General features: G+C 61.3%; 45 protein-coding genes and 1 pseudogene (1 of these 46 only partly in view). 31 read left to right on the forward strand and 15 right to left on the reverse strand.

The features are described from left to right. Positions 1-1,552: the 5' portion of an adenylate/guanylate cyclase domain-containing protein gene (locus tag GY791_00500; protein MCP4326905.1), read on the reverse strand. It extends 200 nt beyond the left edge of the window; the window shows 1,552 of its 1,752 coding nt (coding positions 1-1,552); its start codon is at positions 1,550-1,552; its stop codon lies beyond the left edge, outside the window. 138 nt (positions 1,553-1,690) lie between these two features. Then, positions 1,691-2,455 (reverse strand): glucose 1-dehydrogenase, encoded by a 765-nt coding sequence (locus GY791_00505; protein ID MCP4326906.1) that lies wholly within the window; start codon positions 2,453-2,455, stop codon positions 1,691-1,693. A gap of 143 nt (positions 2,456-2,598) precedes the next feature. Here GY791_00505 and GY791_00510 point away from each other — a divergent pair, with 143 nt between their 5' ends. From GY791_00510 to GY791_00530, 5 genes are all read left to right on the forward strand, one after another. Continuing rightward, complete coding sequence (locus tag GY791_00510; GenBank protein MCP4326907.1) at positions 2,599-3,216, forward strand: class I SAM-dependent methyltransferase; 618 nt, start codon at positions 2,599-2,601, stop codon at positions 3,214-3,216. A 200-nt stretch (positions 3,217-3,416) separates the two neighbouring features. Beyond that, positions 3,417-4,547 (forward strand): dimethylsulfoniopropionate demethylase, encoded by a 1,131-nt coding sequence (locus GY791_00515; GenBank protein MCP4326908.1) that lies wholly within the window; start codon positions 3,417-3,419, stop codon positions 4,545-4,547. A 30-nt stretch (positions 4,548-4,577) separates the two neighbouring features. Then, positions 4,578-5,351, forward strand: coding sequence for an enoyl-CoA hydratase/isomerase family protein (locus GY791_00520; GenBank protein MCP4326909.1), 774 nt, complete (start codon positions 4,578-4,580; stop codon positions 5,349-5,351). A gap of 2 nt (positions 5,352-5,353) precedes the next feature. Then, entirely contained in the window at positions 5,354-6,949 is a 1,596-nt protein-coding gene (locus GY791_00525; protein ID MCP4326910.1) for an ATP-dependent acyl-CoA ligase, read from the forward strand. A gap of 36 nt (positions 6,950-6,985) precedes the next feature. Beyond that, positions 6,986-7,474 carry a RidA family protein gene (locus tag GY791_00530; protein MCP4326911.1) on the forward strand — a complete coding sequence of 163 codons (489 nt, stop codon included), beginning with the start codon at positions 6,986-6,988 and terminating at the stop codon, positions 7,472-7,474. Positions 7,475-7,516: 42 nt separating this feature from the next. Here GY791_00530 and GY791_00535 read toward each other — a convergent pair whose 3' ends face one another. The 5 genes from GY791_00535 to GY791_00555 form a co-directional block, all read right to left on the reverse strand. Further along, positions 7,517-8,341 (reverse strand): DMT family transporter, encoded by an 825-nt coding sequence (locus GY791_00535; GenBank protein ID MCP4326912.1) that lies wholly within the window; start codon positions 8,339-8,341, stop codon positions 7,517-7,519. Positions 8,342-8,450: 109 nt separating this feature from the next. After that, on the reverse strand, positions 8,451-9,230 hold the full coding sequence (locus GY791_00540; protein ID MCP4326913.1) for an amino acid ABC transporter ATP-binding protein: 780 nt from the start codon (positions 9,228-9,230) through the stop codon (positions 8,451-8,453). Positions 9,231-9,252: 22 nt separating this feature from the next. Next, a complete protein-coding gene (locus GY791_00545) occupies positions 9,253-10,224 on the reverse strand; it encodes an amino acid ABC transporter permease (GenBank protein ID MCP4326914.1) in 972 nt (323 codons plus the stop codon). A gap of 49 nt (positions 10,225-10,273) precedes the next feature. Next, complete coding sequence (locus GY791_00550) at positions 10,274-11,113, reverse strand: transporter substrate-binding domain-containing protein (protein ID MCP4326915.1); 840 nt, start codon at positions 11,111-11,113, stop codon at positions 10,274-10,276. A gap of 292 nt (positions 11,114-11,405) precedes the next feature. Next, on the reverse strand, positions 11,406-12,569 hold the full coding sequence (locus tag GY791_00555; protein MCP4326916.1) for an aminotransferase class III-fold pyridoxal phosphate-dependent enzyme: 1,164 nt from the start codon (positions 12,567-12,569) through the stop codon (positions 11,406-11,408). A gap of 213 nt (positions 12,570-12,782) precedes the next feature. Here GY791_00555 and GY791_00560 point away from each other — a divergent pair, with 213 nt between their 5' ends. The 23 genes from GY791_00560 (at position 12,783) to GY791_00670 (ending at position 37,736) form a co-directional block, all read left to right on the forward strand. Next, a complete protein-coding gene (locus tag GY791_00560; GenBank protein MCP4326917.1) occupies positions 12,783-14,045 on the forward strand; it encodes a sarcosine oxidase subunit beta family protein in 1,263 nt (420 codons plus the stop codon). A 28-nt stretch (positions 14,046-14,073) separates the two neighbouring features. Further along, a complete protein-coding gene (locus tag GY791_00565; protein ID MCP4326918.1) occupies positions 14,074-14,346 on the forward strand; it encodes a sarcosine oxidase subunit delta in 273 nt (90 codons plus the stop codon). Next, the gene (locus GY791_00570) at positions 14,343-17,348 is read left to right on the forward strand and encodes a sarcosine oxidase subunit alpha family protein (GenBank protein MCP4326919.1); all 3,006 of its coding nucleotides are present in this window, start codon (positions 14,343-14,345) and stop codon (positions 17,346-17,348) included. Before GY791_00565 ends, GY791_00570 begins: the two co-directional genes overlap by 4 nt. After that, positions 17,341-17,952 carry a hypothetical protein gene (locus tag GY791_00575; protein MCP4326920.1) on the forward strand — a complete coding sequence of 204 codons (612 nt, stop codon included), beginning with the start codon at positions 17,341-17,343 and terminating at the stop codon, positions 17,950-17,952. Before GY791_00570 ends, GY791_00575 begins: the two co-directional genes overlap by 8 nt. A gap of 266 nt (positions 17,953-18,218) precedes the next feature. Beyond that, entirely contained in the window at positions 18,219-19,430 is a 1,212-nt protein-coding gene (locus GY791_00580; protein ID MCP4326921.1) for a Fic family protein, read from the forward strand. A gap of 54 nt (positions 19,431-19,484) precedes the next feature. Beyond that, on the forward strand, positions 19,485-20,150 hold the full coding sequence (locus tag GY791_00585) for a flavin reductase family protein (GenBank protein ID MCP4326922.1): 666 nt from the start codon (positions 19,485-19,487) through the stop codon (positions 20,148-20,150). 57 nt (positions 20,151-20,207) lie between these two features. After that, positions 20,208-21,038, forward strand: coding sequence for a methyltransferase domain-containing protein (locus GY791_00590; protein MCP4326923.1), 831 nt, complete (start codon positions 20,208-20,210; stop codon positions 21,036-21,038). A gap of 12 nt (positions 21,039-21,050) precedes the next feature. Then, the gene (locus tag GY791_00595; protein MCP4326924.1) at positions 21,051-21,422 is read left to right on the forward strand and encodes a DUF4440 domain-containing protein; all 372 of its coding nucleotides are present in this window, start codon (positions 21,051-21,053) and stop codon (positions 21,420-21,422) included. Between the two features lie 19 nt (positions 21,423-21,441). Then, positions 21,442-21,756: a hypothetical protein gene (locus GY791_00600; protein ID MCP4326925.1), complete on the forward strand. Its 315-nt coding sequence runs from the start codon at positions 21,442-21,444 to the stop codon at positions 21,754-21,756. Positions 21,757-22,314: 558 nt separating this feature from the next. Then, positions 22,315-24,060 (forward strand): beta-propeller fold lactonase family protein, encoded by a 1,746-nt coding sequence (locus GY791_00605; protein MCP4326926.1) that lies wholly within the window; start codon positions 22,315-22,317, stop codon positions 24,058-24,060. A 169-nt stretch (positions 24,061-24,229) separates the two neighbouring features. Next, a complete protein-coding gene (locus GY791_00610; GenBank protein ID MCP4326927.1) occupies positions 24,230-24,805 on the forward strand; it encodes a hypothetical protein in 576 nt (191 codons plus the stop codon). Between the two features lie 18 nt (positions 24,806-24,823). After that, positions 24,824-25,456, forward strand: coding sequence for a cytochrome b6 (locus GY791_00615; protein ID MCP4326928.1), 633 nt, complete (start codon positions 24,824-24,826; stop codon positions 25,454-25,456). Between the two features lie 21 nt (positions 25,457-25,477). Continuing rightward, complete coding sequence (locus GY791_00620) at positions 25,478-26,155, forward strand: hypothetical protein (GenBank protein ID MCP4326929.1); 678 nt, start codon at positions 25,478-25,480, stop codon at positions 26,153-26,155. 38 nt (positions 26,156-26,193) lie between these two features. Then, positions 26,194-27,447: a hypothetical protein gene (locus tag GY791_00625; protein ID MCP4326930.1), complete on the forward strand. Its 1,254-nt coding sequence runs from the start codon at positions 26,194-26,196 to the stop codon at positions 27,445-27,447. After that, a complete protein-coding gene (locus GY791_00630) occupies positions 27,447-28,448 on the forward strand; it encodes a hypothetical protein (GenBank protein MCP4326931.1) in 1,002 nt (333 codons plus the stop codon). The genes GY791_00625 and GY791_00630 overlap by 1 nt, the downstream gene beginning before the upstream one ends. A gap of 804 nt (positions 28,449-29,252) precedes the next feature. Then, entirely contained in the window at positions 29,253-30,191 is a 939-nt protein-coding gene (locus GY791_00635; GenBank protein ID MCP4326932.1) for a cytochrome c, read from the forward strand. Between the two features lie 148 nt (positions 30,192-30,339). Continuing rightward, the gene (locus tag GY791_00640; protein MCP4326933.1) at positions 30,340-30,882 is read left to right on the forward strand and encodes a hypothetical protein; all 543 of its coding nucleotides are present in this window, start codon (positions 30,340-30,342) and stop codon (positions 30,880-30,882) included. Next, complete coding sequence (locus tag GY791_00645; GenBank protein ID MCP4326934.1) at positions 30,879-31,820, forward strand: ATP-binding cassette domain-containing protein; 942 nt, start codon at positions 30,879-30,881, stop codon at positions 31,818-31,820. The genes GY791_00640 and GY791_00645 overlap by 4 nt, the downstream gene beginning before the upstream one ends. Further along, complete coding sequence (locus tag GY791_00650; protein ID MCP4326935.1) at positions 31,817-32,599, forward strand: ABC transporter permease subunit; 783 nt, start codon at positions 31,817-31,819, stop codon at positions 32,597-32,599. Before GY791_00645 ends, GY791_00650 begins: the two co-directional genes overlap by 4 nt. Beyond that, complete coding sequence (locus tag GY791_00655) at positions 32,599-34,209, forward strand: GldG family protein (GenBank protein ID MCP4326936.1); 1,611 nt, start codon at positions 32,599-32,601, stop codon at positions 34,207-34,209. Before GY791_00650 ends, GY791_00655 begins: the two co-directional genes overlap by 1 nt. Further along, positions 34,197-35,159 (forward strand): DUF4340 domain-containing protein, encoded by a 963-nt coding sequence (locus GY791_00660; protein MCP4326937.1) that lies wholly within the window; start codon positions 34,197-34,199, stop codon positions 35,157-35,159. Before GY791_00655 ends, GY791_00660 begins: the two co-directional genes overlap by 13 nt. A gap of 6 nt (positions 35,160-35,165) precedes the next feature. Beyond that, positions 35,166-36,458: an ABC transporter substrate-binding protein gene (locus GY791_00665; protein MCP4326938.1), complete on the forward strand. Its 1,293-nt coding sequence runs from the start codon at positions 35,166-35,168 to the stop codon at positions 36,456-36,458. A gap of 111 nt (positions 36,459-36,569) precedes the next feature. Continuing rightward, complete coding sequence (locus GY791_00670; protein ID MCP4326939.1) at positions 36,570-37,736, forward strand: hypothetical protein; 1,167 nt, start codon at positions 36,570-36,572, stop codon at positions 37,734-37,736. Between the two features lie 189 nt (positions 37,737-37,925). On the opposite strand, the gene GY791_00675 is transcribed toward GY791_00670, so the two are convergent. The 7 genes from GY791_00675 to GY791_00705 all read right to left on the reverse strand — a co-directional run bounded on the left by GY791_00675 (position 37,926) and on the right by GY791_00705 (position 42,191). After that, complete coding sequence (locus GY791_00675) at positions 37,926-38,627, reverse strand: hypothetical protein (protein ID MCP4326940.1); 702 nt, start codon at positions 38,625-38,627, stop codon at positions 37,926-37,928. Continuing rightward, positions 38,627-39,148 (reverse strand): TlpA family protein disulfide reductase, encoded by a 522-nt coding sequence (locus GY791_00680; GenBank protein ID MCP4326941.1) that lies wholly within the window; start codon positions 39,146-39,148, stop codon positions 38,627-38,629. The genes GY791_00675 and GY791_00680 overlap by 1 nt, the downstream gene beginning before the upstream one ends. Then, positions 39,126-39,542 carry a TlpA family protein disulfide reductase gene (locus GY791_00685; protein MCP4326942.1) on the reverse strand — a complete coding sequence of 139 codons (417 nt, stop codon included), beginning with the start codon at positions 39,540-39,542 and terminating at the stop codon, positions 39,126-39,128. Before GY791_00685 ends, GY791_00680 begins: the two co-directional genes overlap by 23 nt. Positions 39,543-39,623: 81 nt before the next feature. Then, complete coding sequence (locus tag GY791_00690) at positions 39,624-40,457, reverse strand: hypothetical protein (protein ID MCP4326943.1); 834 nt, start codon at positions 40,455-40,457, stop codon at positions 39,624-39,626. 13 nt (positions 40,458-40,470) lie between these two features. Next, entirely contained in the window at positions 40,471-40,917 is a 447-nt protein-coding gene (locus tag GY791_00695) for a hypothetical protein (GenBank protein MCP4326944.1), read from the reverse strand. Then, entirely contained in the window at positions 40,917-41,693 is a 777-nt protein-coding gene (locus tag GY791_00700; GenBank protein ID MCP4326945.1) for a hypothetical protein, read from the reverse strand. Before GY791_00700 ends, GY791_00695 begins: the two co-directional genes overlap by 1 nt. 63 nt (positions 41,694-41,756) lie before the next feature. Beyond that, entirely contained in the window at positions 41,757-42,191 is a 435-nt protein-coding gene (locus tag GY791_00705) for a cytochrome c (GenBank protein MCP4326946.1), read from the reverse strand. A gap of 170 nt (positions 42,192-42,361) precedes the next feature. Between GY791_00705 and GY791_00710 the strand changes: the two genes are divergently transcribed. The 3 genes from GY791_00710 (at position 42,362) to GY791_00720 (ending at position 44,466) form a co-directional block, all read left to right on the forward strand. Further along, positions 42,362-42,898, forward strand: coding sequence for a TlpA family protein disulfide reductase (locus GY791_00710; GenBank protein MCP4326947.1), 537 nt, complete (start codon positions 42,362-42,364; stop codon positions 42,896-42,898). 33 nt (positions 42,899-42,931) lie between these two features. Then, positions 42,932-43,600 carry an SCO family protein gene (locus GY791_00715; protein ID MCP4326948.1) on the forward strand — a complete coding sequence of 223 codons (669 nt, stop codon included), beginning with the start codon at positions 42,932-42,934 and terminating at the stop codon, positions 43,598-43,600. Positions 43,601-44,073: 473 nt separating this feature from the next. After that, positions 44,074-44,466 carry a CBS domain-containing protein gene (locus tag GY791_00720; GenBank protein ID MCP4326949.1) on the forward strand — a complete coding sequence of 131 codons (393 nt, stop codon included), beginning with the start codon at positions 44,074-44,076 and terminating at the stop codon, positions 44,464-44,466. Positions 44,467-44,792: 326 nt separating this feature from the next. On the opposite strand, the pseudogene GY791_00725 reads toward GY791_00720, so the two are convergent. After that, a pseudogene (locus GY791_00725) lies at positions 44,793-45,244 on the reverse strand (transposase family protein).

The following is a 45,244-nucleotide window of genomic DNA, read 5'->3' on the forward strand; positions in this document are numbered from 1 at the left end:
AGGGCGGCTCGCGGACCCGGGTCAGCGCCGCGGCAGCCTCCTCGTAGCGGCGCGCGACATAGAGTGCCTGGCCGAGATCTTCGCAGTACCAATCGGGATGATAGGGGTTGAGCCGCATCGCCCGGCTGATCCACTCGATCGCCTCCTCGGCTTGGCCGAAGAAGGTGAGCATCAGGCCCATGTGGGCTTGGCTGTTGGCGTCGTTCGGGTTGAGGTCGATGCTCTTGCGGTGATGGTACTCGGCGGCGTCGAAGGCGCGCTTGTAGAGCTGAACGCGGCCAAAGATGACGTGGCTGCGGCCGTCGTTGTCGTCGAGGGATAGCGCCTTGCGGGCCAGCGATTCGGCCTCGTCGAGGCATTCCATCGGACCATGCCATAGCCACTCATAGAGATAGGTCCCGGCGAGCAGCGCATGGGCGGCGGCGTAGCGGGGGTCGGTGGCGATCGCGGCTTCGAACATCTCGCGCGCCTTGAGCGTATCGGCCATGGTCAGCCGGTTGAGGCGCTCACTTCCCCGCAGCACATGATCATAGGCCAGATGGCTTTCGGTCGGCTTCTCGCGCGCGCTTTCGGCACCCGCGGATTCGAGCCGCCCGGCAAGGGTCGAGACGATGGTCTGAATGACGTCGTCCTGGACCGCGAAGAAATCCGACATGTCGATGTCGTAACGTTCCCCCCACAGGCGGCTGCCGTGCTCGGTCTCGATCAGTTGTGCATTGATGCGCGCCTTGTCGCCGGCGCGCCGGATGCTGCCGTCGAGCAGGAATTGGACGCCGAGCTCGCGGCCGACACCCTTGTGGTCGACCTCGCGGTCGCGATAGGTGAGCGACGAGCGGCTGGCAATAACGAACAAAGAGCGGAACCGCGACAGCTCGGTGATGATGTCCTCGGTAACGCCCTCGCTGAAATAGGCCTGCTGCGGGTCGTCGCTGTGGTTGCGAAACGGCAGCACGGCGATCGACGGCCGCGACGGCCGTGGCAGCGATCCGCCGGGGCGTTCCCGCCGGTAGCCGGGTTCCGGCATATCGACCGCTTGCACTCGGTAGACACGGATCGGCCGGACGATGTTCTTCAGGCTGCGCTCGCCGAGAAAATCGAACTCGTACGCGATCTTGCCGTCGACATAGTCGTAGACGGTGCCGGAAATAAACGTCGTTCCCGGCTCGGCGATGCCTTCGACCCGGGCCGCGACGTTGACGCCATCGCCGAGCAGATTGCCGCCATCGACCATGACGTCGCCGAGATTGATGCCGATACGGAACTGCATCTTCTGGTCGTCGGGCCGTTCGACATTGCGCTTGGCCAGGCTCTGCTGCATGCGTACCGCGCATCGCACCGCCTCGACCGGGCTCGCGAATTCGGCCAGCGCCCCATCGCCGGCCTCGCCGAAAACGCGGCCGCTGTGTTTTTCGACGAACTCATCGATGACCTGCCGGCAGCCCTGCAGCATGCGCAAGGTGTCTTCCTCGGCGTCACCCATCATCCGGCTGTAGCCAGCGGCGTCCGCGGCCAAGATTGTGGTCAGTTTGCGTTCGATGCGCTGCGGCGCCATGTCGTATTCGCTCCAGGTGCAGACACAGACTATGCGAAAACGTTCTAGCGAACAATTTCGTGCGCGCTGTGCGTGATATCACATTTCGGCGTTGCCGCCGCGGCATCGGGCGTGTTGGGCACGCCTCGTGACTCCTACTTAGAGCATCGTCGTCCCACCATCCACCATGATCGTCTGGCCGGTGATAAACCGGCTGTCGTTGGAAGCCAGGAACAGAACCGTCCCGACGAGATCGTCGGTTTCGAGGTTTTGCTTGAGGCACTGATTGTCGCGGATCACCTCGGCCGCCTTGTCGAGCTTGTCGCCGAAGAACTCCTCGGTGCCCTGGGTCATCACCGCGCTCGGCGCGATGGCGTTGACCCGGATCCAGTAGCGGCCGAGTTCGCGGGCCATGCCTCGCGTCATGCCGATGACGGCGGCCTTCGAGGTCGTGTATTGGAGGGCGAAAGGCAGGCCATAAGTCGCCGCCAAGGACGAGATATTGATGATGCTGCCGCCGCCTCGTTCCTTCATGCTGCCGACAACGGCGCGGCTGCAATTCCACACCCCTTTTACGTTGACCGCCATGCAGGCATCCCATTCGGCCTCGTCGAGGCGGTCGAAAGGGCCGCTCGACAGCGCGGCATACAGCGCCGCGTTGTTGACCAGGATATCGACACCGCCGAACGCCTCGACCGCCGCCGCCGCCATGGCGTCGGCACCGGCGGAATCGGCGACATCGAGCGTACAGGCAATGACGCGGCCGCCTTCGGCGGCGATCGCCTGCTCGGTATCGGTGCAATCGGCACGGTCTGCGGCGACGATCGCGGCGCCCTCCGCGGCGAGCGCTTCGGCATAGGCGCGGCCAAGGCCGCGCGCGGCCCCGGTCACGACGGCGACTTTGTCACTCAATCGGCTGCCCACCGCTTATCCTCTGATTCGAAACAGCTAAGATCGGCCACTATAGCCGCACCGGCGGTCGGTCTGCCACATCGCTACGCGGTCGGCCTTGCGGGGCGGCGCAATACGCGGAATGATGACGGCAAAACCGAAGCGGTCATGGGGAAATGGGTCTCTACAGCAAGTTCGTCCTGCCCTGGGTTCTGCACTTGGCGATGCGGAATCCGGAGGCGATGCGTCTGCGCCAAAAAGTCGTGCCCCGCGCCCATGGCCGGGTGTTGGAGATCGGCATCGGTTCGGGGCTGAATTTGCCCTATTACACCGACCACGTGGACAGCGTGACCGGGCTCGAACCGTCGGATCGACTGCTCGCGATGGCGCGGACTCGCGTCGACGAAGGACCGGCCGAGGTCGGCTTCGATATCGGCGACGCGGCGGCACTGCCGTACGATTCCGATACCTTCGACACCGTGGTTTCAACCTGGACCCTGTGCTCGATAGCGGACCTGGACGCGGCCTTGAGCGAGGTGCGCCGCGTGCTGCGGCCGGATGGCGGTTTCCTGTTTGTCGAGCACGGCCGTTCCCCCGAATATCCGGTTCGACGCTGGCAGGATCGCGTGACGCCGATATGGAAGCGGTGCGCCGGCGGGTGCCATCTTAACCGCGACATCGGCGGATCTATCGCCGCCGCGGGCTTTGCCGTTCATGATGTCGATACCGGGTACCTGGTGCGCGGCCCGCGCTTTCTGACATGGCACACGCTGGGACGTGCGGTGGCGAGATAGCTCGGGCGGCCTCGACCCGCTGGCCGGCTCGCCGGGCGCCGCCGCGACCCGAGGTCCGCTCGGCAAACTTGGCGATTCGCGCCGCGGTGACATGCCAGGAGGATTTTCGATTGACCCCGTTGCCGAACCGGCCCATAGCGGCGCTGGAATTTTGGTCCCGGGAGAGAACACGAATGGATCACAAGATCGACCAGCCGCTGATGGGGATTTCGGCGCGAATTCGCAAGTCACCGTTCTTCGATGCGACCCGCCGCTGGGGCTACCGCTCTTACACCACCTACAACCACATGCTGATGCCGTTGGTCTACGAGAGCTCGCAGGCCGATTACGAGCATCTCAATAGCGCGGTTACATTGTGGGATACCGCCGGCGAACGGCAGGTCGAAATTACCGGTCCGGATGCGGCGCGGTTCACCCAATACTTGGTCGCGCGCGACCTCTCCAAATGCAAAGTCGGCCAATGCAAATACGTGATATTGACGACGCCGCAGGGCGGGATCGTCAACGACCCGGTCCTGTTGAAGCTGGCCGAGAATCATTACTGGCTGTCGTTGGCCGACAGCGACGTGTTGCTGTGGGCGCTCGGTATCGCCCACCATATCGGCATGGAGGTTGAGCTGGCGGAGCCGGATGTGTCGCCGCTCCAGGTGCAGGGGCCAAAAAGCCGCGACCTGATGCACGACGTGTTCGGCGGCTGGATCGACGAGCTCAAGTTCTTCTGGTTCCGCGAGGCCGACCTCGACGGCATCCCCCTGGTGATCTCGCGCACGGGGTGGAGCGGTGAGCCCGGCTACGAGTTGTTTCTGCGCGACGGCAGCCGCGGCGACGAGCTTTGGGAGCGCATGATGGAAGCCGGCAAGCCCTACGGCATCGCGCCCGCCGCGCCCAACGCGATCAGCCGGATCGAGGGTGGGATGCTGTCCTACGGTGCGGACATGACGATCTTCGAAAACCCCCTGGAGGTCGGACTCGACCGCTTCGTCGATCTCGACCAGGAGGCCGATTTCATCGGCAAGTCGGCATTGCGGCGCATTCGCGAGACCGGCGTTTCGCGGCGCATGGTCGGGCTTCATATCGCCGGCGAGGCGATGCCCGCCAACCAGCATGTCTGGCCGGTCACGGTGGACGGTTCATGGATCGGCCGGGTCAGCAGTTCGATCTTCTCGCCGGGCCTCGAACGCAATATCGCGCTGGCATTGCTCGATATCGCGTATACCGAACCGGGCACGAGGGTCGAGGTCGACACCGACGCCGGCCTGCGCACGGCCGAGGTGACGACCTTGCCGTTCGTCGATCACGCCGCGGCGAAACGCAAGACCGGGACACCGTGACGGGTCGCCGGCAAGCGGAGGGCAGAACGCATGAGCAATCCCGTATTGATCGAAAACGACGGCAATGTCCGGATCATCACGCTCAACCGGCCGGAACGGTTGAACGCGATCAACGACGCATTGCTCGACGGGCTTAACGGCGCCCTGGCCGCGGCCAATGCCGATGATTCGGTCGGTGCGGTCATCGTCCGCGGCGCCGGGCGCGCGTTCTGCGCCGGCGACGACCTGATCGAGCAGGAGGACATGGAGGGCCTCGGCGAGGACCAGGTCCGCCCGTTCGTCGAGGCCATCCAAGACGTGACGCGAAACATCATGTTCGGCGACAAGGTGGTGATCGCCGCCGTTCGCGGGTGGGCCGTCGGCGGCGCGTTCTCGTGGCCGATCAATGCCGACTTCGCGATCTGGACCGACGGCGCGCGCGGTTTCTTCCCCGAGATCACCTACGGCATCTTCGTCAGCGGCGGTGTGACCTATTTGCTGCCGCAGCTGGTCAGCCGCATCAAGGCCCACGAAATGCTCTATCTCAGCCGCAAGTATGACGGCGCGGCGCTTGCCGAGTGCGGCTTGGCGTGGCGGGTCGTGGCCGAGGACGCGCTCGACGAAGCGGCGCTCGAATTGGCCCGCTATATCGCAGACCTGCCGTCGGCCGCGCGCCGCGCGATGAAGCATTGTTTGACCCGCATCGACAGGGACCGGCTGGAAACCGCCATGGCGATGGAAAGCGACGCCGTCGTCGAAAGCATTCTCGATCCCGAAACCTATCGTCGCATCCGCGAGGTCTCGGAACGCGGCCGCAAGAAATGACCATGAGGGCCTCTCACCCGGCGGCCGATTCGGTCGTCGCGCTGTGCCGGCGTGCCGCCGGCCTATGGCCCGCCAAGAACGCGCTAGTCTTCGATGAGACCGGGGAACGCCTGACCTTCGACGAGATCGACAAACGATCCGACCGCATCGCGGCGGCGCTGGCCGCACTCGGCATCGCTCCCGGCGACCGCGTCGCGCTTATGGTTCGCAACGTCCCGGCGTTTCCCCTGGTTTGGCTCGGCATCCTCAAGGCGGGCGCGATCATGGTGCCGGTCAATGTATTCTACCGCGTCGCCGATGCTGGCCACGTGCTTTCGCACAGCGGTGCCCGGGCCGTGGTCGCGGCGGACGAATTCGTGCCGCTGCTGAGCCGCGTCGTGGCCGAAGGCGGGCTGTCGGTTGTGATCGTTTCCGGCGATGGCACCGGCGACGGCGCGGTGCAAAGCCTCGACGCGCTGGTCGCCGCCGCCCCCGAAGACACCCCGGCGGTGCCGGTCCGGTCCGACATGCTGGCCAATATTCAATATACCTCCGGCACTACCGGCCAGCCCAAGGGCGTCATGCAGTCGCACGGCATGTGGGTCGATTTCTGCCGCCGCGTCGCCGAACTCCATGACGGGCTGTCGGCCGACGACGTCATCCTCACCGCCCAGCCCTTCTACTACCTCGATCCGCAATGGAACCTGGCTGTGGCATTCCTCACCGGCGCCGAGCTGATCGTTCTCGACCGCTTTCATCCGTCGACTTTCTGGGACCGGGTGCGCGCCTACCGGGTGACCTGGTTCTATTGTCTCGGCGTGATGCCGAAGCTGCTGCTCAAGCAGCCAGTCGACCCGCGGGACCGCGACCACGCGGTCCGTCGCGTGCTGTGCTCCGCGATCCCGCCGGTCGACCACGCCGCCATCGAGGCGCGCTGGGGCACGCCCTGGTTCGAAGCCTTCGGCATGACCGAGACCGGCATCGACATCGCGGTTCCGCTCGACGAGCACGATGCCTGCGTCGGCACCGGCTGTATCGGCCGCCCGGTCGCCGGCCGCGAGGCAAGAGTGGTGGACGAGGATGGGCGTCCCGTCCCGCCGGACGTGGTCGGCGAGCTGGTGCTGCGCGGCACCGGCATGATGGACGGCTATTACCGCAACCCGGAGGCGACCGCGGAAACCTTTCGCGGCGGCTGGATGCATACCGGCGATCTGGCGCGCCGGGACAATGACGGCCGCATCTTTTTCGTCGGTCGCGACAAGGACATGATCCGCCGCAGCGGCGAGAACATTGCCGCCGCCGAAATTGAAACAGTGCTGGCCCAGCACGACGCGGTGCGCCTGGCCGCGTGTCTCGGCGTCCCCGACGACCTGCGCGGCGAGGAGGTCATGGCGTTCGTCGTGTTGCAACCGGGCCACAGCGCCGAGACCCTGCCGCCGCCCGACCTCGCCGCGTTTTGTGACGACCGCCTGGCCTACTTCAAAGTGCCGCGCTATTGGGCCTATCGCGACGATCTGCCGCGCACGCCGTCGGAGCGCGTGCGCAAGGAGGCTCTGAAGGGCGAGCGCGGAGACCCGCGCGTCGGTGCCTGGGACCGGCTCGAAGAGCGGTGGCGGTAGGCCCCGACGGATCATGCGGGATTGAAAGGAGCAACCATGTCGCTTATCGATGCGAAACTTGAGGCCCTCGGCCTCAACCTGCCGGCGCCGATGCAGCCGCCGCCGGGGATTGTGCTGCCGTTTTCATGGGTTCGGGTGCGCGGCAATCGGGCTTTTGTCTCGGGCCATATCGCAACCAACCCCGACGGAACCGTTGCCGAGGCACTGTTGGGGACGGTGGGTGGCGACATGATGCTCGAACACGGTCACGAGGCGGCGCGCCAGACCGGGCTCTCGATTCTCGGCAGTCTGCGGCGTGAACTCGGCGATCTCGACAGGATTTCGGCCTGGTTGCGCGCCTTCGGCATGGTCCACGCGGCGCCGGGCTTCGACCGTTTCCCATTGGTGATCAATGGGTTTTCGGACCTGATCATCGAAATCTTCGGGACCGATATCGGCGACCACGCACGTTCGGCGGTGGGTCTCGCCGGCCTGCCCTTCGGCGCCGCGGTCGAAATCGAGGCCGAAGTCGAGATCGCCGGCTGAACACGGAGCGCACGCTGTACGAAACTCGGGTCGCGCCGCGTGTCAGCGGCCGCCTTGCGCCCGGCTGAGGACGAGGACGTTGCCGACCAGGGTCAGGCAAACGCCGCCGAAGGCGAGCAGGGTCCAGCTATAGTCTTCGAACACGGTCGATATCGATAGCGCGACAATCGGGAACAACACCGTCGCATAGGCTGCCCGCTCGGCGCCGATCCGCCCGAGCAGCGCGAAATAGCAGGCGAAGGCGACGACCGAGCCGAAAGTGGCCAGATAGAGCAGCGAACCGACATAGGGAAAGGCGGGGTCGAAGGCCAGCGATTCGCCCCGTGTCCAGGCGAACAGCGCGAGGAAGGCAGTGCCGTAGGCCATCGCCCACGCGGTGCTGCCGCGCACCGAGAGACCGGCCGCCTGGTTGCGCGCCGACACCAGGCTGCCGAGGGCGAACGAACTGGTGCCGCCGACGCACAGGATCAGGCCCAAACCGGCGCCGGCACCGAATGACAGGTCGATCAGTTCGGGCCAGAAGACGGCCGCGATCCCGGCGGTGCCGAGCGCCGCACCGAGGGCCACCCGTGACGGCGGCGGCCGCCGCGCCAGGGCAGCGTTGAACAACATGGTCAGGGCCGAGGCGGTGGAGAAGACGACGGCGATCAGCCCGGTCGTGAGGTAGGCCGCCGCCAGATACAAGAGAAAGAAATTGGTCGAGAAAATCGTCGCCCCCTGCAGCGCGATGAACAGATGATCGCACGGCGAAAAGCGCAGCGGCAGCCGGCGGACGACGGCCCAGCCGAACATGAAGAGCGCGGCGAAGGCGAATCGGTAGGCGACGGAGATCTCCGCCGGCACGACGCCGATTTGGAACTTGACCATGATCCAGCTTGTTCCCCAGACCAGGACCAGGGTGACGTAGATCAGAAGGGTGTTGGTCGCCGGTGCCACTGACAGGAATTTCAGCCAAGGCCGACGGCGCGGCGATCGGTCAGTGGGCCAGGATCTGGCTCAGGAACAGCTTGGTGCGCTCGTTCTGCGGGTTGGTAAAGAAGGCGTTGGGCTCGTTGCGCTCGACGATCTGGCCCTCGTCCATGAAGATCACCTGATCGGCGACCGCGCGCGCGAAACCCATCTCATGGGTCACGCAGAGCATGGTCATGCCGGTCTTGGCGAGCGCGGTCATCGTGTCGAGCACCTCCGAGACCATCTCCGGGTCGAGCGCCGAGGTCGGTTCGTCGAACAGCATGATCTCGGGGTTCATGCACAGCGCACGGGCGATCGCCACGCGCTGCTGCTGCCCGCCGCTGAGTTGACCAGGATATTTCATCGCCTGCTCGGGAATCTTGACCCGGTCGAGATAGGTCATGGCGGTTTCCTTGGCCTCGCTCTCCGACTGCCCGCGCACCCACATCGGTGCCGCCATCAGGTTCTCCAGCACCGTCATGTGGGGGAACAGGTTGAAGCTTTGGAACACCATGCCGACCTCACGGCGCACGACGTCGATGTCCTTCATGTTGTCGTGGAGTTCGATGCCGGCGACCAAAATCTCGCCCTTCTGGTGGGCTTCGAGCCGATTGAGGCAACGGATCAGGGTCGACTTGCCGGACCCGGACGGACCGCAAATAACGATCTTCTCGCCGCTATGGACGTCGAGGTTGACGTCCGTCAGGACCTGAAAAGTCCCGAACCATTTCGATACGTTCCGCATCGAGATGATGACCTCACCCGGTTCGGCGTTGGATTCCGTGGTCACGGTCTGCTCAGCCATGGCGATCTCCGTCCGCGCGCGATCAGCGGGCGCTCTTCTTCCGGTAGTGGGCCTCGATGCGGGATTGGATGGCTTCGAGGATGATGGTCAGCACCCAATAGATCATCGCCGCGGTGATCAGCATTTCCATGTGCTGGAAGGTTTTGGTGCCGAGCGTGCGGGCGAGGAACATCAGCTCCCACACGCCGATCACCGAAACCAGCGACGAATCCTTGAGCATGGCGATGAATTGGTTTCCGGTCGGCGGGATGATGATGGGGATCGCCTGGGGCAGGATGATGCGGCGCATGGTGAGGCCGAACTTGAACCCGAGCGCCCGCGACGCCTCCCATTGGCCGCGTGGAATGCTCTCGATGCCGGCGCGGAAGATCTCGGTCATGTAGGCGCCGTAGCACAGTGCCAGGGCGGCAATGCCGGCGGGTACTGCGTCGACGACGAAACCGAGCTGCGGCAGGCCGAGGTAAATCAGATAGAGCTGCATCAGCAACGGCAGGCCGCGGAACAAGGAGGTGTAGAAAGTGGCGATGCCGAAGGCGAAGCCGTTGGTCGAAAGTTTCGCAATCGCGCCGACGATGGCGATCGCCGAGGCGATGACGATCGCGATCGCCGACACGTAGAGCGTCGTGAACAATCCTCTGCTGATCATGAACCAGATCTTGCTCTCGATGAACTCGAGGCTGAGATTGAACAGCAGGAAGAAGCCCAGGCAGCAGAGGCCGAGCTCGAACCACACCACCAATATCTGGAGGCGGAGCGGCAGGAACCCGATCAGCACGATGTTGACCACGAATATGAGCGCCAGCACGAAGGAGACGACGGAGCGGCCGTAGAGACCGCTCGTCGCCGGATCCCCGATGGCCGGGGCCAGGAAATGGCCGAAGATGGAGTTGGTGAAGTCGAGCGCGAAGAAGCCCGCGAATGTTATGCCCAGTAGGATAAGCAAGAAGCCCGGCTTGTGCACGAGCTTGCTCTGGACGACTGTATCCGCATACATCGCCGCGCCCTCCTCACCTTATGATTATCGTTGTGAGTCGGGTTCTTCTTTAGCTCGCCGGCTCGGTCTTCGAAAAGTCCTCGCCGTACCACTTGACCGAAAACGCCGACAGCGTGCCGTCGTCGTGCATCTCCTTGACGATGACGGCAATCTTATCCCTCAGCTCGGGATCGCCCTTGTCGATCGCCACCGCCAACGGCTCGTAAAAGGCCGGCGTGCCGACGATGCGCAGCGGATAACCGTTCTTGATCGCTTCAAGGATCGCCGGCAGCGAATCGATCATGCCGTGGATGCGGACACCGTGACCGAGACGCAAATCGTCCATGATCGCGCTCGAATCCTTCAGCGAGTGAATCTCGCCCGGCTTGACGTCGTAGACGTGCGGCGGCGCACCCTCGGCATCGATGGTCAGGTCGCCCTGGAGATAGAGCTCGAAGGTGCAGGCGGTGCAGGCGCCGATCTTTTGGCCGTTGAGCTCCGACTTGTCTTGGATCGGTGAATCCGCGTGCACCGCGAAGCTCGCCGGCGTGTAGTAGTAGATGGCGGGGAACTCGAGGACCTTGGCGCGATCCTGCGTCGGCGTCATCGAGCCGACCGAGGCGTCCCAGCGGTCGTTCCAACTACCGGCGGTGATCACGCTCCAGTCCGGGGTCACAAACTCGACCTCGACGCCCAGGCGCTTGGCGATTTCCTTGGCCACGTCAACGTCGAAGCCGTCCATCTCATTGTCCTCGTTGAGGAACGACTGAGGCGCCCAATTGGCGTCGGTGGCGACCTTGAACACGCCGTCGTCCATGATCCGGTCGAGATCTTCACCGGCCAGGGCACCGCCGCACACAAGCGCGGTAAGGCCAGCGGCCGAGACTATTCCTGTGATGTATTTATTCATGGTACCTCCCGAAGTTCATGGGCCGCCGACCATGGGATCGGCCGCCCGCACGTGAAGTTGCGATTACATTTGGCGACAGCAATCCGTCCTATCGCCCGTCTCCCCGGTTCCAAGGCCGACCGCATTGACTGCGGCTCATAGCCCTAGCGCCGCCGTTCGACGGCGCTTGACAAAGAAAAGACCACACCCGGACCTCGAAATCCATCGGTTTTGCGACAGATACATGCGCGGTTTCGATTTTGGCTAACGTGAAGCCTGCTCAGTTTCATGGATCGGTTCTTAATAGAAATGATTACATCAATTCTGCCGCGAGTAGTTCTTTGAACACTTCAACGAACCCGGAAAAATCCGCTTCCTTGGTTGTCAGTGGCGGATCAATACGGAACATTCCACCTCGGTTGCAGACGATATAACCTCTTTGCAACAAATCCTCGTAAATACGATCGCCAACTTCCTTGTCGGTAAACTCAACCGCGTACATCAATCCTCTGCCACGCACTTCCGAAATATGCTCGCTATCCGCAAGCGTTTGTAAAGCTGTAAGGAACTCTTTACCCACGGAAGCTGCTCTGGAAATTAGATTTTCATCCTGCATGATCGCGATAACCTCGCAAACAACTGCGGCTCCCAACGGGTCGTTTTGGTGGGACTGCATGTACTTGAATGTCCCGTGTTCCAATTCCCGGGCGACATTTTGATTGATTGCGAGTGCGCTAACCGGATAACCGTTGCCGAGACCCTTTCCAATGCACAATAGATCGGGTTTGATCCGGTAATGGTTATAACCGAACCATTCGCCGGTCCGCCCCATTCCGGTGGTGATCTCGTTCACGATGATCTTGCCACCTCGATTCCGAACAATTTCAACTATGTTTGTTATCAAGGATACTGGCGGAAACCTCACGAAACCTGAGGCGCTTCCCGGTTCAAAAGCAAATTCCGAAATATCGTCCGGTATGTCTTTCAACTTATGACAGTCTTTTCTGCAATTCTCGCTGTGCGGACAGGCTGCACATTCGCGCCAGTCGAATTCATACCATCCATCCACCCTGTCGTTTGTTGCGCTGTACGAGCCGAAATAGGCGTCGTGCAGGCAAATGGTCGTCGATTTTTTTGTGATGTCTCGGCAAACCTGCCGGGCCAGCTCGATCACCTCGCTGCCGGATGACAAAAACACACATTGGCCGCCATCAAGACCAGCAATCGCGAGCACGGATCGGGAGGCGGTTTCAACAACGTTACTTGAATAACAAAAGCCAGTATGGGCAATTGAATCTATCTGCCGGACAATAGCGGCGTTGACCCTAGCGTTGTTGTGGCCCACTGACATGCACCACACGCCAGATTCGAGATCAAGATAGCGATTTCCCCTGTCATCGAATAAATTCGCGCCGTCACTATCAACGATATTGGGAAGCTTAACCTCGTGTCCCGTGCAGTTTAGTACGCTGCTCATTGAATTGCCTTTTTCACGATCAATCTTGATATAGCAAATAATACGGCGTTGCTAAATCCATCCGTTTTTCGCCACCGGCGGGTCCGAATCGACCTTGGCCCGGGTCCGCGCATTCGCTATGGATATGACAGCCTGCGTGATGTATGCCAGCGTGTTTCAGTGTGACGGGCAGGCCGCTATTAGGGCCCATCGGCAGGGCAGGGTTGGGGGAGCATGAACGGCGACCGCTATTCCGTTTTCTCGGTGTTGAAGAACGCCGCCACCGGCAACCGCCATTGGCAGCCGGCGTGGCGATCGGCGGCGCCGAAGCCATCCTATGACGTGGTTATCGTGGGCGGCGGCGGCCATGGCCTGGCGACTGCCTACTACCTCGCCAAGGAGCACGGCATCCGCAATGTCGCGGTGGTCGAGAAGGGCTGGATCGGCGGCGGCAATGTCGGCCGCAACACGACGATCGTGCGCTCTAACTATATGCTGCCGGCCAACGGCCGGTTTTACGAGTGGTCGCTGAAGCTGTGGGAGGGCCTGTCCCAGGACATCAACTACAACGTCATGTTTTCCCAGCGTGGGGTGATCAACCTGGCACACACCAGCCCGCAGCTCGACACCTTCGCGCGGCGCGGCAACGCGATGCGGATCGAGGGCATCGATTGCGAACTTCTCGGTCCCGCCGAAATCGCGCCTTTGGTGCCGCGGCTCCGCCTCGACCATCCTGTGTTTCCGGTCGTCGGCGGGCTCATCCAGAAGCGCGCCGGCAATGCCCGCCACGACGCGGTCGCCTGGGGCTATGCCCGCGCCGCCGACCGGCTCGGCGTCGACATCGTCGAAAATTGCGAGGTCACCGGCTTCACCTTCGACGGCGACCGCATCACCGGAATCGAGACCAGCCGCGGCCCGATCGCCGCCGCCAAGACCGCGGTCGCGGTCGCCGGCAGCACCTCGGACGTGCTCCGCCGGGCCGGGCTCGAGCGCCTGCCGATCGAGAGCCACGTCCTGCAGGCCTACGTGACCGAACCGATCAAACCGTTTCTCGATACCGTGGTGACGTTCGGCGTCGGCCACCTCTACATCTCCCAATCGGACAAGGGCGGGCTCGTCTTCGGCGGCGACATCGACGGCTACAACTCCTATGCCCAACGCGGCGGCCTGCCGATCATCGAACACCTCAGCGAGGGCTTGGCGACATTCTTCCCCAGCGCCAGCCGGCTCCGCGTCCTGCGCAGCTGGGGCGGCATCATGGACATGTCGATGGACGGCAGCCCGATCATCTGCAAGGGGCCGCGCGACGGCCTCTACATCAACGCCGGCTGGTGCTATGGCGGCTTCAAGGCGACCCCCGGCTCGGGCTGGTGTTTCGCCCACACCATCGCCAACGATGCACCCCACAACCTCAACGCCGCCTTCACCCTCGACCGTTTCGCCGCCGGCGCCTCGATCGACGAACGCGGCGCCGGACCGAAGCCATGGCTGCACTGACCGCGACGGCAGCGGAGGCGGGCCGGGCATGCTGATAACCTGTCCCCATTGCGGCGCCCGCGACCGCGCCGAGTTCACCTATGGCGGCGATGCCTCGGTGCCGCGCCCGGAGCTGTCCGACCTCGATCAGGAGCGCTGGGCCGACTACGTCTATCTGCGCACCAACCCGCGCGGCACGCTGCGCGAATTCTGGCATCACGTCGCCGGCTGCCGGATCTGGTTCATCGCCGAGCGCGATACGGTCAGCCATAAGATATCGGCGACCCAGGCGCTCGACGACGACGGGAGCGCCGAGCGATGAGCGGCCATCGGCTCGACAGCGGCGGCACCGAAATAGATCGCGCCCGGCCCCTCGGTTTCAGCTTCAACGGCAAGCGCTTGCAGGGCTTCGCCGGCGATAGCCTGGCCTCGGCCCTGCTCGCCAACGGGGTTCGCCATGTCGCGCGCTCGTTCAAGTATCACCGTCCGCGCGGCATTCTGTCGTGCGGCGCCGAGGAACCGACGGCGCTGGTCGCGGTCGGCGGCGGCGGCACGCACGAACCCAACACCCGCGCCACCATGGTCGAGCTCCACGAGGGCCTGACGGCCGCGGCGCAGAACTGCTGGCCGACGCTCGACTACGATTTGATGGCGGTCAACAACCTCATGTCGCCGGTGTTCACCGCCGGTTTCTACTACAAGACCTTCATGGGTCCGACGCGGCGGGCGTGGATGTTCTACGAGCACTTCATCCGCCGCGCGGCGGGCATGGGCGCGGCCGCCGATAGCGCCGACCCGGACCGCTACGACCACGGCAATCTGTTCTGCGACATCCTCGTCGTCGGTGCCGGTCCGGCCGGTTTGGCGGCGGCGCGGACGGCGGCCGCGAGCGGTGCCCGGGTCATCCTCGCCGAGGAGGAGCCGGCACTCGGCGGCGCCCTGCGCGATATCGCCGACGGCACGATCGACGGTCAATCCGCGGCGGCCTGGGCGGCGGCGGCCGAGGCCGAACTGGTGGCGCGGCCCAATGTGCGCATCCTGCGCCGGACGGCGGTCTTCGGTTACTACGACGACAACACCCTCGGCGCCATCGAGCGCCCGATGCCGGATGCCGCGGACGGGCGTCCCGCGGTACGCGAGTTCAACTGGACGATCCGCGCCCGCCGGGTGATCCTCGCCGCCGGTGCCGCCGAACGGCCGATCGTCTTCGACGGCAACGACAAACCCGGCGTCATGCTGGCCCGCGGCATCTGGCGCTACGTCCACCGCTACGGCGTCGTGCCGGGGCGCAATATCGCGCTCTTCACCAACAACGATTCGGGCTGGCGGACGGCGCAGGACCTGGTCCGCGCCAGCGTCGCCGTGGCCTCGGTCATCGATCCGCGGCGGACGCCACCGGGCGCGGCGCTGGCCGAGCTGAGTGCCGCCGGCGTGGTGTGCCGCGCCGGGTGGGTGGTCGCGTCGGCGGCCGGCGGCCGCACCCTCGACCGTATCCGGGTCGCCCCCTACGATTCCGAGACCGCGACCCTCGACGCGACCCGCGCCGAAAGCGTCGCCGTCGACTGCCTCGGCGTGTCCGGCGGCTGGGTCCCCGCCGTCAACCTCGCCAGCCAGGCCGGCGGGCCGCCCACCTACGATGCCGGGTGGGATGCGTTCCTCCCCGGCGAGCCGCGCGAGGCGTGGCGGGCCGCCGGTGCGATGGCCGGTGCAATCGGTCTCGAGGCCTGCCTCGCCCAAGGCCATGCCGCGGCCGCCGCCGCGCTCGGCGAGATCGGGCAGGCCGCGCCCACGACTGCGGCGCCGGCGACGAACATCGACGACGCGCCCAAGGCACCGGCCCTGGCGCTGGCCGAGATTCCGGCGCTCCACGGCAAGGGCAAGAAGTTCGTCGACCTTCAGCACGACGTCACCGCCGGCGACGTCGACCTCGCCGGGCAGGAGGGCTTCACCTCGGTCGAGCACCTCAAGCGCTACACCACCCTCGGCATGGCCTGCGATCAGGGCAAGACGTCGAACCTCAACGGCCTGGCGATCATGGCGCGGCGCCTGCGGCGGCCGGTCGCCGAGGTCGGCACCACCCGCTTCCGCCCGCCCTATACCCCGGTCGCCATCGGCGCCTTCGCCGGGCGCGGCGTCGGCGACCATTTCATGACCTCGCGCCACACGCCGATGGATCGCTGGCACCGCGACCATGACGGGCTGATCGAGCTCGCCGGCGGCTGGGCGCGTCCGCGCGGCTACCTGAAGAGCGGCGAGAAGCTGGCCGACGCCTATGTCCGCGAGACCCGCGACGTGCGCGCCTCGGTCGGCATGGTCGATGTCTCGACCCTGGGCAAGATCGACGTCCAGGGGCCGGACGCCGCCACCTTCCTCGACCGCGTCTATTGCAACGGCTTCGCCAAGCTGCCGGTCGGCCGCGCGCGCTACGGCCTGATGCTGCGCGACGACGGCATCGTCTTCGACGACGGCACGACGTGGCGGCTCTCCGAGACCCAGTACCTGCTGACCACGACCACCGCCAATGCCGGTCCGGTCATGGCCCAGCTCGAGTTCCTGCTGCAGACCGCGTGGCCCGAGCTGCGCGTCGCGCTGACCTCGACCAGCGACCAGTGGGCCGGCCTCGCCATCGCCGGTCCCAACAGCCGCGCCGTGCTCGCCGCCGCCATGCCGGACCACGATTTCGCCAACGAGGCGTTCCCCTTCATGGCCGTGCAGGTGGCCGTCCTCGACGGCATCCCGGTGTGGATCGCCCGCCTCTCGTTCTCCGGCGAGCTCGCCTACGAGGTCTATTGCGGCGCCCATTACGGCCTGGCCATGTGGCAGGCGCTGATCGACGCCGGCGAGCCCTTCGGCATCATCGCCTACGGCACCGAGGCGCTGGGCGCGCTCCGCATCGAGAAGGGCCACGTCGCCGGCGCCGAGCTCGACGGCCGGGTCACCGCCGGCGATCTCGGCCTCGGCCGCATGATGTCGACCAAGAAGGACTATATCGGCAAGGCGCTGGCCGCCCGCCCCGCCTTCACCGAACCCGACCGCCTCCAGCTGGTCGGGCTGAGATCGGTTTCGGGCGACAAGCTCCGCCCCGGCGCCCAGCTCGTCGCCGGCGCCGAGATCGGCTCCCCGGGGCCGAGCGTTGGCCACGTCTCGTCGATCACCTACAGCCCGGCGCTCGACGCCCAGCTCGGCCTCGGCTTGCTGCGCCGCGGCACCGAGCGTCACGGCGAGCGGCTCTATGCCAGTTTCCCGCTCAAGCAAGAGCATGTCGCGGTCGAGGTCGTCGACCCCATCTTCTTCGACCCCGAGGGGGAACGCCTCCATGGCTGAGATGCGCTATCCCATCGCCGAGGCCATGGAGACCGGCCATGCGCCGGCCGCCGGCGGCGGCGACATCACGCTCGCCGAAATCCGCCTCGGTACCATCGTCCAGCTCGCGACCTTCGCCGGCCGCCGCGACGACCTGTTCGCCGCCCTCGCCGGAATCCGCCCCGGGCTCGAACCGGCACCCGCCTGCCGCGGCCACGACTTGGGCGATGCCGCGCTCTTGACCGTCGGCCCGGCGCGCTGGCTGGTCGTCGCCGACGACCCCGATCTGGCCGCCGCGCTGGCCCAAGCGGTCGCCGCCGAGACCGCCGCCGTCACCGACCTCTCCCACGCCCGCGCCATCGTTCGGATCTCCGGTCCCGGCGCCGCCCGGCTGATGCAGGACGCGGTCGCCGTCGACCTCGACCCCGTTATCAACGGCCCGGGGGCGGTGATCCAGACCCCGGTCCACCATTTCAACGCGCTGGTCCACCGCCGCCGCGACGACGTCTTCGACGTCTATGCCATGCGCTCGTTCGCAGGGCCGCTCTACCACTGGGCGACCGACGCCGCGGCGCCGGTGGGCTACACCATCGGCGCGGCGGCGGGGCTCAAGGTCGGGGACTGAGCGCCACCCGACTCGCCCCAAATCACGGAGACCCGCGATGCATTACCGTCCCGGCCACGACCCCCACGGCCTGCCCTGCGACCCGTTCAAGAGCTGCACCGTGCCGCGACGCCTTCATCGGCTTCCAGCGGCACTTGTATTAGTAGGGTCTCGTCGGCCCATTAAAGCCGGTTTGAACAGGCCTCCCAGTTATTAAAAAATTCACCTATTTTTCTTAATAACCTGTAAGGTGAGTAAATTAGCCTTACATAAGGGTCTGAAACCACATGATATTGCCAGGACGCGCCGGTCAATACACGATATCTAGTGATGGGATCCGGGCGTTTCATCCAAACCCGTTACCGCCTGACCCCCCAGTCGAAATGACGGCTGAAATGCAAATCGCTTTGTCGTCCGCCGACCGGGCGCTGGCGCGGCTCGACGGCGCAACGTCAATTCTGCCGAACCCGGATCTGTTCGTCTATGCCTTCATGCGTCAGGAGGCGGTTCTCAGTTCGCAGATCGAAGGTACGCAGGCATCCTTGGAGGACATCCTCGAATTCGAGGCCGGAGCCGACCCCATACGGAGAACGGACGACCTTACCGATATCGTGAACTACCTCGATGCCATGCGGTGGGGATTGGAAACCCTTCCCAAGTTGCCGGTAAGCCTCCGACTGATTAAGGGCCTTCATCAAAGGCTGCTCGCCGAGGGCAGAGGAGCGGAGCGCGCTCCCGGTCACTTCAGAACCAGTCAGAACTGGATTGGGCCACCCGAATGTACCATCCAGCAGGCGACCTTCGTACCGCCCCCTGTCGCCAAGATGATGGAAGCGTTGGGGCAATGGGAAAGGTTCATACATGAGGCACGAGAAGTCCCGCCGCTGATCAAATGTGCACTCGCCCATGCACAGTTCGAGACGATCCACCCATTTTGGGATGGAAACGGTCGACTGGGCAGAATGATCGTGACGTTCCTGTTGTGCAGCGAGGAGATCTTGTCCCGTCCGATCCTCTATCTCAGCCTGTATTTGAGACAACATAGGGATGCGTACTATCACCTCCTTCAAGCGACGCGGGACGATGGTAATTGGGAAGACTGGATCATATTTTTCCTGCGCGGTGTGACGGCGACGTCCAAATCGGCGTTGATCTCGGCGCGGAAAATCACGCAACTGCACGATGAGCTGCGAACAAGAGCGCCGGATATCTCAAGAAGCGTAAAGGCGGTTTCGCTCATCGATAAATTGTTTTTTCAGCCGTATGTCAGCATAAATCTCGTTGCTCGGCTGATCGATGCAACCTATCCGACGGCCAACGCGCTGGTCCAAAACTTCGAGAGTTCTGGAATTCTAACTTCGGTTCGAGACGTACAACGCAACAGGATTTACGCGTTTCGCCCCTATCTCGACATTCTGCACGACGCCACCGACGAACTTACCGGCGTGATCGACGGCAACGATTACTTGGCCAGCCAGCAAGAAGGTCAGAAGGCCTGAAGCCGGTCCGTCTCGAGCGCCTCCAACCGCCCCCCACCACCAGGGAGACCAGCGATGCATTATCGCCCCGGCCAAGATCCCCACGGCCTGCCCTACGACCCGTTCAAGAGCTGCACCGTGCCGCGGCCGATCGGCTGGCTGTCGACGGTGAGCCGCGACGGCATCGCCAACCTGGCCCCGTTCAGCCAGTGGCAGATGCTCAACTTCGACCCGCCGATGGTCATGTTCTCCGCCAACCAGAATGTCGACCGCCGGCGCAAGGACAGCGTCGTCAACGCCGAGGAAACCGGCGGCTTCGTCTGGAACATGGCGACCTATGCGCTGCGCGAGGCGGTCAACGTCTCGGCGATGGCGGTCGCGCCGGAGGTCGACGAGTTCGAGCTCGCTGGCCTCGCCAAGGCGGCGGCGGTCGATCTCGCGGCGCCGATGGTCGCCGCCTCGCCGCTCCATTTCGAATGCCGCCACCTGGCGACCCAGCGTTTCCCCGGCGACCGCCCGGCCGGCGCCATCGACGTGGTGTTCGCCCGCGTCGTCCGCATCCATGTCGATGACGGCGTGGTCGGCGCCGACGGCAAGCTCGACATCGCGCGCATCCGGCCGATCGCACGCATGGGCTATTACGACTACGCGGTCGTCGACGAGGTGTTCGAGATGGTCATCCCGGGCGCCACCCCCGAGGAGCTCGACGGCCTCGCCGGGCGGGCGCCCAAGGACGGGTAGGGGCAGGCGTCGGAAAAGCGTGAGCGGCGGTAAACCCAATCGCGAGGACTAGGAAAAATGGTCGGCCTCAAGACGTTTTATGACGAACATCCGATCAACGAGTCGGAGATTCTGGAAAAGGTCGAAGGCGAAGGCATCGCGCGCGACGACATCGAGCCAGAGGACTTGTCGCGTTACGACCAGGACCACTATGACGGACTGGCGGCAAACGATCAGCTGGCGGCATCCCTGGGGATCGGCTCGGACATGAAAGTGCTCGATCTCTGCTCAGGCATGGGTGGCACCAGCCGCTACTTGGCATATCGCTACGGGGCGACGGTATTGGGTGTCGATCTGACCGAGTCCCGTGTAAAGGGCGCGCGCGCCCTGACGCGCCTGGTCGGTTTGCAGGACAAGGTCACCTACAAGGTCGGCGATGCCGCGCATCTCGATATCGAAAGTGAAACCGTGGACCGGATCGTGAGTCAGGAATCCTTTCTGCACATTCAAGATCGCGAAAACCTGTTTGCGGAATGCGCCCGGGTTCTGAAGGCGGGTGGTGGCCTCGGATTCACGGATTGGATTTCGACCGATCGCCTCGACGATACGGCTCGGGCGTTTCTGGCCGATGGTCTCGCGGCCCCGCGCATCGTCGGTATCCCCGAATATGTCTCGCTGCTCCAGGACGCCGGCTTTTCCGGCATCCAAACGGAGGATTTGTCGGCGCGGTGGCAAACGATCCTGCACGAGCGGCTGGCCATGTACCAATCGCTCGAGTCGGAGACCGTCGCCCGCTTCGGCCGGGATCGCTTCGATACCTACATTCGAAACTACGCGTTCTTCATCGAGCAAATCGATAGCGGCGCCTTGGGCGGCGGCCGGTTCGTCGGCTGGAAACGCGATGACTGAAAGGACAAAGCCATGGATATGAAGAAGGTGCTGGAAGACTTTGACGCCGCGTATAACAAGGCTTTCAACGAAGGTGATGCCGCCGGGTGCGCCGCCTTCTTTTCCGAAGATATTCTCTTGATGGCACCCGACCAACCCATGACTCGTGGCAAAAAGGCATTTGAAGAAACCTACCAATCCCGGATGGACACAAGCAGCGACGGCACACACACCAATGAACTGGTCGAATACGGTGTCGACGGTGACTTGGCCTATCAGGTAGGGACGTTCGCCATTACGGACACGGACCCATCCGAGCAGGGCAAGTTCGTCAATGTATTGAAACGCCAGGCGGACGGCACATGGAAGGTCGCCGTGTCCATCTTCAACAGCGACAGGCCCTAGCATGATGCGATTGCGCTGATTGATAGACCGTAGGCGGGCCATAGTCGCCGCCTTGCCGCTCCATTTCGAATGCCGCCACCTGGCGACCCAGCGCTTCCCCGGCGACCGCCCGGCCGGCGCCATCGACGTCGTGTTCGCCCGCGTCGTCCGCATCCATGTCGATGACGGCGTGGTCGGCGCCGACGGCAAGCTCGACATCGCTCGCATCCGGCCGATCGCGCGCATGGGCTATTACGATTACGCGGTCGTCGACGAGGTGTTCGAGATGGTCATCCCGGGCGCCACCCCCGAGGAGCTCGACGGCCTCGCCGGGCGGGCGCCGGCGGATGGCTGAGGGCGAGCGAGCGGGATGCCGGATGTGGAAGCGGGCCGGTGCAGCCTAAAACGAAACCGCTCTAGGTTGCACTTTCGGCCCTTTGCGGAGGACGTGGAGGTGCCGTCGTTTCCTCTGACAAGGCCGGCCGGCGCGCTGCGCAACGCCCCTGAAGACACTGGAGACCCCACCGAAGACCGGGTTCTCTTGTCCCGGTGAAATGGCTGCAAATTCCTTGAATTTGCTCCCGCATCCGTCAGGAATCCGAGGACTACGGCGGTGGACAGAGTTTACGGCCGGGGCAGGGCACCAAGATGAGCGAAGCCGTTCATCGGACGCAGCGCGCCCGGGCTCATATGCATCATGCCTGCGCGGCCGGACTCATCACAATAGGCGGAAGAGAATCATGGCAATGACACTCAGATTGATCTGAATCAATGGTCCAGGACGCGATTTGTTGCAGCCTTTGATTTGGAGGTATGTCGACCGGGATATGTCGGGTGACAGGCGTGACGGCGAGGCAGGTGAGAGTATCAGAACGTTGGCTTCAATTTGTCGGAGTATTTGGGAGTGCAGGTGATGAGAACGTTGATCATTGGGGCGGCGGCACTGGGCATCATAACCGCGGTGTCGGGATACTCCGAATCATACGCGGCGTCGGATCTACCCGATTGGCAGAACGCGGCCGACGAAGCAAAAGACCATCCGACTAAGGATCCGATGCTGCTTTACAATGCAGGAGGCCTTGATGGCAGGGTTGCCATCATCGGGCTTCCCAGCATGCGGACGTACCGGCACATCGATGTCGGCGTCGACCTGCACGAGCCGGTATTCAGCGGCACCAACGCCGGCAACAAGAATCTGACGCCGGACGGCAAATATTTATACGTCAACGATAAGGGCGCCAACACAATCGGCGTTATCAACCTGCAGACCGGTTTCCTGGAACGCCTGATTTCCCTGCCGTTTCCCTTTGGTGTTCACCACATTGCGCTGGACGATACCGGTAAGTTCCTCTACGGCACCGGCGAGTATTCCGGCAAGATGTCGAAGACCGAGATTGCGACCGGCAGGACCGAAATTATCGACTGGGGCCCCGCGCCCAGCGCCCCGGATTATCTTGATGTCGACAAGAAGGGTCGCTACGTCTTTTCGGGCAATTACTACCACTCCACGGTCGGCGTGTTCTCGACCAGCCCATTCAAGTTCATCAAGGAAATACCGGTCGGCAAGAATCCGCACGGCACCGATGTCATACCCGAGAGCACCTTGGTTCTGGTCAGCGACAAACTGTCGGCGACGATGACCGTGATCGACGTCGAAAATCTGGCGGTCAAGAAGGTGATCCCGACCTGCGCCGGTCCGTTGCACTCGGTGATGGATGTCTACGACAAAGACGGTGGCACTTACGAGCCCGGCAAGGACAGCCCGGAAGGCCTGACTTCCAAGTACGCCTATGAAAGCTGCTTCGTTTCGGATTCCAACGTGAAGATCGATCTTAAGAAACTCGAAGTGGTGGATGAGATTCCGACCCATTACCGAACCGGCCATATCGCGATCAGCGCCAACAACGACTACGTCATTTCGCTGAACAAGTTTTCGACCGGCCTGTTCAATCCGACCGGTTTGGTCTATCCGGTGAACTTCGAACTGTGGGATGCCCGGGAAGAGAGCCCGACCTACGGTAAGACGCTAAATATCGTCCCGGTGGACGGCGAGCCTCACAACGCCAAGTCCATCTATGCCTCACAGATCAAGCGCTGGAACATGGGCCAAGCCGAGGAAGGCGGCCTGATCACTGAAGCCGCCATCGACATTCGTCCGGCCCACAGGGCCAAGACCAAGGTTTACCTGCTGCCCAAGTCCAAGGAGAAGCCCGGAATCCGGATGAAGGACGGGGTCAAGGAAGTCCACGTCAAGGCCTTCAGTTACGGCTATATCCCGCGGCAAATCCGCGTCAATAAGGGCGACAAGGTGCGCATCTTCGTTACCAACATCGACCGGGCGGCGGGAATAACCAAGAATCCGGACGTCACCATGGGGTTCGTGATTTACGGACCCTACGGATTGCGGACCAACCTTGATGCGCCGCGCGGGGTGACCGCGGTCGCCGAGTTCGTCGCCGACATCACCGGCGAATACGCGATCTTCTGCCAGCATTTCTGCGGTCCTCTGCACCTGGAAATGCGTGGATCGTTCTTCGTCGACGATCCTGAGGGCGAGGACTCGAATCTATCCGTGGGCGAGTATGGCAAGGCGCAAACGCTGCCTGGTCTGGTCGCTCCCGACGAGCTCGAGATCGCACCGCGTGCGACGGGGCTGTAGTCCGCCCGGGATCTCGCAGGAACGGCTTGTTGCATCTTATCCTCCCTTTGCAAAGAGGGGGGATGGGGTCATTTTTCGCACCAGGCAGAGGCGAGTCTCGTCCGCCAGGCGCAATCGAAGGCGGCCGCAACCGGGGGCCGGCGCGTCGGCCGCAGTTGGACCGCCTGGCTTGGGTGCAGCGCTGCCGCCAGGCAAGGGTTTTCGGAAATTCGGACCAGAGATGTTGCCAAGATTGTCAGTGAAGACTCTTTTCGTGGGCTTGTTCACGGTTTTGTTGCTGGGCGGCGCCAGCTTCGCCGCGATCAACTTCGGAAATCAGGAAAAGCCGCTGCCCGAGGAAACCGCTGTCTCGGTGGTCGAGAAATTCTACGAGTATATTTCCGAGGCGAAGATCAGGGGCGGCAACCTGCTGATCAACGAAGCCTACAAGCTGACAAGCGGCACACAATCGCGAACCGACCTGGCCCTGTTCCTCGGGATCATCAACAGGTACCCCTCCGGTTTCAAGGTAGAGACCGTCGAGAGCAGAGTCCGGGACAGACACGCGATCGTCACCATCGAATACGAAATGCCATCGAGTTTCGGGGGCATCTACACCGTGCGCACCGACGTTCATCTGAACCTGGACGAGGAAACCAATACCTGGAAGCTCGATTTCAGGGGCGACACGGACGATCAGGGCCGGGACGCTATCGCCAATGCCGTGCAGTCGGAAACTTCGGATGCCCCATCGGGCAAGGAGTAACGGTAGGGGTAAGGGCCGATGATGGCGAGAGTCTATGACTGGCTGGACGCGAGAACCGGCATCAAGCAGTGGGCCGAAACGAAGAAGGTCCAGGCCGTGCCCTCGCATTCCTTCTTCTTCTGTTTTGGCGGTATTTCCCTGCTGATCATCATGCTTCAGGTGATCACCGGCATCTTCATGCTGTTCTTCTATACGCCCGATCCCAAGGAGGCCCTGAACAGCCTCGATTATATGAGCAATGAGGTCCCACTTGGCTGGCTGGTCAGGAACATGCACCGGTGGGGCGCGACGCTGCTGCTGGCGTCGGTCTTCACCCACCTGGTCACCGTGTTTTATCGCAACGCATATCGCAATCCCCGGGAACTCAATTGGATTTCCGGCGTGCTTCAGTTCTTCGTGGTTTTCCTGCTTGTGCTCAGCGGCATCATCCTGCCCTGGGATTGGCGTGCCTACTGGTCCTTTGCGATCTGGGTCGACTATGTTGGCACCTGGCCGCTGGTCGGCGAGTTCATGGAGAGCTTCGTGCTCGATACCTTCACCATCTACCGAAGCTTCATCACGCACATCGTGATTCTGCCGCTGATTCTGTTCGCGCTCCTCAGTTTCCATTTCAAGATGGTGAGGAAACACGGCATTTCGGAGCCTCTGTAGGAACGGCGCGGAGAGCAACACATGACGGGCAAGCAACCGGACCTCGTTCGTGATCCGAAATACGATCCGCCCTATCCGCAGGAATTCCACCGCTTCTGGCCGCGCCACGTGCTCAAGTCCGTGTTCGTCAGCATCCTCACCATTGCCCTCGTGGTCGGCCTAGCCTATTTCTACCGCATACCCTCGGACGTCAACATGCCGCCACTTCCCACCGAAGGCGAGTATCTTCCGGCCCCTGAGTGGTACCTGATCTTCATCTTCCAGCCGTTCTGGCACCTGACCGGCGAAGCCGCCGCGTTGCGGCCGCTGGGAACCTTCTGGGCCCCCGTTGCGATTCTGCTGGCGGGGTTCGCCCTGCCGCTCGTCTTTGGCCGGAAGAAGGCGCCCGGCAAACGGTTGTCGACGGGGATCAAGCTGCTGATGGGCGCCGGTGCCCTGGCCATCTGGGTGGTCATGACCGCCTCCGTGGTTGGCAGCGGCTATCCCGCCAAGACCACCGGCTGCACCTCGTGCCACAACCCGATGATGGGCGTAAGGCAGGCGTTACCGCCCGCCGACATGGCGGAATTCTACAGGGGATCTCGACAGTTGCAGATCGAGGTCGGCGGCTATCGGGCCGGCTCGACGACCGGCGCGGAATCGTACAAGGACGCGAACTGGCAATTGAGGCATTACTACGAACCGACCATGACATGGTAGACGCTGGGCAAATCTGTCGCCGCCGTCGGAGGCGTTTCTTGACAGTCCGGCCCGAACCTGGGCCTTGGGCGGCAAGCCTGATTTTGTGCCTCTTGCTGGTCGCAGTGCCGCTGCCGAGCCGGGCGGACGTCCAGACGGCTGATCCCATGATCCAGGAGTTCGTCGTCCCCGACGGGATCAGCTCCCCGCACTCCGTTGCGGTGAGCCCGAGCGGAAACGTGTGGTTCGCCGAGAAAGTCGGGAAGAACCTCGTCATGTTCGACCCCGTGCGGAAGACGTTCGAGGTTCATGCCCTCCCTTCCGACTGGGGCAACGTTGGGCCGTCGCGGATCGCCCTGGCGCCCGGCGGAAGCGTCTGGTTCAGTGTTCGTCGATGGGCCAATTCCGACGATGATACCTGGTTCCTCGGTCGGTTCGACCCGACCGTCGGCTTGTTCCGGAGATACCTCCTTGCAGATCCGGACGCGGTTCAGGAACTCGGCACGGACCAGGGTAATGTTTCGCCGGATGACCTGCTCATCGACCGAAACGGACTCGTATGGTTCCTCTCCCCTGAAGAAAACAAGGTCTATAGCTTCGAGCCCGATGGCGCCGGGCTGCGGGGATACCCGATTCCGACACCGCACTGCTATCCCAAGGGGATCGCCATTGACGGCGGCGATACCATCTGGTTTGCCGAGGCCAACGCCAACAAGATCGGCAAGTTTGTTCCTGCCAGCGCCACGTTCAACGAGTACGAAATCCCAACACCCTTCGCCAATCCGGAAACGCTGACCGTGGATGGAGCGGGCAGGGTCTGGTTCGTCGAACTGCGAACCAATCGGCTCAGCGTGTTTTATCCCGAAGGGGAAAGATTCTATGAAGCATTGATCCCGACCGCCGGAGGGCTTCCCAATGCCATCGCGGCCGGCGGCAGCGGCGAGATATGGTTTCTGGAGTATATGGGTAACAAGATCGGCGTCTTCGATCCCGTTCAGGCCCAGTTCAAGGAATTCGACATTCCCACCTATGCCAGCCTTCCCGGAGACATCGCAATCGACCTCGCGCGAGATCGCGTTTGGTTCTCGGAAAGCGGTACCGAAGCAAGAAGACTGGCGATGCTCTCCATGAGCAAGGCGCGAAGCACCGTGGCCGCAACTGCAGCCGTGACCGAGACATCCGACGCTTGGAAGGCATTGCCCGAGGAACATTCGGGCCCTCTCATCGTGGTCACCGTGGCCGTGGCGGCCCTGCTGGTCGCCTTCGGCGCATTGTTTGCTTGGTTTGTATTCTGGCGGCAACGGACCGCGTAATGGCGCGCGCAGCCATCGCGTATGCGGCGCTCATCGCCCTGCTCGTTGCCCCGTCCGCTGGCGCCGCCGAACTCGACTGGAGCCTTAAGACCTATCCACTGCCGACGCCAAACGCGTTGCCCTCCAGGATCACCATCGATCCAGACTGCGCTGTCTGGATCCTCGAAGCCAACGCCAACAAACTGGGCAAATTCGACCCCGGGAAAAAGGCCTTCACCGAATACGAGATCCCGACCTACCGAAGCTTCCCTTCCGATCTCACCGCCGACATCGCCGGTGTGGTTTGGTTCGTCGAGCAGGACGCCAATCAATTGGGCCGGTTCGATCCGGTCGCCAACTCGTTCAAGGAGTTCGACATTCCGACCATAGACAGCGTTCCCCGCCGGATCGGCAGCGATGACAACGGCGTGATCTGGTTCACCGAGTTCTTCGGCAACAACCTCGGTAGATTCGATCCCCGGACCGAGAGCTTCACGGAATATCCCATACCGACTCCCAACAGTCAGCCAACAGGCCTCGTGGTCGGACCCAAGGGTGTCATATGGTTCATCGAATCCCAGGGGAACAAGCTGGCCTCGTTCGATCCGCAACGCGGGGAATTCAGGGAGTTCGACTTCCCCGAGCCGTTCCTGGTGCCCAAGGATATCGTTTTCGATCACAGCGGTCTGATCTGGTTTGGCGGCCGCAGGAACGGCAAGCTGATGATGTTCGACCCTTCGACCGGGCATTTCGAGAGCTTTGCCCTTCCGGTAAGAGGGGTCGTCGAGGGTTTGGCCATCGACCGGTCTGGAAACGTCCTGTTTTCGCTCGGCCATGTGGGCAAACTTGGAGCCATGAATGCGGTTTCCAGGGAATTCCTGGAGTTCAAGGTCGTACTGGGGGAAAGCGAGCCAAACGACATCGCGGTCGATTGCGACGGCCACATCTGGTTCACCGATATCTCGCAGAATGCCCTGAACGGACTGCGAGGCGAAGACCTTCTGGGGCTGTGGTTGAAGTAGGTGCTGTTGTCCCGGTCTGCCCCGGTTCTTGGGCGCCGGCTGGCTCCGCCTGACAAGCTTGGATGGGACGAGGCCTGCGCCAGGGTCTGGACTCAATATGGTCTAACCCCTTGATTTGACTCTTCCTTGCTAATGGGCTGTCGAAATCAGAGCCTAAGCATTTCAATGAGTTACGTCTAATTGAGTACAGACCCTAGAGCGCTATGTGTTCATGTCGAATCGATTCTGTTGCGATTTTGGGGGCGACGACGATGCGGAGGCCCGCCCAAACGCAACCCTGTCGGGCCGGGGCCTGTTTCGCCATGACGGCGTCAACCGCCTCGACCGTATGCCGGATACGCGCCGCGACGATTTCCCGGTCATGGCGAAAAATGCCTCCGGCAGATTGGTTCAACATGAACACATAGCGCCCTAGCCCGGAAAATATCTCGCCCTGCGACGACCTGTCGCAGATCACGCGCGTTCGCCTTTCTGCGCCCGTTCCCCGTACTGTTTTAGCCGTTGGTACCCCGATGTGGTTGCCGCATTTGGGACAGAGCGCGGCCGTTCATCCGGCAAAGTGCGCCCAGGCACACCTGCATAGTGCCTGTGCAGCCGCACTCATTGCGGTAGGCGATGTGGATTCTTGGGAACGACGGTCAGATTGATCTGGATCATTGGTCCTTAATGCGATTCGTTGCAGCTTTGGACGTGGAGGTTTGCCGACTGGGAGATGTCGGTTGACAAGTGCGAAAGCAAATCGGGTGAGAATATCAAAGCCTTGGCTTTGATTTACCGGGGTACTTAGAAGTAGGAGTGCAGCTGATGAGAACGTTGATCATAGGGACGGCGGCGTTGGGCATCGTAACCGCGATGTCGGCGTACTCTGAATCTATCGCGGCGACGCAAAGGTGCCAGCTCCACGACGGCACCAAAGTGGTTTGTCCGGTTCGCACCGATGCGGAACTGGAAGCGGCCGCGGCAGCCTATGAAGAAGAGGCCACGCAGATGACCGCCGGCACGTCCGGCAGCACCTATGGCGTGGCTCCTTTCGACTACCTGACCGGTGTTGGCAAAAGGACCGAGGACACGACGCTCACGAAGGGCGACAGTGGCTACGGCGGCAAAGGCGGCAAGACCGAATTGTGGGACCGCGTCAACAAACCGTCCGCTGACGAATCGGTTTACAACCAATGGACCAACAACTGGTCACCAACCTTCGATACCACCCTGGTCCCAGGCGCCGACCCCAATGAAGGCAAACAATGGTACTACGTCTATTGCATCACTTGCCACGGCTGGGGCCTGCAAGGCGACGGGCCGAGCGCCATGGAGATCGAGCCGCGGCCGCGTATCCTGACCGAGGGCGACTATATGAACCAGAAATCCAATCTGCAGCTGTTCTCGGTGATCAAGGGCGGCGGCGAAGCTGTCAACCTGTCGTCGTCGATGCCGGCCTGGGGCAATTTCCTGCAGGATCAGGACATTTGGAATGTCGTCGCCTGGATCCGGATGATGGCGGACTCCAAACCACCAACAACGATCGAAGAATACCTGAACCCGCAGACGACCTTCGAGCCGATTGCCGGCGATGTCGATGCTCTGACGGCTGCCGGGAATGAGGACTTCGTTGATGCCCAGGAGATGAACGAATTGTCGCTGGCCGGACGTGGCGAAGGCGAGCTCAAGGGCGGCGGCTACATTGAAGGCGGCTTGCGCAAGAAGCCCGAGGAAGTCGCGGGAAAGGTCAAGAAGGGATATTGAGCCCGGGACACCAATCGCCACTGAAGAGCCCGGGCCAAGGCGCAGCACTCTTAGTCGCGGCATCCATGGACGCCTGTAAAAGGAAACCGAAGCCACAAGCGTCGGCGCGACCGATTACCTCTTCTTGTCGGACTGAAGGTAACGGGCGATGAGCAAGGGCTGGATCATAACCGTGGCGTTGCTCGCTGGCGTGGTGAGCGCGGTCGCCGTGATCCTCTTCGCTCCCAATTCCCTGGGCCGGGCAATCATCGATGAGGCCAAGTCCATGGGATATATCGCCTATACTCCGGAAGAGGCCACCACGCTCGCCTACGAAAGATGTTCGACCTGCCATACCGAGGAAAAGATGCTGAAGTACTGTACTCGGTGCGGTCCGCCTTTCATCGTCGTGGTGCACTTCATGAAGAAGTACACCGAGATCACCAACGCCCAGAACAAAGACCTCGAACTGAAGCAATTCAGCGACGCGGAAATCGTTGCCATCGCCCAAGCCTGGAACGCGTTGATCGGCAACTGGGAGAGCGATTGGCCCGAAGAGGACCTGCGCAGGCTTCTTGACGAAGATCAGGCACTGATCGATCTATTGGCGACGCCGGTCGAACATAGACCGATCGAAGCCGCGCTCAAGGACAAGCGCGCACCCGGATCCTACAGGCGCTACGGTCTCGGGACCAGCGACGACCAATCATGATCGAAGTAGAAAACCTGACCAAGAGTTACGGCTCGCATCTTGGCATCGACGGCCTAACCTTTTCAGCGCGGAAGGGTGAGGCCATGGGGTTTCTCGGCCCCAACGGCGCGGGAAAGACGACGACGATGCGCATCCTCACCTGTTTCTTTCCCGCGACCTCGGGAACAGCGGTGGTTGCCGGCTACGATTGCTTTGAGGATTCCTTCGAGGTTCGCAAGCGGGTCGGCTACCTTCCCGAAAGCGTGCCCTTGTACAAGGACATGATCGTCAATGATTACCTGGCCTTCGTCGCCGGCGTAAAGGGCGTGGAGAGTAAGGCGGTCAAGCAGGCCGTTACCCGAACGATGGGCGACTGCGGCCTCGATGCCGTCGCCGGCCGGCCGATCAGCGAGCTTTCCAAGGGCTACCGGCAGCGGGTGGGATTGGCCCAGGCGTTGGTCAACGATCCCGAGATCCTTATTCTCGACGAGCCCACCAACGGCCTCGATCCCAAACAGATCAAGGAATTTCGTAAGCTGATCAGCGAGCTGGCGGAGCAAAGGACAATTGTTCTGAGCACCCACATCTTGCCCGAGGTGAGCGCGGTGTGCGAACGGGTGGTCATCATCAACAAAGGCAAGCTGGTGGCGGTGGATAGGCCTGAGAATCTGACCGCCAATCTGCGCGACTCGCTACGGCTCTTCCTTCGGATCACCGGAGACGAGGAACAGATCGCCAAGGCGCTCGGCGAGGTGAAGGGGGTGGAAAAGGTCGCGCCAGTGCCGGCTGCCAACGGCAGCAACGGATTCATCGTTGAGCTGGCGGAAGGTGTGGATGGCGAGCAAAGCATCCTGCCCATCGTCTTGAGCAACAACTGGAAACTCAATGAGATGCGCTCCGTGGAGACCAGCCTGGAGGACGTCTTCATTCAACTCGTGACGAAAGACGACGGCGTGTGAACCCGAGAAACATTGGACTTATCTTCAAGAAAGACCTCAAGTCCTATTTCAATTCCTTCATCGCTTATGCGGTCATCGCCATCTTTCTGGCGACGACGGGGTATCTCTTCTTCAATCTGCTGGCCAGCTTTTCGGTGCTGAGTTTCCAGGCCCAGGCCAACCCCATGGTGGCCAAGCACTACAACCTGTTGAACGTCAACGAGACCGTCGTGCGGCCGCTGTTCGGTAACATCAGCATCGTCATGCTGCTGATGCTGCCGCTGTTGACCATGAAGCTGCTGGCCGACGAGAAGAAATCGGGAACGATGGAACTGCTTCTTACCTATCCGGTAAGGGACGCGGAAGTCGTCCTCGGCAAGTTTCTCGCCTGCCTTACGGTGTTCGCGGCGATGCTCGGTTCGACCATCGGCTACCCACTTCTGCTGATCAATCTGGGGGAGCCGGAAGTGCTCCCGATGATTACCGGGTATGCCGGGCTGTTTCTGTTGGGAGCCGCGTTCATTTCGCTGGGCATCTTCACTTCGTCGCTGACTGAGAACCAGATCATCGCCGGATCGCTTTCGATCGGCGTCCTCTTCGTCTTCTGGCTGATGGGCTATTCGACGATGTTCGTTTCATCCGGCATCGGGCAGATCATCTCCTATGTCGCCATCAACGAACATCTCGAAAGCCTAGCCAAGGGCGTCGTCGATACCGAGGACATCATCTACTTCCTCGTTTTCACCGCCCTTTTCCTGTTCCTGACCTTACGGTCGCTGGAATCGAAAAGGTGGCGGTAATGGCGGGCAAAAGACTGCTCTTCGTTCTCGGGCTGGTCGGCATAGTCTCCGTCGCCGGCGGCGCCGTCGTTTACGCCATTACGCGTGAGTTCAGTGTCATCCCGCTTTCTCTGGTTTGGGGCGGCCTGCTCTCGCTGTTGATCTTCTTCTACGTCAATTTCACCGAAATCAGGGCATTCGTCTCCAAGCGATCGACCAAGCACGGTGCCAACATGGCGGTGATGATCACCATATTCGTGGCCATTATCGGCCTGATCGGCGTGATGTCGGTCCGTTATAAGATACGGGTCGACCTGACCGAGACCGGCAGATATTCGCTCTCGCAGCAGTCGGTGAAGATTCTGAAGTCTCTGGAGAACGATGTCGAAGCCGTCGCCTTCTATAGGAGCGACGAAAGATCCAGGCAGGCGATGCACGATCTGCTCAAGGAGTATTCCTATCACACTACGAGGTTCAGATTCTGGTTCGTCGATCCCGACAAGCGCCCCATAGAGGCCGCCAAGTACGGCGTCACTTCCTATCGAACGACCTTGATCCGCTCTCGTGGCAAGCAGGAGATCGTCGGCTACGAGTCGGAAGAGAAAGTCACGAACGCCCTGCTCAGGGTCATCGGCGATGAGGTCAAGATCATCTATTTCCTCAAGGGCCACGGCGAAAAGAGTCTCCAGGACGACCGGGAGGCTGGCTATAAATCGGCCAGAGAGGCGATCGAGAAGGAGGCTTACGAGGTTCGCGAGCTTCTGCTCGTCAACGAGGAGCGCGTGCCCGAGGACGCCGCCATCCTGGTCGTCGCCGGGCCGCAAAAGGATATTCTGCCGGCTGAGTTGGTGAAGATCAGGCGCTACGTCGACGGCGGCGGCAGTGTCCTGTTTCTGCTCGACCCGCTGCTGACGCCCGAGATCTCCAAAATTCTGCAGGATTACGGGTTCAAGATCGGCAACGACATCATCATCGATAAGCAAAGCAAGATGCTCGGCGCCAACTACCTGACGCCGGTGGTCATGGAATACAACCAGAAGCACACGATCGGCCGGGACTTCAGTTTCGTCACGTTCTTCCCGGTTGCCCGTTCGGTCGCGGTTCAGGAAGATCCCGTCAGGGGCAGGTACAATCTGGCCGAGACCGGGTCCAGCAGCTGGGCCAAAAGCAAAGGCAAACTTGACGAAGAGGAGATCGAGTTCAATCCAACCGAGGACCAGCGCGGGCCGATCAACCTTGCCGCCGTCAGCGTCATCAAGGTCGAGGACGGCGAAAACCGTCCGCTCGCCGAGATCGACGAACGGGGTGACGCCGGCGCACCCACCCCGAAGAGCGACCTCGAGGAAGGGGTCAACCGCTGGGGCCGGATTATCGTGGTCGGGGATTCGGATTTCGCCAGCAACGCCTATCTCAATCTGATGGGCAATATGGACTTCTTTCTCAACATGATCGGCTGGCTGGCCGAAGAAGCGGCCCTGGTCTCGGTGCGCAAGAAGCCCGCCGAACTGACGCCGCTGACCTTGACGGATACGCAAACCAACCTCGTCTTCTGGCTTTGCGTCGTACTTGCACCGGCCTCGATGCTGGCGATCGGCGTCGGCGTGGTCGGACGCCGAAGGTGGATGTCTTGAAGCTGTTCAAGAAGACCATTTTCTGGTTTTTCACGCTGGCGGCGTTGTTTGGCGCCTCTCTGCTGATCGAAGACTGGATCGAGGAGACCGAACGGGTCGAGGAAGCGAACCTGAAACTGCTTCCTTTCGAGATCGATGAGGTGGCCGAATTCTGGATCAAGACCGGCAAGAACGAAATTCGCGCACGCGTCGCCAGGGAAAAGGACGGCTGGTGGCTGGACCAGCCCCTGGTGGCGAAAGGCGACGACGAGGGTATCGCCAAGATGCTGAACAACATTGTCAAGTCGCGCAAGGATGCGGTTTTGTTCGAGAATCCGGATCCTGCCAAGCTGGTGGAATTGGGGCTGGCCGAGCCGAGCCTCGAAATCACCTTCAGAACCGGCAAGGGCCTTACCACCCTGCAATTCGGTAACCAGGGCCCGACCCTCAACGTGACCTATGGCAGGTTCGCGGGCGACGCGGCGGTCTACCGCATCCATTCGGATGTCCGACGTGAGGCGGACGCCACCGTCTATACCCTTCGGGACAAGTCCACCCTCGCCTACGACCCGTTGAAGCTGAGCCGCTTGGAGATCGCGGGCCGGGCCAAGGATACAGTGGTGATCGTACATGATCGCGGCCGCTGGGACATGATCCAGCCGGAGAACGTGCCGGCCGATCATGCTAGGGTGCTGGAGGTCCTTTACGCGATCAAGGACACGCCGGTGAAGGCTTTCATCGATGAGGAGCCCGCGGATTTGGCCCCCTACGGCCTGGAGGCCCCCATCATCACCGTAACCATCAGGGAACAAGGGGCGAAGGACGCGCAGATTTTGCGCATCGGCAACAAGGACAGGAAGCTGCGGGGCTACTTCGCCAAGAGCAACCGGGCTCGAAACGTGGTTCTGCTCGAGGAGAATCTGGTCCATAGCATCCTCGCCGACAAGGACCACTGGAAGGAGGCGGGCTAGCTGCCCGTGATGCAGGGCGAGATGCGTTTCAAGACGATCCTGATTTTCCTGGCCGGCATCGCTGTCGGCGGTGTCTTTGCGTTTGTCCTCTTCGGGGACCTGAGCGACCGCCGAGATGTGCCTCTCCCGCCAACGGCCGGCGCACCCGAGTGGCTGGCCCCCACCGCGGCCGAGCTGCAAGACGAGGCAGCAAAAGCATCGAGCAAGAGTGAAGAGAAGGAGCGGGCCCTGATCGTCGGCGTAATCGGGCCGGAAACCGGTGTCGAGGCCAAGTACGGTCTGGCCGTGCTCGAAGGCGTCGCCATGGCGGTCGACAGTTTCAATATCCGCGGCGGCTTGAGCGGCGAGAGAATCGAAGTCCTTCACGACGACAGCAGCGGCGGTTCCGGGCAGGCACTCGATATCGTATCGACGCTGATCGAGAAGAACGTGGTGGCGATCTTCTCAGCTCCCACCGGCTGGGCGACCTTTGCGCCGACCCATCTGGCCAACGAATCGCACACGGTCTTCATCTCCATCGGGACGAGACGGAATATCGGCAGAAGTGGCGACTATGTCTTTCACTTCTCCCTGCCCGATGAAATCGCTATCGACGATATGCTTGCCTACGCCGTCAATGAGCTGGGCTACAGGGACTTCGCCCTGGTCACTTCCTCTTCCTACGACTACTCGCTGAGCATCGCCTCCGCGTTCAAGCAGGCTGTGCCAAGGCACGGCGGCAAGATTCTGCTCGAGGCCGACACATACGACACGTTTTCGGGAAAAACGGATATCGGCGGGGTCGTGACGGCCCTGAAGGCCGGTTCGGAGGGATTGCAAGCCATCATCTTTACCGGCGATGCCCACGAGGCCGCACAACTGGCCCGGGCGGCCGAGCATGAGGGCCTGAAGCTACCCTTGATCGGCAGCGAAGACCTGTTCAGCGAACAATTTCTCGAGCAGAGCGGTCAAGCCGCGCGGGGCGCACTGCTCTACGCCACTTTCGCGCCCGAACGCGATTCGCGCTTGGTGAACGACTTCGTGACGGACCATGTCGGCAGGAAAGATGCCGTTCCCGACAGGTTCACCGCCTTGGCCTACGACGCCTTCGGTCTTCTATCGCAGGCCCTTGAGGATGCCGGCTCGTTGAAAGGCCGAGCGGTCAGGGATGCCCTGGTCAGCCTGAATGAGACCGAGGGGGTGACTGGGGCGAGCCGCTGGGCAGCGGATGGAACACCGGTCAAACACCCGTATCTCTACCGCGTGGAAGGCGGTCAAACGGGGGTGAGGTTTCAGCTGGTGGTGAGAGATGGCGAGTAAGCAGTTCGCCCCGGAAATCGACTGCAAGGTGGGCTCGACTCCGACCATCAAGGAGGGCCTCCTCGCCGCAACTGAATATCAATGTCTTAGGTGTTTCTCAGGACGGACCAAGTGATCAAGGTCAGAATCGAGCGTTTCCACTGGCGTCACTACTTTGGCGGTGTCGCGGTTATTCTACTCATCCTGCAGCTTCTCAGCGGTACTTTTCTGGCCCTGTTCTATCAGCCCGATCTGCAACAGGCCTATGCCAGCGTCCAGGGCCTTTATCGGGACTTTGCCGCCGGCGCCTGGATCAGGGACGGCCACCGTTGGTTAGCATTATTCATTTTTGCCGCGATAGTCGTGCACGCGGCAAGAAGCTTGCTCAGAACGGAGTTCCTGAACTACCTGCGTCGAACTTCATGGGTCACCGGCGGGCTGCTGATACTGCCGATCATGGCCCTACTGGTCACTGGTTTCATCCTGCCCTGGGAATGGAAAGCATACTGGTTCATGGAGATGGTGCCCAATTACTTGGGTTGCATCCCGCTCATCGGACCGGTGATGAAGGCTTTCCTGATCGACGCGTTCACGCTCAGCCGGAATTTCATCGCCCATGTGGTGATCCTACCGGTGATCACCTACATCCTGATCGATTTCCACGTCCTCGCAGTGTTGCGCAAGAGAAGGGCGGGTATCGGCAAATACCTCACAAAGCATGCCGTGATCAGCATCCCGTTCATCATCGCTGTCGCTGCGCTGGCGGTCTTCATCCCCATGCCGACCGAAGATCCGGAGGTTATCCCGATGCCGCTCGAGGGCGCGAACATCCCGATGCCGGAATGGTTCTTTCTTTTCTTGCTGCGCCCTTTCCTAGATTTCGATGACGCCATGGCGTCGTTTCTGGGTATCTACCTGCCCTTGACTCTTCTCGTCGTCCTGATCGCCCTGCCCTATGCCTTCAAGGGCAGAAAGAAAAAGCAGCTGGTCGCCGAGCCCGGCGGCGGGTCGAGTTTCGGCGCCTCATCGCGTCCCATCGGCAAGCTCAAGGGAGTGAAGCTGGTCACTGCCGCGGCTACGCTCCTGATCGTCTTCTTCGCTGCCGGCGCGCCGCTGGGCGTGCTTTACATGGAAACCCACGAATCTCCCACCCTGGGCTGCAACTCATGCCACAATACATCGATGGGAATCCGTATGGGTGTACCCCCGGCGGCGTTCAAGGACCGGACTATCGTACCACTGGTGGACGACAACCATTGGATGGTCGAGCACTGGTTCTATCCGCAGGTGGCTTGGTAGCGTGCTTTCGCCTTTCTCGGCCCCCAACGACGAAAAGAGCGCTGCCGGCGCCGATCAAGAACAGGAAGAAGCCGTCTAACGGGATCCTGGTTATCAGGTTCATGACGGTATCGACGATCCCGAGCACGGCGAGAACGGCGCCGAATGCCTGTTTCTTGAAACCAGGCGGAAGCGTGCGGATGGTCCTGCTCATCCGGCCAGAAAGCCTAGAAAGAACGCCTTGTAGTAAATCATCGTCCCGCTGAGATTGAGCACCGCAAGAACCGCGAGAACGAGACCGCAGGCGTTCTTGGCCGTCCTCGGATGGCGCCCCACGACGCTTATCCTCGCCAGCAGGTAAACCAGGGCGGCGCCGGTGACGGTCAGGGCCAAGCAGATGCCAGTCGCATAAAAAAAGGCGAGCGTGCCGCCGCGTACGGCCGTTTCGGGCCGGCCGGCCATGCCCAGGATTTCCGATAGCGCGGGCGTGATGCAGGGCGAGTAGACGAGGGCGAAAGCGCTGCCCAGCACGAGCGAGGTGCTCGCCAGGACGAGCGGCCGGCGCAAGAAGCCGACAACGGCAAAGCTGCCCGAGACCATCAGCGATAGACTGGCAAGCAGGATGTAACTGCCGGCGATGAGCCCGAGCGTGCCAAGATTGTAGACCAGCGCGCGACCGATCGGCAGCCCGGTCACGGTCAACAGCGCATAGATGAAGGCAAAACCGAGGGCGAAGGAGAGCGCCGGAAGGACGACCCGGCCGCCAAGACTGGTTTCGGCCCTCAACGAGCCGGCGGCGAAATAGAGACCGGCGACATAGGCCAGGAAAAAGGGCGTGATCTGCAGGATGCAGACCTGCCAGATCGAAAAGAAGGACGAGAAGCCGTGGCCAATCGCGTCAAGGTTCCCCATCACATCAGCTCGCCCGTCCACCTCAGAAAATCGTCCTCTATGTCTTTGATGTTGCCGTAGAAGACCCTCTTGACCCTGCCTTCCGCATCGATGAAAATCGTGGTCGGCGGCGCCGCGATGCCATAGGCGCGAGCGATCTGGTCGCCTTCATCGTAAGCCACGGGGAAAGGCACCCGCCACGTCCCGGCTTTGTCCTCGAACTTGCTCCTCGGGCTTTGAATGCCGATCATCAAGAACGCGATCTTGCTTTCCGTCCCGCTGTTGTAGCGCTCGAACGCCTGTTTCATGAGCGGAATAGAGTCGTTGGAGCAGGGGCACCACGAGGCCATGAAGGTGATGACCTGAGCTTGGCCGGGTTCGGTGGTGCGATCCCTGGTCTCACCACCCAGCAGGGTCAGCGTAAAGGGCGGGGCCTTCGCGCCGATCTCGAGTGGGGTCAGGTTTTCCTCGAAACAGCCCGTCAGCAGGAGGCAGAGGAAGACCACGCCAGCTGGACAGCTAAAGTATCTTGGCCAGTTCATCTTTGATCAGCTCCTCCGTCAGAGCTCCCGCATGGGTATAGGTGACAAGGCCACTCCTATCGATGAAGAAGGTAGTGGGGAGGCCGTACACACCAAAGGATTCCTTGATCTTGTCGTCCCTGTCGAGTCCTGCGGGAAAGCTCAGCCCATGCTTCTCGATAAAGCCCTTGGCGGCGGAATCCGTATCCTTGATTGCGACGCCCAGAAAGATCACTTTTTTTTCAAAGTATTCCCTATGGACCGCCTCGAGCGCCGGCGCTTCGGCAATGCACGGAATGCACCACGAGGCAAAGAAGTTGACGACCACGGCTTCGCCTTGATGTTTGCTCAAGGTGAAGGTCCGGCCATCGAACAGTTGCAGGGTAAAGTCGGCAGCAACTTCCTTCTCGGCCATCTCAGCTTCTTCATCGCAGCCCTGAACGAGTGGTATCAGAAGGATGAGAAGCAAAAGGATGAGCGCGCGTCGAACCACGGTTCAGCCCCCTTCTTCCGTCGTATCGGGGGCTATCGCGGCGTCCGGGATGGGCAGGCGCCAATGAAAGATCCGCTCTCGCATGGCCGGCGGCCGGATCACCATTTCCAAAGAACCCGCCTGCTTGCCGCCGCCTCCGAAGGCGGGAAAGGTCAGAATCCCCTGTTTGTGGTGCTGTTGCCCGTCCTCGTAGAGGACATGCCAGGCTGTCGCTTTCGCTTCACGGTCTCCATCGATCCTGATCGTTGCGATATCAGCGAGGCTCCAGCGCGGGAGGATGCCGGTGTGAGTATTGACGTAAACGATGAACAAAGCCTCGTCGCTGTCCCGCGGTTTGCTCTTGAACGCCAAGTAGGGCATCAGGTGGCGGTACGCGCGAGGCAGATAGATAATGTCGAAGTAGAGGTCGCTCTCGCCGAAATCCAACCGCCACAAATGCCGCTTGAGGAAACGCATGGTCGCTTCCGGCAAGATCGTCGGCACGTTGGCAAGGTAATTCCTTTGCAGGAACTCGACAATCGTTCGGGCCTCGGTTTCGGCAATGTCGGCTTTCGCCTGCGTCTTCATGCGGGTGACGATCTGTTCCCACTCCAGGGCGGTGCGGGGGGTCAATTCGATGACGTCCTTGCTGTGGCACTTCCGGGTACAGGTGGACAGATAAAGTTGCCGGGTTTCGGCCGGGGTAAGCGCATCGATAAGATTGTATCTGTGAAGCAACAGCTTGCCCGTGGTCGCCAGATACTGTAGCCGACCGCCTGGGCCGGGTTCGATCATGTAAGCAAACGCCAACAATGAGACTGTTCCCAAGACGAGCGTGAACAGGGCGAGGCTCAGCATGAGAAGCCTCGCTCTAGACGGGAGCTCGGGCGAAGTATTTTCTGACGCCATAGTAGATTCCGCCAATGAGAACGAGCGCCCAGAACCCGACACCCGCCCATAACATCACCCAATCGGTTGTGCCAAAACCTCTAGTGTACTGGTAAATTTTGCCATCGATCTTTTGCATTGTGGTGAGACGCGCCTCCTCGCCATATGTCTCGATGAAGTAGGCCATGATCTCCTGCTTGGTCATGCCCGCTTTGATCAACTCACCGATTTCCTCCTTCCAATCGAGACCACAGGTCATGTTGCAGTCTTCCAGGATCAGCGGACATTCGCAGGGACAGGCGAGATCCTTCGCCACCTCGCCAACAGTCAGGGCAAGAACACTATTCGGCGAAAGAACCAGAACCGCCAGCAGCAAGGCCTTGAAGAGGCCGAGCCGTTGCCTGAATGGCTCGGCCGTGGCCCCGCCCATCACGCCACCCCTTTCTTTTTCATTCCCGTCGCGATCCAGAGCATTGCGGCCAACACCATAAAGACGCCGGTTCCGAACATGACATAGATAATGGTCCTGACGTTCCGCTGGGTCTCATAGGGTGAGCCCCAGACCCTGCGGCCGGTCATAGAGGCAAACTTGACATCGACCGACGGTTCCTTGGTTTCCTTTATGTAACCGATCTTGAAGACCCGATCCTCGCCCTTGGCGATATCTTCGAGAGTGTAAGTGAAATGATCGAAGTCCTTTTCACTATAGGTCTCGCCGCCCGACGGCGAGATGGCGAAATTCGTCGAACGCAGAGGCTGTTGAATATCCACCTCCATACTGCCGATCGGATGATTGGCCTTTATTACGTATTCAATTCGTCTTTCCGCCGCTTCGACGTCTATGGGGGCATGATGAAAGCTGAGGTAAAAATTGGAGAACGGTAGCGACAAATGCGCGGTATCGTGCCTTTCGCCCTCGCTGACTTCGTAGAGCTGGCAGAAATGTTGGCCATCCGGCGACAGGCTGCAGATATCGTTGATGATCGCGCCCTTGGGAATGAAAAAATCAGTGGTGGTGGGGAATTTCGAGTCGTCGCTAAAGCGGCCGTCATAAACCACAAGGACGCTGGGATCGTCGTACTCGGGCCATATCATGACTCTCATCCGGCCGATCGACAGGCCGTCCGTCGCCCACCCTTGCGCCACAAAGGGCGGGAACATCAACAAGACCAGGATGAGCCCGGATATCAGAACCCCTGATCGCATCGCAAACTTTCGCCTTCGCCGAAGCCCGGCCGGGACCAAGGGACGGCTTTCCGTGAAGATGATCTAGTTCTCCTTGAACTCACACTTGCAAATCTCCGTCCTCAGGTAGGCAACGACGTTATTGATTTCCTCATCGCTCAGCTGGTCCATGAAGGGGGTCATGTTCTCGGTCAGGCCGACGGCGCCGCCGCCCTCCTTGATGACTTTGAAGAGATGTTTGTCCGGCTTCGAAGACATGAACTTGAGCTCCGAAAGGTCCCTAGGTCTTACATCAAGACTTTCGACCAGCATGCCGTCGCCCTTTCCCTCGGCACCATGGCAAGGCATGCAGTAGCTCATGAAATTGCCCGCCCCGGATGCGTTTCCCGCGCTCCACGCCGCGGCGCTTGTCGGGTCCGGTTCCTCGCCGCCGTTCGCCGACGCGATGGCGAACAACCCGGCCCCCAGCAGTATGCCAGCGAATAACATCCAATTGATCGGGTTCATGCCGGACAGCATCGGAACAAACTCCAAAACGGCCTTCAACACTAACCTGGATCAAGGGCATCGCATTTGATGTAGGTCAACGACCACACGAATCCACGATGGCAGCTTGATGGGCCTAGTTTTCGGAGAAATCCAGGTTCTATCCTTTCGGAAAATCGTCCGGAGAACGCCGGCGAGAGGATTTGGCCAAGGCGAGCTACTCAATGCATACCCTGTCGCGAAATCGTTTATTGCGGCTTGTCCTTCTTCTCTGCATCTCACTCGTCTTTCAAGGCTGCAAAGAAGAGGACGGCGCCGAGGCAACAGGCAAGAGCTTGGCGCCTGATTTCAAACTGACGCGGTTTGACGACGGTGGCAGCTTCCGGCTGAGCGATCACAAGGGAAATCCCGTTGTGATCAATTTCTTCGCCTCCTGGTGCACCACATGCGGGATCGAGGTGAGCGATCTCGAAAAGGTCTACCAGGAATTCGCTGGAAAGAAGGTAATGTTCGTTGGCGTCGGCATCGACGACACCGAGATCAAGGCGCGACAATATGTGGAGAAGTACGGAATCACCTATCCGACCGGCCTCGATGTGACGGGAACGATAAAGAAAGGCTACGGCATTTACGGCCTGCCCTACACCTTCTTCGTCGACCGGAACGGCTTCATCACTTACATCCACGCAGGCGCCGTCGCCGAGCCCCTCTTGAAACATGAACTGGATAAACTGCTCTAACGTGCGGGCGCCGAGGACAAGTGGGATTGACCGATGAGAAGATTCCGCATCGCCATCGTTGTCATCATTGTTGGCTTCGGCCTCGCCGGTGGAACGCTGGGCTACCTCCTATACACCGACGAGCAGGTCCGGAGGGCGGAGAAGATCGATCCCATAACCATGTTTCCGCCCGGGTCGCCGTTCGTGCTTACCGATCATACCGGGAAGAGGACCACCGACGAGGATTACCGCGGCAAGTTCATGCTCATCGCCTTCGGCTACACCTATTGTCCGGATGTCTGCCCGACCGGTCTGCAGACCATGAGCGTGGCCCTGGATTTGTTGGGCGAGCAGGCGGACTGGGTGCAGCCGATCTTCATCACCATCGATCCCGAGCGCGATACGCCTGAAGTGATGAAGGAGTATGTGGCCGCTTTTCATCCCAGCTTTGTCGGCCTCACCGGGACGTCGCAGCAGATCGCCAAGGCCGCCGAGGGTTTTCGTGTTTATTACAACAAGTCCGACATTCACAACGACGAGGGAGAGGACAAGGACGGCGACGAATATTGGATGGACCACACGGCCTCGATCTATCTGATCGGCACCGATGGCAAGGGACTGGCGGTCTTCACTTTCGGCATGGCCGCGACGGCGGTCGAGGAGATGGCCGATCGGATGCGGCATTTCATCAATATCCAAGAGGCCCTTGCCAACGCCAAATGAGGAGGTCGGGAGCTCATCAAAACGCCGTAAACTGTAGACATCCTGGCTATCCAGCCATCGGCCGGATAGCCTCGCCTACGGACCCAAGACCCGCTCCGTCCGAAGTGGCAACACAAGCGCCATCCGACTGAATCAACAAAATCTGCCAGAAACTGCCATCCGTATCAGCGACTCTCATCCCGAGGCCGCTGATACTGATAGTCGGCAGCTACATCGCCTACAATTTCGCCAGCTCTATGCGCATGTTCCTGAATGTGTGAGATCGGCATGAATCGTCAGCCCGGCCTCAATTGTGATATCCTTTCTTCAGTGCCCGGGTGAGACGCGGTTTTGTGATCGGTTCGCGATTTAGGGTTCAGACGCTGATCTGATCGATTGCAAATGACGCGGTTTCTTCCGGGTGGATACGCGCTCAACCATGGAGGAAACTTGTGAAGGTTGCAGATATCTTAAGTGCCAAAGGCAACGAGGTGATGACCGTGCGGCCAACCGAAACGATCGACATTCTGGCCCACCGGCTCCGGCTGGAACGCGTCGGCGCGATGATTGTCAGCCAGGACGGCAAGACGATCGACGGCATCATCTCCGAACGGGACGTGACCTATGGCCTGGCCGAGCACGGAGCCGAACTGCCGAGTCTGCGTGTCTCGAAACTGATGACCAAGGGCGTCGTCACCTGTTCGCCGAACGACTCGATTGCCGATATTGCCAGGATCATGACTGGGCGCCGAGTGCGGCATCTTCCGGTTCAGGAAAAGGGCGAGTTGGTCGGGGTGGTCAGCGTCGGCGACGTGGTGAAGCATCGTCTCGACGAAATGGCGATGGAAGCCAACGTGTTGCGGGATTATGCGATTGCGCGCCAGTAGGGCGGAAGGTATCCATTTCAGACGAAGCCGCCCTCAGGCGTAGCGTGCGCCCGTCCGGGTTTCAAGGAACGCGTCAAGCGAAAAATCGTCCTGCTTGAGGAAACCTGTTGCGGCAGTGTGTCGGAACTCACCATTTCTATAACTGTGCCAACGGGCCCTATCCGATTCACTCCAGGTCTGTCGTGCTTGCCACGACATCGGAGTTGCTGATCCGCCCCCAGGGTTAGTGCCACTGGTCAGTCTAGACTGCTAGCGGCATTACGAAAGCGTTGATCTGTTCGGAACCCCTCGATTGTGGAGAACAGATCAACGCGGTGGTGATGGATGGCCTTAGGCGCCGCGGGCCTGTAGCCGAGTGCGGAATGGGGCCGGATAGTGGTGTAATGTCTGCGCCAATGCTCGATGAGCACTTAGGCCTCCTTGAGCGTGTAGAAGATCTCCCCATTGATCAGCTCGTCTCGGAGTTTGCCGTTGAAGGACTCATTGCAGCCGTTCTCCCACGGGCTGCCGGGCTCGATAAAGAGGGTCTTGACCTTGATCCCGGTAAGCCAGGCCCGAACCGCCTTGGCCGTGAGCTCCGGGCCATTGTCTGATCGAATGTGGTCCGGCGGGCCGTGCCGGACCATGAGGTCGGCGAGGACCTGGAGCACATCGTCGGATCTCAGCCGCCTGGCAACCTCGATGGCCAGGCATTCGCGGGTAAACTCATCGATCACTGTCAGCATCTTAAGTGCTCTCCCATCATGGGTCCTGGCCTGGACGAAGTCGTAAGCCCAGA

This window comes from Alphaproteobacteria bacterium (assembly GCA_024244705.1).
Lineage (GTDB): Bacteria > Pseudomonadota > Alphaproteobacteria > JAAEOK01 > JAAEOK01 > JAAEOK01.

What these genes read in the sequence shown, in the direction of transcription:
- GY791_00530 (MCP4326911.1), top strand. Translation starts at nt 6,986, where the DNA reads ATGTCGCTTATCGATGCGAAACTTGAGGCCCTCGGCCTCAACCTGCCG.
- GY791_00540 (MCP4326913.1), bottom strand. Translation starts at nt 9,230, where the DNA reads ATGGCTGAGCAGACCGTGACCACGGAATCCAACGCCGAACCGGGTGAG.
- GY791_00580 (MCP4326921.1), top strand. Translation starts at nt 18,219, where the DNA reads ATGATATTGCCAGGACGCGCCGGTCAATACACGATATCTAGTGATGGG.
- GY791_00590 (MCP4326923.1), top strand. Translation starts at nt 20,208, where the DNA reads ATGGTCGGCCTCAAGACGTTTTATGACGAACATCCGATCAACGAGTCG.
- GY791_00635 (MCP4326932.1), top strand. Translation starts at nt 29,253, where the DNA reads ATGAGAACGTTGATCATAGGGACGGCGGCGTTGGGCATCGTAACCGCG.
- GY791_00715 (MCP4326948.1), top strand. Translation starts at nt 42,932, where the DNA reads ATGAGAAGATTCCGCATCGCCATCGTTGTCATCATTGTTGGCTTCGGC.
- GY791_00675 (MCP4326940.1), bottom strand. Translation starts at nt 38,627, where the DNA reads ATGGGGAACCTTGACGCGATTGGCCACGGCTTCTCGTCCTTCTTTTCG.
- GY791_00695 (MCP4326944.1), bottom strand. Translation starts at nt 40,917, where the DNA reads ATGGGCGGGGCCACGGCCGAGCCATTCAGGCAACGGCTCGGCCTCTTC.
- GY791_00550 (MCP4326915.1), bottom strand. Translation starts at nt 11,113, where the DNA reads ATGAATAAATACATCACAGGAATAGTCTCGGCCGCTGGCCTTACCGCG.
- GY791_00690 (MCP4326943.1), bottom strand. Translation starts at nt 40,457, where the DNA reads ATGCTGAGCCTCGCCCTGTTCACGCTCGTCTTGGGAACAGTCTCATTG.
- GY791_00510 (MCP4326907.1), top strand. Translation starts at nt 2,599, where the DNA reads ATGGGTCTCTACAGCAAGTTCGTCCTGCCCTGGGTTCTGCACTTGGCG.
- GY791_00535 (MCP4326912.1), bottom strand. Translation starts at nt 8,341, where the DNA reads ATGGTCAAGTTCCAAATCGGCGTCGTGCCGGCGGAGATCTCCGTCGCC.
- GY791_00700 (MCP4326945.1), bottom strand. Translation starts at nt 41,693, where the DNA reads ATGCGATCAGGGGTTCTGATATCCGGGCTCATCCTGGTCTTGTTGATG.
- GY791_00680 (MCP4326941.1), bottom strand. Translation starts at nt 39,148, where the DNA reads ATGAACTGGCCAAGATACTTTAGCTGTCCAGCTGGCGTGGTCTTCCTC.
- GY791_00640 (MCP4326933.1), top strand. Translation starts at nt 30,340, where the DNA reads ATGAGCAAGGGCTGGATCATAACCGTGGCGTTGCTCGCTGGCGTGGTG.
- GY791_00595 (MCP4326924.1), top strand. Translation starts at nt 21,051, where the DNA reads ATGGATATGAAGAAGGTGCTGGAAGACTTTGACGCCGCGTATAACAAG.
- GY791_00615 (MCP4326928.1), top strand. Translation starts at nt 24,824, where the DNA reads ATGATGGCGAGAGTCTATGACTGGCTGGACGCGAGAACCGGCATCAAG.
- GY791_00645 (MCP4326934.1), top strand. Translation starts at nt 30,879, where the DNA reads ATGATCGAAGTAGAAAACCTGACCAAGAGTTACGGCTCGCATCTTGGC.
- GY791_00575 (MCP4326920.1), top strand. Translation starts at nt 17,341, where the DNA reads ATGGCTGAGATGCGCTATCCCATCGCCGAGGCCATGGAGACCGGCCAT.
- GY791_00515 (MCP4326908.1), top strand. Translation starts at nt 3,417, where the DNA reads ATGGGGATTTCGGCGCGAATTCGCAAGTCACCGTTCTTCGATGCGACC.
- GY791_00525 (MCP4326910.1), top strand. Translation starts at nt 5,354, where the DNA reads ATGAGGGCCTCTCACCCGGCGGCCGATTCGGTCGTCGCGCTGTGCCGG.
- GY791_00570 (MCP4326919.1), top strand. Translation starts at nt 14,343, where the DNA reads ATGAGCGGCCATCGGCTCGACAGCGGCGGCACCGAAATAGATCGCGCC.
- GY791_00565 (MCP4326918.1), top strand. Translation starts at nt 14,074, where the DNA reads ATGCTGATAACCTGTCCCCATTGCGGCGCCCGCGACCGCGCCGAGTTC.
- GY791_00585 (MCP4326922.1), top strand. Translation starts at nt 19,485, where the DNA reads ATGCATTATCGCCCCGGCCAAGATCCCCACGGCCTGCCCTACGACCCG.
- GY791_00705 (MCP4326946.1), bottom strand. Translation starts at nt 42,191, where the DNA reads ATGCTGTCCGGCATGAACCCGATCAATTGGATGTTATTCGCTGGCATA.
- GY791_00545 (MCP4326914.1), bottom strand. Translation starts at nt 10,224, where the DNA reads ATGTATGCGGATACAGTCGTCCAGAGCAAGCTCGTGCACAAGCCGGGC.
- GY791_00720 (MCP4326949.1), top strand. Translation starts at nt 44,074, where the DNA reads ATGACCGTGCGGCCAACCGAAACGATCGACATTCTGGCCCACCGGCTC.
- GY791_00520 (MCP4326909.1), top strand. Translation starts at nt 4,578, where the DNA reads ATGAGCAATCCCGTATTGATCGAAAACGACGGCAATGTCCGGATCATC.
- GY791_00620 (MCP4326929.1), top strand. Translation starts at nt 25,478, where the DNA reads ATGACGGGCAAGCAACCGGACCTCGTTCGTGATCCGAAATACGATCCG.
- GY791_00655 (MCP4326936.1), top strand. Translation starts at nt 32,599, where the DNA reads ATGGCGGGCAAAAGACTGCTCTTCGTTCTCGGGCTGGTCGGCATAGTC.
- GY791_00555 (MCP4326916.1), bottom strand. Translation starts at nt 12,569, where the DNA reads ATGAGCAGCGTACTAAACTGCACGGGACACGAGGTTAAGCTTCCCAAT.
- GY791_00630 (MCP4326931.1), top strand. Translation starts at nt 27,447, where the DNA reads ATGGCGCGCGCAGCCATCGCGTATGCGGCGCTCATCGCCCTGCTCGTT.
- GY791_00685 (MCP4326942.1), bottom strand. Translation starts at nt 39,542, where the DNA reads ATGGCCGAGAAGGAAGTTGCTGCCGACTTTACCCTGCAACTGTTCGAT.
- GY791_00605 (MCP4326926.1), top strand. Translation starts at nt 22,315, where the DNA reads ATGAGAACGTTGATCATTGGGGCGGCGGCACTGGGCATCATAACCGCG.
- GY791_00560 (MCP4326917.1), top strand. Translation starts at nt 12,783, where the DNA reads ATGAACGGCGACCGCTATTCCGTTTTCTCGGTGTTGAAGAACGCCGCC.